This window comes from Larkinella sp. C7, from assembly GCF_006149005.1.
In the GTDB taxonomy this organism is placed as follows: Bacteria; Bacteroidota; Bacteroidia; order Cytophagales; family Spirosomataceae; genus Larkinella.
Genome location: NZ_VBSL01000013.1, coordinates 1 through 57671 on the forward strand (window position 1 = coordinate 1; position 57671 = coordinate 57671).

Sequence of the window (57671 nt, forward strand, 5' to 3'; positions counted from 1 at the left end):
AACCTAAAAAAATGCAACGCACTCCACAACTTTTGTACTTGATCCCGTCTTTCGTTTTTGGCGCGACTGCTGTGGTAAATTCCCTGGTTAACCGCAGCCCTGCCGCGAATTTTCCACAAAAAAATAACCCCGACAAAATTTGTCGGGGTTATCGGAGTGACCAATACGGGAATCGAACCCGTGTTTCAGCCGTGAAAGGGCCGCGTCCTAACCGCTAGACGAATCGGCCATATCCAGTTTTCAACTGGTCGGCGACTCATTTGCCAACCCTGATTCTGAAATTGTGGTGCAAAGATACGGCTAAAATTGATAGCTGCAAATCTCTGACTAAAAAAAAATGATTTTTCTGCGATTTGACGGGGTTTTGTGGTTTCGACTTATTTTTGGGGATTGCCCGATAAATTCATTATTTGCACTTCATGAAAAGACTCTCCTTATTCGGTCTGTGCCTGTTAATGGCTTTGACTACGCTCGCTCAGAACACGTTACAACATCCCGATCAGTTTTTAGGCTATACCGTCGGCAAGCGGTTTTCGCCCCACCACCGGGTGCTAGCCTACGCCGAACAGGTCGCCCGGCAAGCGCCCTCCCAGGTAAAAATAATTCCGTACGGAACCACTTTTGAAGGTCGCCAACTGCTGGCGGTGGTGGTGGCCTCCGAAAAAAACATGGCGCGGCTGGAAGAAATCCGCACCACGCACCTCAAACAGATCGGTCTGAGAAATACCCCCGCTGCAACCCCTCAGGCCGCAAATTCGACGCAACCGCCCATTGCCTGGCTGAGCTACAACGTCCATGGCAATGAAGCCATCAGCTCCGAAGCCTTCATGCTGGTGCTCCACGATTTGCTCAATCCTTCGAATGCGGTTTCCCGGAAAATCCTGGACAATACCGTCGTCATCCTGGACCCCGGCCTGAACCCCGACGGCCACGACCGGTATGTCAACTGGTATAACCAGATGAGTGGCGTACACCCCGACCCGACGCCCCTGGCGCGCGAACACAGCGAACCCTGGCCCGGCGGCCGCTACACCCACTACCTGTTCGATCCGAACCGCGACTGGGCCTGGCAAACCCAGGAAATCACGCAGCAGCGAATGGCACTTTACCAACAATGGATGCCGCATCTGCACGGCGACTTTCACGAGATGGGTCCGGAAAGTCCGTATTATTTTGCCCCCTCCGCCAAGCCCTACCACGAAGACATTACGCCCTGGCAACGGGAATTCCAGCAGATTATCGGACAGTACAATACCCGGTATTTTGACAAAAACGGCTGGCTGTATTACACGCGGGAGAATTTTGACTTGTTCTATCCGAGCTATGGCGACACCTGGCCAACCTACAACGGTGCCATCGGCATGACCTTTGAACAGGGCGGTGGTGGCCGGGCCGGACTGGCCTATCGCAAGAACGACGGCGACACACTCACCCTGCGCGAACGCATCGACCACCATTATACCGCCAGCTTTGCCACCCTCGAATCCGTGGCCGACCGCCCCGATGACATCGTCAAAAACTTCAACCGCTTTTTCGAAAAATCGCTGACCAACCCGGTGGGCGAATTCAAAAGTTACGTCATCAAAACCGCCAACGATGAAGGCCGGATTACGGCGCTCCGGAAACTGCTCGACAACAACCAGATCCGCTACGGTCTGGCCGGAAAATCCCAGAAACTGGTGGGTTTCAACTACCAGAACCAGAAGAACGAAGCGGTTACGACGGAAACCAACGACCTGGTGATCAGCGCATACCAACCCAAATCAACGCTCCTGAAAATCCTCTTCGAACCCAAATCGACGCTGGAAGATTCGGTAACCTACGACATCACCTCCTGGTGTATTCCGTACGCCTACGGTTTAAAAGCCTACGGGTTGAAGGAGAAACTAACGCCGGTGGCCTATGTCAGCCCGGCGACTGCGACGGGGCAGGGAGCCACTGGTTCCGGGCCAAAACCATATGCCTACCTGGTGCGCTGGCAGTCGGCGCAGGAGGTGCAGTTCCTGGCCGGTTTGCTGAAAAACAAAGTGCGGGTGCGGGTGGCGGAACGGACCTTTAAGCAGGGCGAACAGCGGTTTGAAGCTGGCACGCTCATCATCACCCGTGCCGGAAACGAACGCCTGGGCGACCGTTTTTACCAGATCATCCAGCAGGAAGCCAGCAAACGAAACATCCCGCTCATTCCCGCATCCACCGGTTTTGTAGCCGAAGGGGCCGACTTTGGTTCCGGCAGTGTTTTCTCCCTCAAAAACCCCCGGGTTGCGGTCATTTCCGGCGACGTCACCTCACCGACGTCCATGGGTGAAGTCTGGCATTATTTTGATCAGGACCTCGATTATCCACTGACGTTGATCGAAGCCAATTCCTTTTCGAATGCCTCACTCGCCGAGATCGATGTGTTGATTATGCCGCAGGGATATGGCTACGGAAAAATCCTGAACGACCGGACCTTGACCAAACTGAAAGAATGGGTTCAGGCGGGCGGCAAACTCATTGTGATGGAGCGCGTCACCTCGTTTTTTGCCGAAAAACCGGATTTCGGCCTAAAGAAAAAGGTGGATAAACCGGAAGCCAAAAAAGAAAAAACCGATAAAAAGCCAAATTCTGATACCGACGAGTCGTTGCGGGAATACGGCGAACGCGAACGCGAAGCCATTTCCGAAGAAACGCCGGGCAGTGTCTACCGCGTCGATCTGGACCGGACCCATCCGCTGGCCTTTGGCTATCCCAACGGCTATCACGCACTGGTTCAGAACGTTTACGACTACGATTTCCTGAAAGATGGCTGGAATGTCGGGTATTTGAAGAAAGACAACTATGTGGCCGGTTTTGTGGGAAAAAATGCCCGGTCGAAGCTCAACAATACCTTGCTGTATGGCGTGCAGGACCTGGGCAAGGGCAGCATCGTCTACATGATGGACAACCCGCTGTTCCGCGGTTTCTGGTACAACGGAAAGCTGTTGTTCGGCAATGCGGTGTTCATGGTGGGGAATTGAGTTTCTAGAGGAAAGAGAAAAGACAAGAGAGTAAAGAAAAACCGGTTTTTTGAAAACACGGCTAATCTTTACTCTCTTGTCTTTTCTCTCTATTCTGATCTACCTTTTAAGCAGCTTCAGCGTCTGGCTCTGGCCGCTGGTGCTCACGTTCAGAAACAGCAGACCTGCCGGAACACCGGAAATACCGAAGCTCTGTCTATCATTGAGAGCCGCTTTTTGAATCTGGCGCTCACCAATTACCCGGCCCTGAACGTCCGTCAGCGAAAACCGCAGCGGCTGGCCTTCGGCTCCGCGAACTTCCACCTCTACCCGATCGTTCACTGGATTGCCCAGCACAGTCACCTGAAGACCGTTGGTCCGTTCAGCCGAAAGCCGACCCGAGGAAGGACAATCCAGGGTTTTGCCGGAATCCTTCAGAACGTAGGTACTGCCCTGAACCCGGGCGTGAATCACGGTTGGCCCGATGCCTTTCAGGGTTTCAGGCACCACAAAACTGTAGGCATGAACCCCGTTGCCTTTCCCGGCATTCTTCAGATCGACCCGGTAGATGTTGGCCACCGTGCTGCCCCATACTGTACCACTGCTAAGGGTATAGAATTCGACCGTCACCGGCGTGTTGGGCTTCTTGCGATCCCAGACCCAACCGCGAATCGTGCCGCATTCCACTTTGTCCAGATAGCCTTCAAAATCGCCGGTAACACCACCGGAAGAAGCCGGGCTAACCGTCAGCGGAAAGCTCACACTGTTGCTGGCTCCGCCCGCATCCGTAGCCTGATACGTCAGCACGAACGTTCCATCCACCGTTGGAATCCCGGTGATGATGCGGGTGGTCATATCCAGGGTTAAACCGTCGGGCAGTCCCGTCAACCCGTACGAAAGCGTCGTTCCTTCCGGATCGGTAAAGGCGACCAGCGTGGCCGAAAACGGTACACCCACCTGAGCAGCCAGGGGTGCGATCATAACCGTCGGGGTCGGCGGTTTGGGAAGTTCATTACCCGGATTAGCCCCGCTTCCCTGGCAAATCAGGGCTTTCGGCGAATCTTTGAGAATAAAGCTGCTGTTGGTCACCCGGGCCGACAACAGGTGCGACTGGTTGTCTTTAATCGATTCGGGGATGGCAAAAAGAAAGGCATGTTTCCCGTTTCCTTTGCCCGCGTTCAGCAAATCCTGCCGGAAAACATCCGCCTGAATGGTAGCAATAACGTTTGGCCCATCCAGAATTTCTACTGAAACGGCGGTATTGACCTTGTTACGATCCCAGGCCCAGCCCCGGAACGTGCTGCAATCGGCACCGTAGATAAAGCCGTCGAAACTACCAACTGCGGTACCTGGCGCTACGACAACCGTGGCGCTTCCTGGCAAGCTTGTGCAACTGCCAATGGTGCAGGTTGCCGAATAAACCAGGGTTGCCGTTGCGGAGGTCGGTACTGAAATACTGGTGCCGGAACCGCTGCTGCCACCCGGCCCTGTCCACGATACCGACCCGGCATCACAACCGGTGATACTAAGCTTCATAAAAGGGGTATTCTGAAAAACCGTCACATTGCTCTGGCCCGAGAAAGCCACGGTGGGCGTTGGAGGCAGCGAAAGAACCGTCAGGGCGAAAGCATCCGACCAGGCCACCCCACCATCGCCACTGACCCGGCAATAGTAGGAATCCGAATCGGTGGTCTGAACGTTCGTCAACGTTAAGGTAGCCGAGGTTTGATCCGTCACGACGGCGGCCGAGGTGCTGGCCGATCCTTTGTACCATTGATACGTCAGGTTGTCGCCCAGTGCCGTAATGGTTGTGGTGACGGTGCTGCCCTGACAAACCGTAGACGAACCGGGAGTCGGCTGCTGATCAACGGCTGTTGCCGTGTAAATGTCGACCAGAACCGTTGATCCCCCGTCTAAAACGCCAACAAAGCCTCCGGCAAAAAGCGCTTTATTTCCGACACTGGCTGATGCCAGATCTTTCCGCTTCTTGGTAAGATTGTCCGTTGTCCAGGTGTCTAAAGTCAGATCGTAAACATCGACGACGGTCGAGCTCCCCGAAAGATTTTCACCGCCGGCAAAAAACACCTTATCACCCACGGTAGTTGCGGTCAGATTGGTTCGTTTACTGGATAAGGTAGCCTGCGACCAGTTATTGGTAGTGAGGTCATAGATATCTACCCGGTCGGAATAATCTAATAAACCTTTAACACCGCCCGCAAAAAAAATCTTACCCCCGGCCACCACGGCCGCTAAACCACCTCGGGCTTCCGATAAGTCACTCGCTGTCGACCAGGTGCTGGTGGCAACATCATAAATATCCACCTTTTTTGAAAATCCACCCAATAGACTTTTATACCCTCCGGCAAAATAGATCTTGCCATTGGCCGCAACCCCAGCCAGGCTGGAGCGGGCTTCCGACAATTCGCCAGTCGTCCAGTTTTTATCAATTAAATCGTAAATATCGACGGTTTTAACAGTTGTCAGGAGTTTAATAAAACTACCTTCCAGGTGAATACCGCCGGCAAAAAGGACTTTTCGTCCTGCCTGGGCCGATGCCAGTAAGGAACGACTCACCGAGAGATCGGTCTGGGACCACGAATCATTGGCAACGCTGTAGATGTCTACACGTTTGGAAAAACCCTTCTGGTCTAAACTACCTCCACCCGCAAAAAATACGGAATCCGGTGAAGCGGTTGCAGTCAGGTCACCCCGGCTTTCACTCAAACTGGCTTGTGACCACGAATCCGTCGAACGCGTATAAATATCAACCCGGTTGGAAGCCGTCACGCCTTCAAAACCGCCACCAAAAAAGGCTTTGCCACCGGCACTCGTACCGGCCAGCTTGTTGCGACTCTGGCTTAAACTGGCGGTGGTCCACTGCGCCAGAGCGCCGGGTATGTGCAACCCCCAGGCAAGCAACAGACATAAGGTTAGGGAAAACTGGAAATTTTTTTTCATAAAAAAGGGATTAGAGTGTTTGGAATTGGTAAATAAAAAGCTGCCCCGGACGTCAAACGCCCGGATCAGTTACTGAACGAAAAGAAGAAAATCAGGCGGTACTGGCCGATGTAAAAACCGGGAAAATGTACTTAAAACCAGAAAAAGAAGTTCGGGGAATCTGTAGCGTAAATTTCATTCGATCAAGCGATAAGAGGACAGGATTTATAAGACATTGCAAAATATGAATAAATAATAAAATAATACTAACAACGAATCCAAACATATGAAAAAAAAGGCAAGTTGCCACTTTACCAGACAAAAAATCCCGCCAAATACTCAATTTGGCGGGATCAAAAAAAACAGCAATGAGCCTGAAAGTTGCGTCTGCCTTTCCGGGCAGGCTTGTCAGAACTCTATATAACTAATTGACTTTCAAAACTTTCAAAACCTGTGTGTGCCCCGTTGTGCTGACCCGGAGAAGCATCAAACCCGGCAATTGACGGCTGAGATCAAAATGATACCGCTCCCGGCCTTTCGCTATCGCGATCGAAAGTTCCATCCGTATTTCCCCCTGAGTATCGATCAACTGCAGTTGCAGCGGTTGACCTGCCACTCCGGAGATTTCAACTTCCACCCGATCGGTGACCGGGTGGCCCAGAACCACTACCTCCAGTCGGCCACCTGATTCGGCCGACATGCGGGCCGGTGACGAACACGTCAGCGGTTTTCCCGAATCCTTCAGGACGTAATTGCTGCCCTGCACCCGACCATAGAGTACATGCGTCCCCGTGCCAATCAGACTCGCCGGCACCTCGAAACTGTAGGCATGAACCCCGTTGCCTTTCCCGGCATTCTTCAGATCGACCCGGTAGATATTGGCCACCGTGCTGCCCCAGACTCTATCGCCGGAGTAAAACTCCACAGTTACCGGGGCGTTGGGTTTGTTACGGTCCCACACCCAGCCCCGGATCGTGCCGCATTCTACTTTGTCTAAATAGCCCTCAAAATTCCCGCTGACGGTCGTCGTCGAAGCCGGATTAACCGTCAGCGGGAAGCTTACGGAGTTGGTCAATCCACCCCCATCGGTCGCCGAATACGCCAGCACAAAGTTGCCCGACTGGGTCGGTGTACCACTGATGATTCGGGTGCTGGCGTTGATTGACAAACCGTCGGGCAAACCGCTCAGGGCGTAGGTCAATGCAGTACCCTCAGGATCGGTGAAGGCCACTAATGTTCCGGAGAATGGTACGTCGACCTGAGCCATCAGGGGAGCAACCAAAATAGAAGGCGTAGGTGGCACCGGTGCTTTGTTGGCGGGTGAGCTGCTGCCCTGACATACGAGGTTTTTGGGCGAATCTTTCAACATAAAACTACTGCCGGCGACGCGGGCCGAGAGCTGGTGAGGCAAACCGTCTTTCAACGATTCGGGAATGGGGAAACTGAAGGCGTGTTTGCCGTTGCCCTTTCCAGCGTTTTGCAGATCCTGCCGAAACACATCGGCCATTAGCATGGTGACGACCACCGGGCCGTCCAGAATATCGATCGAAATGGGCGTATTGACTTTATTCCGATCCCAGGCCCAGCCCCGGAAGGTGGAACAATCGGCCCCGTAGACAAAGCCGTCGAAGCTGCCGCTGATCAAACCCGGCACAATCGAAACGGTAGTTGAACCGGGGTCGGAAACGCAACTGCCAATGCTGCAGGTGGCTGAGTAAACCAGTGTCGCCGTTGCTGAAGTGGGAATCGTAATACGGGTTCCGGTACCGCTGGCGTTGTTAGGCCCTTTCCAGCTCAGGTTCCCGGTTTCACACCCCGTGATCGTCAACGAGACAGAGGGGGTATTTTGAATAATCGGTAAGGTAATCGACGGAGGCAGACTCAGCACCGGTACGGGTAAGGGACTTCCCTGAAATTCCAGGGCACCGATGTCGATGCGGCCGTTGTTGTAGAACCGGGGATTTCCCACCAGATCGGTGGCACCGCTGGTTGCTGTCGTACTCGTCGGATCGCCCGCGTTAATCGCCGGAGAACAGGTTCGGAGTTGCTGGTCAGTATCACTGACAAAGGGCGAGGTAGTGGTCGTCAGGTTGGTATTCCCTTCGAGTCCCGTTACCGTATCATCGAACAAATTATACTGGGCCGTGACGGTTGGGGCATTATCATTAAAAATGGAATTCGCCCCACCGTTGTTCCAGAACAGGCTGTTAACGACCGTCAGGTTTAATGTCCCAAAGGCTTTGAAATTATAAATGGCTTCCCCGCGTATATCTCCTGAATTGTTGACAAACGTGCAATTGATCAGCTGGAGGTGCAGTATCCCGTCGTTATTTCCGCTAATGTTCATCATTCCTCCTCCCATGCCATCCGTTACACTATTTCCTATAAATTCACAGTTAATGAATCGAGGGCTGCCGCTTGAATTATCTTCACTCAGGTTATATACCCCTCCACCAGATCCACTATAACCCGCCAGTTCGGCCCGATTGGCAATAAAACTACAATTGATAAAATCCGGATCAGAATCCTTTTCCTTGCTTATATTTAAAAGACCACCCCCATTACGAGCCTTGTTGTTCAGAAAACAACAATTCCGGATGATTGGACTGCTATCCGAGTTGTAGATACCTCCGCCACCACCCCCATCCGAATTACCCCCGGTAATCAAAAAGCCATCCAGTACCGCAGTGGAAGTCAACGAGGCATTAAAAAGCACATGATAGGAATTGTCCTCACCCCCAGGCTCACCAATTTCTCCACTCAGGGTCGTGCTCGAAGGCGCACTGAGCGTAATCGGCGGACGCGAACTCAGGGCGCTTTCATTGCCCACAAAGCCTCCGTAAATCGCCACATGATCCTTCATGGCAAAGGAGGTGAATCGGTCTGTTCCCGTAGTTGGTTTATAAATCCCCTGGGCTACCCAGACCTCCACCACCTTATCCTGATTGGCTTGCCAATACGTACTGGCAGCATTGATGGCGGTTTGCAAATTCGTGCCTGGGTAGGCATTCAGCCAGTCGGAGCCGTTCTGGGAACCCGCTCCGTTTTGGGTAACGTAAAAAACAATGGGTTGGCTAAAGGCGCCCTGCGTCCCAAAAAACAGCACCAGCAGCCAAAGGTGAATCCATACAATTGGTTTCATAAAATACAGGAAATGGATATGGTAAAACATGCCCCAAAGGTCCGATACCATCTCCAAACGGATTGTTAATCCTGTGCCAAACTCCTGTTAATCCTGTGCCAAGTAGCGTTTCGAGGGGTTTCTATGATAAAAAAGGGGTTGTTTCACTGAGTTGAGCGGAGTAAAATAGAGTTAACGAAGAAAACCTCTGCGTAACTCTTTAAACTCCGCTCAGCGAAACAACCTTTCACACTCATTCAAATCAGGATTCAGCAAATTCGGTGGGCGTCATGCGGTAGAGTTCACGGAAGCAGCGGGTAAAGTAGGAATGACTTTCAAAGCCCACCATCGTTGCAGTTTCCGAAGGCGAATACCCCTGACGAAGCAGCTGGGATCCGCGCTTCAGGCGATAATTGCGGATGAACTGATTGGCCGGTAATCCGGTCAGGGCTTTCACTTTCCGGTATAAATTGGTCCGGCTCAATCCGGAAACTTCCGCCAGTTCGTCCACCCCGAAGCCCGAATCATCGAGCCTGGTTTCAATCAACTGATATAGTTTATTCAAATAGGGATCGACGGTTTCGGCCACCGGAAGTGTCACCAGTGTCACCGGGCTGAGGAGCGATGCCCGCACCCACTCGCGCACCAGTCGGCGTTGTTCGAGCAGATTCCGCACCCGCAGCTGCAGTTCCGAAACCAGGAATGGTTTGGTGATGTAGTCGTCAGCGCCCAGCAAGAGCCCCTCCAGGCGGTTTTCCGTCGAGGATTTCGCCGTCAGCAGCATTACCGGAATATGGCTGGTCGCATCATTAGCCTTGATTTTTTGGCAAAATTCAAACCCATCCATGACGGGCATCAGGACGTCGGAAATGATCAGTTCAGGCATGCGCTCTATGGCTAGTCGCAACCCTTCGACCCCGTTGGCTGCTCGATGAATCTGGTACTGACCGGGCAAACTCCCGATGATAAAATCAGCCAGTTCGTCATTGTCTTCCACCAGCAACAGCTCCGTCTGCTCGGCATTCGGGTTGGCCGACTCTCGGCTGTCAATCTCCCGTTCCAATTCGCTGAAACCCGTATGATCCGGTTCCGTCAGAAACGAAACCGTTGAGGGCAACTCCGGAATTTCTGTTTTTTCATCGGCATTCACCCGGCGATACGGCAGGGAAACCGTCACGCTTGTTCCCAAACCGACTTCACTTTCCATCGTGATCCGCCCCTGCTGCAGTTGAACCAGTTCGTTAACCAGTGCCAACCCAATTCCCGTCCCTTCATACCCCCGCGTCGAAGAAGGATCAACCTGGTAAAACCGTTCAAAAATGGCCGATAGCTGTTCTTTCGGAATGCCGATTCCGGTATCCGAAACCCGGATGACAAATTCCGGTTGTTCCGGCCTTGGCGAGTTGTATTCCAGGTGAATACCAATCTGCCCGCCTTCTGGTGTAAATTTCAACGCATTGGCGACCAGATTGTAAACAATGCGTTCCAATAACGAGGGGTCAAACACAAACATACCGGTTTTCTGATCGTGGCACGTCAACCGGATGGTTTTCCGACCGGCAGCTTCCTGAAACGTCCTGACCACTTGCTCAACCACTTCGCCCGGACTCCCAACCCATTCTTCGACTTTCATGGCCTGAGCGTCCAGTTTCGACAAGTCCATCAACTGGTTAATTAGCTGCAGGAGTTGCCGGGCATTCTGATGAACAGAAGTCAACCGGCGAACATAGTTGGTACCTTCTAATTCGTTGATCAACCCTTCCAGGGGCGAAAGAATCAGGGTCAGGGGCGTCCGAAATTCGTGGGTAATGTTGGTAAAAAACCGGGTTTTCATCTCCACTTCCCGCTGCTTCAGTTCGACTGATTGCCGGAGTTGCAGCCGGTTGCGGTAGATTCGCAGAAAAATATAGAACAGGCTGATCAGCAGCAAGCTATACAGGACATAAGCCCACCAGGTAGCCCACCAGGGCGGCCGAATCGTAATGTCGAGTCGGCGAACCTCCCGGCTCCAGATTCCGGATGTGTTGGAGGCATTCACCAAAAACCGGTATTTTCCGGGTTGCAAGTCCGTGTATACCGCAACGGGTCGTTCCGATGAAATCCAATCCTTATCCAAATCTTCTAACTGGTACCGGTACCGGTTTTTGCCGGCTTTGTTGAATTGCAAAGCCGCAAATTCCAGATTCAGGAAGTTCTGGTTGTAAGGCAGGTTCAGCGATTGCAGGATCTGTTCGGGCAAGTCGCCCACCGGGGAATCGGCACCGCGTTTGATTGCCCGGTTATTAATCTGAATGCCCGTCAACTCTACCGCAGGCTGATAGGGATCATTCGTAATCCGGTCGGGATAAAAAGCGGTAATTCCTTCCAATCCACCCATCAGTATCCGCCCGCCGGGAAGCTGCAAAAAATGAAACCGGTTGAATTCATCGGCCAGAATACCGTCCTGTGTTGTGTAATTCTGTACCTGAAACGTCCGACGATTCAGTCGGCCAATTCCTTTGTTGGTACCGATCCAGATGCTTCCACGCCGATCCGGAATGGCGGAATAGACGACATTGTTGGGCAAACCGTCCGCAATGGTAAACCGCCGACATTGCCCCGTCCGTTTGTCGAACCGGCCCAGTCCACTGCCGAATGTCCCCAACCAAAGTAGATTCGGATCGAGGGGATCGGCAAACAGACAGAACAGCGCATCGCTGTTCAACGAAGCCGGATTTCGGGCATCGAACCCAAAGCGCCGGGTCTGTCCCGTTGCCCGATCAACGCGGTAAAGACCATGGAACTCCGTAGCCAGCCACAATGCCCGGTCATCGACAACCGCCTGCTGAATGGCAGAGGCCACTGAAAACCGGAACGGAAAAACCTGCCAGTGTTGCTGGCTTTCATCAAACCAAACCGCCCGGTTTTTGTAAACAGCCCAGATTCGGCCACCCGGATCTGCTGCTAACGGCACATACATACGTTCATCGGATTCGCCGGGCAATACGGGCGGCTGGATGGTCTGGATTTGCTTCGTTTTCAGATCCAGGCGATAAAATGGCTGGCCCCGATTGAACCAGAGCAGTCCTTTCCCATCGACGGCATACCGAAAATGATACGAATCGGTGGAGGGCGAAAATCGGGGAACCTGCGACGCCGGTAAACCTAACTGACTCACCAGCAAATCCGTACAAAAATCGACCCGGTACAGCGATCCTTCAAAACCAGTAGTCGACAGATCGTATTTCCGGACGCCCGCGCCGTTGGTGCCGATCCACAACACATCCGAGCGATCGACAAACACACTCTTGGCCGTGATGTCTTTAGTCAACTCCGGCAGGGGTTGCAAACCTGACGGCTCGTTGATCCTGAAAATCTGATTGTGCCACAACAAGTAGTCATTGCCCCGGCTGTCGGACGTAAACCGGGCCTCCCACCAGACGTCGTTTCCCAGGGGCGGAAGCGGAAAAACCCGGATTTGACCCGTTTTCGTATGAAGGAGCGTGAGATGCTGCCGGGAATGAATCAGCAGATCGCCGTTTTTCCGGGCGTGCATCCGGCCCAGAATCGAGTCCGGCCACGTAACCGGCTTCCCGGATGCAAGCGGATAATGAATAAACTGGTACTGGCTTTCATCAAACCGGTCGAGTCCGCCATCCGATGTTACCCAGATGTTGCCCCGACGGTCTTCCCTAACATCCCGAACCACATTGTTACGGAGGGAATGGCGCTGGCCCGTGTGCCGGAACCGCCGGTAATGGTTGGTTCGCAAATCCCAGCAAACCAGCCCGTTGTTGCGAAAAATCAGCCAGACCCGGTTGCGGCTGTCTGGGCAAAGATCCCAGAGGGTGTCGCGCCCGAAATGACGGCGATAAAATGGTTCGCGGGTAATATTCCGGAACGTTTCCGTAGCCGGATCGAGCCGGTCCATTTTGTTCTGTTCGCTTTTAATCCAGATATGGCCGTCGCGGTCGGGGGTTAGATTGTATACATCCGGAAACGAAAGAGCGGTTTTCGCCGGCGAAGCCACTTGGAAAACCCGAAACCGCTGCCCGTCGTAGCGACACAGACCGTCTCGGGTGGCCATCCAGATAAATCCCTGCCGATCCTGCACAATGGATGACACAAACGCCTGGGGTAAGCCCTGCCGTTCAGTCAGGGATTCGGCGGGCGGCAATGCATTCGATTGGGCAACCAGAGTCTGTATGGGCAGCCCCCCACCTAAAAGCAACCCCATTAAGGGGATTAGCTTCCGCAAAAAAGATCCGAAGCGTAGAAATGGCATGAAATCAATCCACAAAAAATACAAATACGATTTTAATCATCCCGCCGGGACTTGCCGTATCTTTGTCTGTTTACTTTTGAAACCCACTAAAATAGCGAGCATTTGTGAGATTTTTCCGGTTGTTCCTTCCCTGCGTGATTTTTTGTACCTCCCTCTATGCCCAAAAGAAAAACGAAGCCTATCAATACCACATTCGTCAGACGACTTCGCCCGTCCGAATCGATGGGGTAATGGACGAGCCGGGCTGGCTCGAAGCCGATACGGCCACCAATTTTTACATGGTTTTGCCGATGGACACCAGTTTTGCCCGCCTTCGGACGGACGTCAAAATGACGTATGATCAGCAAAATCTGTACATCATTGCGGTTTGTTATTACGACCCTACGGCTTCGGTCCGGCAAAACCGGCCGTTTGTCCAGTCGCTCCGGCGCGACTGGGAGTTCGGCAAAAATGACAATTTCATTTTCTTCATGGACCCCTTCGACGACCAGACCAACGGTTTTACGTTCGGAGCCAATGCCGTTGGGGCGCAGTGGGACGGTTTGTTGTATGAAGGCGGAAAAGCCAACCTGAGCTGGGATAACAAGTGGTATTCAGAAGTGAAAAATTATGACGACCGCTACGTGTTCGAAGCCGCCATTCCGTTCAAAACGATCCGGTACAAAAAAGGCATCACGCGCTGGGGCATCAATTTCAGCCGCCAGGATTTACGAACCACCGAAAAGTCAAGCTGGGCGCCGGTTCCACGGCAATTTCCAACGGCATCGCTGGCCTACACCGGCACCATCGTCTGGGATCAGGCTCCTCCGCAGGTCGGCTCCAACATTTCGCTGATTCCCTACGCGCTTGGCGGGTTGACGCGCGACTACGCCAACCAAAAACCGACTTCCTACCGGGGCGATGTCGGGCTGGACGCCAAAGTGGCCGTTACCTCGTCGCTGAACCTGGATTTGACCGTCAACCCGGATTTTTCCCAGGTCGACGTCGACCGGCAGGTGACGAACCTCGACCGGTTTGAGTTGTTTTTTCCGGAACGAAGGCAGTTTTTTCTGGAAAACGGCGACCTGTTTACCAACTTCGGCTACGCCAACATCCGCCCGTTCTTTTCCCGCCGGATCGGTCTGGGCGTTCCCATCCGGTTCGGAGCGCGGCTGAGCGGAAAACTCAACAAGGACTGGCGCATTGGATTGATGGATATGCAGACCGGAAAAGTGAATGAAACCGGCTTGCCCGCCCAGAATTTTGCGGTCGTCGCATTGCAACGGCGGATTTTCTCGCGCTCCAACATCGGCGCCATTTTCATCAACAAGGAGTCGCTCAACTACGATCCGGGTGCAACCGAAGCCGGAAAACCGGTTTATTCCAGATACAACCGAAACATCGGATTGGAATACAACCTGGCCTCCTCCAACAATGCCTGGACGGGGAAAGTCCTGTTTATGAAGTCGTTCGACCCCCTAACGGGCGGAAAGCGTAACCACGTTCATGCCGCAAACCTGCTGTATAGCACCCGCAAATGGATTGTTGGCTGGCAGCACGAATACGTGGGTAGTGACTATACAGCCGAAGTCGGGTACGTTCCGCGACGGGGTTACATCAAAGCCAACCCAACGGTCAGTTATTTGTTTTTTCCCAAAGGGGGTAAGGTGTTGAGCCACGGGCCACAGCTTACTTCATTTGTCATCTACAACGAGTCGTTCAGGCAAACCGACAATCAATCCGTTTTTACGTATCTGACCACCTTCCGAAGCAAAAGCGTGCTTTCGCTTTGGGCTGCGCACGATTATGTCCGGCTCCTGCAGCCCTTCGACCCCACCAATACCGGTCGTGACACGCTGGCGCGCGGAACCGAACACCGCTGGAATGCCGTTGGTGCCGACTACATTTCCAAACCGCAAAGTTTGTTCACCTACCTTTTCTCAGGCCGTTACGGCGGGTATTTTGCCAACGGCACCCGCTTGTTTCTGTCCACCGAACTGGGCTATCGTTTTCAGCCCTACGTCAGTCTGGCGTTGAGTGCCACCTACAACGACATCCAGTTGCCCGAAACAAAATCCACAACCAAATTCTGGCTTGTGGGTCCGCGCGTCGATCTGACCATGACGAACCGGGTATTTTTCACCACGTTCGTGCAGTATAACGAGCAGGCCCGCAATGTGAATTTGAACGCCCGGTTCCAATGGCGCTACCAACCCGCTTCCGACCTTTTTCTGGTGTATACCGACAATTATTTGCCGGGCTCGCTAACGGTGAAAAGCCGGGCGCTGGTGCTGAAATTCACGTACTGGTGGAACGTGTAGCGTGGTTTCTGTAAACAAATAAATAAAGTTGGGAGTTGAATACCTGAACATCAACCCCCACAAACCATGCGTAATTTCACTCATTTTCTATACACCCTGTCAATTTCCCTCTTCCTGCTGGTCGGCATGACCAGTTGCGAACTGGTTGGCGATATCTTCAAAGCGGGTCTTTGGGTTTATGGCATCGGCATCGTTCTCGTCTTGTTCGTGGCGATCTGGCTATTCAGAAAGGTATTCGGCGGTGGCCGAAGCGATTAGACCCAACACCCTTCTAAAACACAAAAAAACGCCCTTGTTGTGCAAGGGCGTTTTTTTGTGTTTAGTCAATCCAGACGGTTTCAGGCCACCAGTTCGACCAGTTTATCGCGTTGCAGAACCTCCCGCATTCGCTCGCCCAGATCGTCCGAAGCCGTGTAGAGCGGCAGACGAACCGTGGAAGAAATCAGGCCCAGGATTTCCAGAATCTTTTTGATTCCCACCGGGTTGCCTTCTTCATACAAGAGCGGATCGATGCGCAGGAAATGGCCGAGTTCGGTACGGGCAAACGCAAAGTCACCTTGCAGGGCGGCATGAATCATGTTCGTAAATTTAGCCGGTAACGCATTGGCAACCACCGACATCACGCCAACGCCCCCGATGCTGATGATGGGGACGCCCTGCACGTCATCGCCCGAAATCAACAGGAAGTCATCCGGTTTGTCGCGGACAATTTCCATGCACTGCTCGATGATGCACGAGGCCTCTTTGACGCCGATGATGTTCGGGTGTTCGGCCAGGGTGCAGACGGTTTCGGCGGTCATGTTGATGCCGGTCCGGGGCGGAATGTTGTAGAGAATAACCGGCACCGGGCTGGCGTCGGCGATGCGCGTAAAGTGTTCGATCACCCCGCGTCGGCCCGGTTTGTTGTAATACGGACATACCGACAGAATGGCGTCAATGCCTTCGAAATCGGTATCTTTAATCGTTTCGACGACTTCCGGCGTGGCATTGCCGCCGATGCCGTAGACGATCGGTAATTTTTTCGGGTTATTTTCCTTGAGATACTGAAGTAGCTGTTTCTTTTCCGATTTGGTCACCGTCGGCGATTCACCCGTGGTACCTTGCAGCACAATGTAATCGACACCTCCGTCGGTAATGTGCTGAACGACTCTACCAAAGCCATCGAAATCGATGGTCAGGTCGTCGTTGAACGGGGTAACAATGGCGACCCCAACGCCGTGGAAACGAGCATTCATGTATTTCGTACTGGATTAGAAGGAATATGCAAATCGGAAATTGGGACAAAGGTACGGTTTTTCGGTATGAAACCGTATTTCTGTTGACCTAACTGCTCAACATCGCCATAAACTCATCTTCCCCAATCATCGGAACCGCCATTTTGGTGGCTTTTTCTACTTTCGATGGCCCCGGATTTTCGCCGACAATCAGGTAATTCAATTTCTTGGAAACCCCGCTCAACAGCTTTCCGCCGTGGGCTTCAATTTCGTTTTCGAGTTCTTCGCGGCTGAAGTTGGCGAACGTGCCGGTATACAAAAAGGTTTTGCCGACCAGCGTCTCCCCTTTTTTCTCCACTGCCACGCGGTCCGTTTCCATTTGCAAACCCGCCAGCCGCAACCGTTCGATGAATACCTGGTTTTCGGAATCGTCAAACCAGGCGACTACACTCTGGGCAATCCGGTCGCCCACTTCCGGAACGCCGAGCAGTGCCTCGTGGGAAGCCCCCCGGAGCGCGTCGATGTTGCCGAAATAATCCGCAAGTTTTTCGGCCGTCGTGTTGCCGACATACCGGATGCCGATGGCAAACAGCACATTCGAGAAAGGCTGGGCTTTCGAGCGTTCGATGGCCGTCAGGATGTTTTCGACGGATTTTTCCCGCAAACTAACCACCCGCTTTTTACCGGTTTCCGGGTCGGCAAATACTTTCTCCAAGCCCAGCAGTTTCTCCACGGTCAGTTCGTACAAATCAGCCGGGCTGCGCACCAGTCCCCGGTCAATGAGCATTTCGATCTTGCCTTCGCCCAGACTTTCAATGTTCATGGCGCGCCGTTGAATAAAATGTTCGAAACGGGCTTGCAACTGCGGAGGGCACGCTTTTTCGTTCGGGCAGTAAAAATGCGCTTCGCCTTCTTTCCGCACCAAAGGCGTTTCGCAGGCCGGGCAAAGCGTCGGATAAACGATGGGCAAACTGGCGTCGGTTCGCTGACTGAGGTCGACACCGGTTATTTTGGGAATAATTTCGCCCCCTTTTTCGATAAAAACCGTATCGTTCAGCATCACGCCCAGCCGCTGAATTTCGTTGGAATTGTGCAGCGACGCGCGTTTGACAACCGTTCCGGCCAGCAAAACCGGTTTCAGATTGGCCACCGGCGTTACTGCACCCGTCCGCCCAACCTGGTACGAAACGCTGTTGAGCACCGTCGTGGCGGCCATCGCCTTGTATTTGAAGGCAATCGCCCAGCGCGGACTCTTGGCCGTGAAGCCGAGTTCGCGTTGCTGGTCGTAGCGATTGATTTTGATGACAATGCCATCCGTCGCCAGCGGCAGTTCGAACCGCCGGGTTTCCCATTCGTTGATGAACGCCATCACCTCCTGAATCGAACCGCATTTCCGCCAGGTTGGCGACACGTTGAAGCCCCATTGCTTCATGACCACCAGGCTTTCTTCGTGGGTTTCAAACGCTTCCGGGTCCGACAAAAACGAGTAGAGGTAACAATCCAGCCGCCGTTTGGCCACCGCCCCGGAGTCCTGCTGCTTGAAGGTCCCGGAAGCCGCGTTGCGCGGATTGGCCAGCAGCGGTTCGCCAATGTCTTCGCGTTCGCGGTTAATGCGTTCAAATTCAGCGAGCGGCAAAAAACCTTCGCCCCGGACTTCAAACAACGGCGGCACATTGGAACCATTTATTTTGAGCGGCAAGGTGCGAATGGTGCGGACGTTGGCGGTAATGTCATCACCCCGGACGCCATCGCCCCGGGTAACGCCCCGTACCAGAATTCCGTTTTCGTAGGCCAGGCTCAGGGCAACGCCGTCGAATTTTAATTCGCAGATGTAGTCGTAAGCCGCCCCGTTGAGCCCTTTCTGCACCCGGACATCGAACTCCGTCAACTCCGCTTCCGAGTAAGTATTGCCCAGCGACAGCATCGGAAACCGGTGAAAAACCGTAGCAAATTCCTTGCTGATGGTGCCGCCCACGCGGTGCGTCGGGGAGTCGGGCCGACCGAATTCGGGGTGTTGCCGTTCCAGGGCCGTGAGTTCCTCCAGCAGTTGGTCAAAGGTAAAATCATCGACCTCTGAAATACTGTTTTGGTAGTACTGGAAGTTATAATGATTAAGCCGATCAGTAAGTTCAGCGATTCGTTCCTGAGGATTCATTCTATTTTTAAACTAAAATTGCACCGGGTTTTCACAGCGTCAGTATAATCGAATTAGACTGCAATCTTACTAAATCCTGTACGGACTCGGGCATCCGGTTCGAATTGTTCAAACAAAAGAATTAATTTTGGAGTCAACTTTTGCAATTCGGAAACATTATTTCACTAAAAACGCCTTCATGATTCCACCTTTGATTGCCCCTTCAATCCTGGCTGCCGATTTTGCAAACCTGCAACGCGACGTTGAATTACTCAACCGCAGTGAGGCCGATTGGATTCACGTGGACGTGATGGATGGCGTTTTTGTACCGAATATTTCGTTTGGCATTCCCGTCTGCGAAGCCGTTAACCGCCACGCTACCAAACCGTTAGACGTTCACCTGATGATTGTGCAGCCGGAGCGCTACATCGATGCGTTTGCCAAAGCGGGTGCTGCCCATCCCGAACGGCCGGGCACGATTACCGTTCACCTCGAAGCCTGTACGCACCTGCACCGCACGCTGACCCAGATTCGGGAAACCGGTTGCCGGGCGGGCGTGGCGCTGAATCCGCACTCGCCGGTGGAGTTGCTGGCGGATGTGCTCGATGAAATTGACCTGATTCTGCTGATGTCCGTCAATCCGGGTTTTGGCGGACAATCGTTTATTCCCCATACCTTGCATAAAATCCGGAAAATGCGCAGGCTGCTGGCCGCTTCGGGTCAAACCGCTTTTATTGAGGTGGATGGTGGAGTAGGGAATGATAATGTAGCCGCTTTACTAGAGGCTGGTGCCGATGTGCTGGTAGCCGGTAGTTCCGTTTTTCGAGCCGCCGACCCTGCCCAAGCGATTCATACGCTGAAACAGTTTGGCCAGACCGCCCGGCCGGTATAAACGGAAGCTTAGTCAATTTACACGACCTTTTTAATCAGGCATGTATACGAAAATATTTTGTGGTTTACTGTTGGGAAGTTTGCTGTTTTTCTCGGTTCTGTCCTGCAAGCAAACGCCAACCACCGGGAACGATCCGACCAGTGTCAACGACTCCAGTGTAGTTCAAAGTCGCATTCCAACCGTAGATTGGGCCAAAAACGCGACCATTTATGAAATCAACATCCGGCAATTTTCACCGGAAGGCACGTTCAAAGCCGTTGAAAACCAGCTCACCCGTCTGAAGGAGCTGGGTGTCGATATTCTCTGGTTCATGCCGATCCATCCCATCAGCAAGGAAAACCAGCGCACCCTGCCCGGCAATCCGTATGCCGTGGAAGACTACAAGGCCGTCAATCCCGACTACGGCACGCTGGCCGATTTCAAGGCCCTCGTCAAACAGGCCCACGATCTGGGCATGCACGTGATCATCGACTGGGTGCCTAATCACACCGGCCGCGCCCACACCTGGGTGAAACAACACCCGGACTGGTATACCCAAATCAACGGCAGGATGAGCCCGCCGATTGACGAACAGGGCAAAGTGACCGATCGCCCGGACGTGTTCGACCTCAACTACAAGAACCCGGAACTCCGGAGCGCCATGATGGATGCCATGAAGTTTTGGGTGCGTGAATGTGATATCGACGGCTACCGTTGCGAAGTCGCCGGCTATGTTCCGGATGATTTCTGGAGCGAGGTCCGCCCCAAACTCGACAGCATCAAAACCGTCTTTATGCTGGCCGAGTGGGAAGACAAGCCCGAGCATTTCACACAATGTTTTAACATGAATTATAGCTGGAGTACCTACCAGCTTATGAAATTGATTGCCAAAGGCAAACGCCCGGCTTCTGCCCTCGATTCGCTGCTGGCCCACAACAAGGAACGGTTTCCGCGTGGTTACTACCAGATGCAGTTTACGCAGAATCACGACGAGAATGCGTGGGTCGGCACCCCAACCGAACTGTTTGGCAATGGTGTCGATGCCTTCACGGTGCTGGCTTTTACTTTCGATGGCATGCCGCTGGTCTATAATGGCATGGAATCCAACCTGAGTAAACGGCTGAAATTTTACGAAAAAGACCCGATTTACTGGGGCAATTACAGCAAAACGGATTTCTACAAAACCCTGCTGACCCTGAAACACCGCAACCAGGCGCTCTGGAACGGCCTGGCCGGTGGTCCGCTGATCAAGATTCCGACGGAGAAAGACGACAAAGTGTACGCTTTTTATCGCCAGCAGGAAAACGACCGGGTTATCGTCATCGTCAACCTCAGCCCAACCCCCCAAACCATTCGACTGAACGGCGACGGTTTTGAGGGCGTTTATACCGAGGTGTTCAGCCGCCAGCCCGCCGAACTGCGCAATTCCCTGACGTTTGCGCTCAAACCGTGGGAATATAAGGTGTATACCAATTAAGAGTTAAGAGTTATGAGTGAAGAGTTATGAATTATTAGTGCTATCTTGGTTTAAGGATGCGCATTCATCATTTTAACTCTTAATTCTTCACTCATAATTCTTAACTCTTCAATCCTAAATTAACTTGCATGATCCGGGGAGTCTTACTGGTGCTGGGATGTGTGGTGCTTCTTTTACCTGCGGTTTCGGGTCAAACCGTGCAGTGGGCCAGTTCCGTCGTCGGTTTTTCGTCGGAAGGCCGGGGGGAAGCCTACTCGCAGCAATACCGGGCGAATCAAATTTTGGGAAAACCGAACCGGCTTCCACAAGTTGGTGACAACGTCTGCGCCTGGTCACCGCTCTACCCCGACGGCCCGAACGAGGAATGGATTACGGTTCGGTTTGCCGCAGCCATTCCCATTCACCAGATCGCCATCTTCCAGAGCGGCAACCCCGGCGCCATTAGCCAGGTCCTGATCATCGACGGCTCGGGGCGGGAAATCCCGGTTTATCAGATGGGTCCTTCGGCTCAGATCGCCGAGAGTGGCCAAACGCCCATCCTCCGCATTGCGCCCACCGACCCGGTTATCACCGCCAACACCATCAAACTGGTCATTAGCCCCAACCGGATTAAAGGCCCCAATCAGATCGACGCCATCGGAATTTCGTCCGATCCGCAGCCCATCGACATTGCCATCAACGTGTCCAAAGATGCGCCCAAAGACCTGGTAAAGGAAAACATCGGTGCGCAGGTCAATTCGCGGGGGCAGGAAGTAGCGCCGGTAATTTCGCCGGACGGCAAAACGCTGTATTTCACCCGGGGGCAGCACGAACGCAATACCGGCGACCCCAAAAGCCAGGACGTCTGGTATTCGACGCTTCAACCCAATGGCGAATGGGGAAACGCAATCAACATTGGCCCACCGATCAATACGACCGCCGATAACGCCGTTAGTGGCATGTCACCGGATGGCCGGACCATTTACCTCATCAACGTCTACAAACCCGACGGTTCCGTTACCTACGGTTTATCCAAATCGACGCTGGGCAAGAATGGCTGGTCGTTTCCGGTCGAGTGTGTAATTGCCAACAACCACAACCTCCACAAAAATGCGTACACTGAATACGCGATTGTGCCGGATGGCAAAACGATGGTGTTGTCCGTTCAGCGACGGAATTCGCTGGGAAACAAGGATTTATACGTTTCGTTTTTACAACCGAACCAAACCTGGAGCGAACCCGTCAGCATGGGGCCGGTTCTGAATACCGCCGAATACGAAGGTGCACCCTTCGTGGCTTCCGACTCCCGAACGCTCTATTTTACGTCAGCCGGGCGGCCCGAATACGGCAACGGGGATATTTTCGTCAGCCGTCGGCTCGATGATTCCTGGACCAACTGGTCGGAGCCGGAAAACCTGGGGCCGGTTATCAACACCCCGGAATGGGATGGGTATTTCACCATTCCGGCCACCGGTGATTACGCCTACCTGAGTTCCATCCAGAATTCGATGGGTGGCGAAGATATTTTTCGGCTGAAACTGTACCCGGCCATCAAACCCGACCCCGTGGCCATCGTGTCGGGTCAGGTCATCGATGGCGTCACCAAAAAACCGGTCGCTGCGGAGGTTTTTTCGACAATTGCCCCCGAAAACAAAGAACACAGCCGGATTGCCTACGATCCCGAAACCGGCGATTTCAAGCTGTTGCTGGCGATGTCGAGCAGTTATAATCTGACGGCCAAACGCGAAGGTTACTTCCCGTCTACCGAACTGGTCGACCTCAGCAAAGACAAACGCTTCAAGGAAATCCGGAAAAATCTCATTTTAACGCCGATCAAAGCCGGGCAGCGGGTCGTCCTGCGCGACGTCCTGTTCGAACAAAGCAAAGCCATTCTTTTATCCGGCTCAACGGTCGAACTCGACCGCGTGGTGCAGATGCTGAAAGAGTACCCAACGATGGAAATTCAGGTCGATGGACACACTGATAACCAGGGCATTTGGGACCTCAACATGAAACTGTCGCAGGACCGGGTCCGGGTGGTCAAAGAGTATCTGCTGGCGCAGGGCATTCCCGACCTCCGCATCCAGACCAAAGCCTGGGGGCCGAGCAAACCGATCGCCAGTAACGAGACCGAGGAGAAGCGTCGATTGAACCGAAGAGTAGAATTTACGATCCTGAAAATGTAAAGTCCCACAAATCAGTTTAATTTTACCCGCAGAAAAGTTATAGTATTGGATTAATGTCTCTATCGCCCCCTCGTCGAACGTCTGTTTTTATTCTGTCCGGAATTATTCTGCTGGCTTTTATCCTCCGTATTTACCGATCCGACACCTACGGTATCTGGTTTGACGAAAAGGCGACGCTCCTCATCAGCCAGTGCATTGCGATGGAAGGGGCCAATCAACACGATGTATTCGACAAGAAGGATTCGCCTTATTTTACGCCCAAAGAGTTCTGGAAACCCAAAACCTTCGCCGATTTCAGTGAAGCCGTTCAGCGGAGCGACATTGGCCACAGTCCGGCCTATTATGCGGTTTTGTGGATTTGGGAAGAGATTTTCGGCCTCAGCGATTTATCGATCCGGTTTCCTTCGATCATCTTCAGCACACTAACGGTTTTACTCGTTTATTTTTTTGCCAAACGTCATTTCCGGCTGGAACCGGAATCGGCAACCCGGCTGGCGTTGATCAGCGCGTTCATTGCTGCCATCGAACCGTTGTTCATCGCCCACAGCCACATCGCCCGCAACTATTCGATGACGTTCTTTCTGACGTTGCTGTCGACGCACGTTTTTCTGATCATCATGGAAAAAGAGCAGAAAAAGAAAGCCCCGGCGCAACTGTATGTCGGCTATTGCGCGCTCATTGCCACTTCGATTCTGTCTCATTACCTGACGGTTACGGTTTTTTTGTGCCACGGTTTGTACACCCTGCTCTACGTCCGCAAATGGCCGATGTGGTATAAACTGGGCGCATCCTTCGCCGTTGCCATCGGGTTCGTATCGCTGTGGATGATTTTCGGCGGGGGGCAATCCACGTTTTTCACCCTGAACCACCAGGCCGTTTTCTATCGCAACCTGGCGCTGACCAATCCCGTGAACAGCGGATTTGGCCTGATTCTTCCGGCCACGATTCCCAACGTTTTCTGGCGATCACTGCCCATCTGGAGCGATCTCGTGCTGTTTACCAACGGCCTGGCGACGGCAACGGCGGGCTACCGGAATGTGGGGGTTGCGCTTCTCATCGGCCTGCTTTCGGTATTCCTTATTTACCGGTACCGGAACCAGCGCCAGCCCCCTCAGTGGGTCAAATTCGGGCTGCCCGTTCTGATGCTGGCCGGGCTGGCTTTCTACAGCATTTATCCGTTGCAGCACCTGGTATTGTCGGCGACGCTGCCGCTTTTTTACCTGATGATTGTGGCTTTGCTGGAAGATTTCAGGCCGAACGACCGCCCGTTGATCGTTTTTCTGGTGCTGCTTTCCGTGGTTCCGACGCTGTTTCTGATCCTGATGGCGTTCCGTTCCGGGCATACCTACGGGCTCACGCAGCGGTATTCGGGCTTTTCATTTCCGTATGTGATCATTCTCGTTGCCATCCTGATTCGGAAACTTTCGACGCAAAAATTGTGGCTTAGTTTACCACTGACGGCGGTTTTGATCATTCAGGGTGGTTTGGTCATTCAACTGCTGCAACGCATCTATAACGATACGGCAGCGAAGTATACGTCGTTTTCCGTTCCCCGTACCACCAATCCGTTTCGCGAATCCGCGAAGAAAATTGAAGAACTCTATGCCCCGGGCGATACGGTTTTGTATCCGTCGCTGAAACGCCGGGAATACTCCGATATCGACAAAAGCGGTCGGCCGTATGCCATTATCGACGCGCAGTTGGTTAACATCTATTTGCCGAAAGACGCCACCTATTACCAGCGCATCGACCCCATGGAACGGGATAAGATTGTACTGGTCAAAGGCAAGACGGGCCAGAAAATCACTATCTTTGACCTCGAAGGAACGAAATACAGGTATTAAATGACTTCACCAGCACTCACAACCGATATTACGACCCTCAGCGGCCAACTGCGGCTGAAGGTTCTCGAATTGTATAATAAGGCCCATGCCGGCCACATTGGCTGCTCGCTGAGCTGCCTCGATATGATGATTGCCTCACTGATTCTGCGGAAACAGGAAGAAGATACGTTCATCCTGTCGAAAGGCCATGCCGCAGCGGCACTCTACGTTTGCCTGAATCACCTGGGCGAAATTTCGGACGAACAACTGCAATCGTTCTACAAAAACGGCACCACCCTGCCCGCTCACCCCGCGCCCAACAAACACAAAGGCATTCCGTTTGCCACCGGCTCGCTCGGTCACGGTTTTCCCATTGCGTCGGGCATTGCGCACGCGAACAAATTGCAGGGCAACACCAACGCCGTGTATGTGCTGATGTCGGACGGGGAAACCAACGAAGGCACCACCTGGGAAGCCGCCCATTACGCCCTGCAACAGGGACTGGATAACCTGACGGTGCTGATCGACAAAAACGGTTTGCAGGGGTTTGGCCCCACTGCCGAAGTGTTTGGCGACACGGCCGATGTGGCGAAATGGAAAGCCATCGGGTTTGACGTTGTGGAAGCCGATGGTCATGATGTGGAAGCCCTGCTCGTGATCCTCGATACGCTGCGGCTGCAAACCAATGGCAAGCCCAAAGTCATTATTGCCCACACGGTGAAAGGCAAAGGCGTTTCGTATATGGAAAACCGGCTCGAATGGCATTACCTGCCCATGACCGCCGACCTCTACGACCAGGCCTGCAACGATATAAACGACCGGTATTTTGCCGCTTAAACCTGTGCAGTAAACAGGTTCCGATCCATACTAGTTAACCACGAATGTCTAAACAGATCCTACCGTACCAGGACAGCATCCTTCAACTAAAAGGACCCATTTTCGTCTTCGGAGCCAGCGGCTTTATCGGTGCCAATTTATTCGATCAGATTTTTCAGCTCCGTAAGGATTGCTACGCCCTGACGCACGACGCCACCAAAGCCTGGCGGCTGAAGTTGCTGAACGTTCCGACGGAAAATGTCATACACTGCGATATACTTTCCCATAAATCAGTTCAGGAAATTTTTGACCGCTACAAACCCCGCACCATCTTCAATCTGGCGGCATACGGGGCCTATAGCAAACAGAAAAACGTCAACCTGACCTACGAAACCAACGTCAACGGCACGGTCAATATTCTCGAAAACTGCACGCCCGACACGGTGTATATCCACGCCGGCAGCAGTTCGGAATACGGTTTTAACTGCACCGCCCCGAAAGAAACCGACCGCGTCGAACCCAACAGCCACTATGCCGTTTCGAAAGTTTCGGCGGCTTACATGCTGGAATTTTACGCCCGCGTCCATGGCCTCAAAACCCTGAACCTGCGGTTGTATTCGATTTACGGCGGCTGGGAAGAACCCGACCGGCTGATTCCCCGGCTGGTGGAAGAAGCCCGGAAAGACACCCTGCCCCCACTGGTTTCGCCCGACATCAGCCGCGATTTTGTCTACATCGACGATTGCGTGGAAGCCTTTGTTCAGGCCGCCCTGAAAGTCGACAAAACCATCAGCGGACGGTCGTATAACATTGCGACGGGTCAGAAAACGACCATGCGCGAGCTGGTCGACGAGACCCGCAACACCTTTGGTTTGACCATTGACCCCGTCTGGGGCAGCATGGGAAACCGGCAGTGGGACCTCAGCGACTGGTATGGCGACCCCGAAGCCGCCAACGCCGACCTCGGCTGGAAAGCCCGGACGCCCCTGGGCGTCGGACTCCGGAAAACCGCCGACTGGCAGATCCAGCACGACTATGCCGAGCGCGTGCTGCCTGCGTTTGCCAACCCCACGCTCAACCCCGTTATCACGGCCATCATTGCCTGTTACAAAGACGCCCAGGCCATTCCGTATATGTATGATCGGCTGGTCAAGACGTTCAACGAAATGAAGGTCCGGTACGAAATCATTTTCGTGAACGACAATTCGCCGGACAACCAGGAAGAAGTCATCGACGGAATTTGCGCGAAAGACCCCAACGTGATCGGCATTACCCATTCGCGCAACTTCGGTTCGCAGTCGGCTTTTCTGAGCGGCATGGAAATTTCGTCGGGCGATGCCGTGGTGCTGATGGACGGCGATTTGCAGGACCCGCCCGAAATCATTCCCAGCTTCTACGAAAAATGGCAGCAGGGTTTTGACGTCACGTATGGCGTCCGGGTGCAGCGTGAAATGCCGCCCCACGTTCATTTTTTTTACCGGACGTTCTACCGGCTGTTCAAGAAAATGTCTTACATCAACATTCCGGTCGATGCGGGTGATTTCTCGATGATCGATCAGAAAGTGGTTCGTGAACTCGTGGCCCTGCCCGAAACCGAGCAGTTTCTGCGCGGACTGCGGGCCTGGGTGGGGTTCAAGCAAACCGGCGTCGGTTATGTGCGGCCTGAGCGGATGTTCGGCGTATCGACCAACAACTGGACGAAAAACATCTGGTGGGCGAAAAAAGCCATTTTCTCGTTCAGTTTTGCCCCGCTCGAATTGATGTCCTACGCCGGATTCCTGCTAACCGGGCTGTCGCTGCTGGGCATTCTCTGGCAGATTTTGGCTAAATTTGTGTTCTTCCCCAACACCCCCGCCGGTATCTCGACCATCATTGTGCTGGTCATGCTGTTCGGTGGCATCAATTTGCTGGGCGTGTCGTTTGTCGGAGAATACATCAGCAAGATTTTTGAAGAAACGAAAAAGCGACCCAAATTTATCCGCACCAAGGTTCGGAAAGGCGAGCACCTCTACAAAACCGCATCCGAAATCCGGGCGCTGGTGGAAGCGAGAAAGACAAAATAAGGTTTACGGTTTTCAGTTTACGGTTTACGGTGGGCTGACGCATGCTTAAAGCGTCAGCCCACCGTAAACCGTAAACTGAAAACCGTAAACCATAAACTAATCAAGTCTATGCGTAAAGAATTTTCTGCTGCGATGGAACGGATTGCTGCGGCTGATGATAAAATCATCTTCATCACGGGCGACCTGGGATATAATGCACTTGAAAACGTGGCCGCCATCATGGGGCCGCGCTTCATCAACGCCGGGGTGGCCGAACAGAACATGGTCGGCGTGGCCGCCGGAATGGCTTATAAAGGGTATAAAGTGTTCTGCTACAGCATCGCTCCCTTTGCGGTGTACCGCTGTCTCGAACAGTTTCGCAACGATGCCTGCCTGCACAATTTGCCGGTTTTTCTGGTTGGTAACGGCGGAGGTTACGGCTACGGCATCATGGGCTCCACGCACCACGCCATCGAAGACCTGGCCTGCCTGAGCGGTTTGCAGAACGTCAAAACCTGGATTCCGGCCTTTGCCGACGAGATCGATTCGATTGTCGACAGCATCGTTTCCGAAGGTCGCCCGGCGTATCTGCGGCTCGGTGCCGGGCCGAAAACGCCCGAAGGCAGCGAAACCACCGGATCGTTCAAGAAAGTGGTGAGCAGCGAAAATCCGAAAGGAACCGTTGTGGCCCTGGGGCCGGTAGCGGCCAATGTGCTGAAAGCCCTGCAAACGTCCGATGCCCTCGGGAATCAGTTCGACGTCTACACCGCCCTGAATCTGCCACTGGAGTTGCCGACGGACCTGGGTCGGCAATGGGCGGAAGCAAAAAATCTTTTGGTTGTGGAAGAACACGTCAGCATCGGTGGTCTGGCCCAGCAGTTGTCGGTAAAGCTACTCGAAAACGGCCTGTCGTTCCGGCAGTTTGTCAGTTTGTCGGCGCAGGGTTATCCCGACGGATTGTATGGCGATCAGAGTTATCACCAGCAGCAATCCGGCCTGGATGCCACGTCAATTCAGGAAAAACTGGCGGCTTTTTTGTGATACGATCGTTACACAGGGTTGATCAGAGAACATCAGCGGGAATCAGAGAGGATTTGTTGAGTTGACCGTATGGAATCGAAAACACAAGCGGGAGCGGTTCAGGAAATCCGGCCAAAAGCGGTTTCTCAACGATCCGTCTTTCTGGGCGGGCTGGTGTTGCTGGTCCCGATCCTGGTCTATTTTTGGGTATTCAGCCGGTACGCCATCAATGTTCCGAAGTTTGAAGACCACATTTTGAAGACCTTTCTCTTCAATCTGGAGAGAGCCAACTCGTTCCGCGACAAGGTGTACGAATTTTTCCGGCAACACAACGAACACCGCATTGTCTACGACCGACTGATCACCTGGCTGGATTACAACCTCACCGGCAAGCTGAACTACATCCACCTTATGGTGGTGGGAAGCCTCAGCCTGGTTGCGCTACTGATGGTGTTTGTCAAGGCATTGCGAAAGGCCAATGCGCCCGTCTGGATGGCCTTGCCGGTTTCGCTGCTGCTCTTCAACCTATCTCACTGGGAAAATATGTTCTGGGGCATGGCGGCCCTGCAAAATTTCACGGTGGTTGTGCTCGCCATTGCCGCCTTCTACGACCTGGCGTTTAAAAACCGGGTGAGTTGGGTGGCCATTCTACTGGCCGTTGCGGCCACGATCACCAGCGGCAATGGCCTGTTGATCTGGCCCGTGGGTCTGGTGATGATTTTTCTGCGTCAGGATTACGTGGGCGTTCTGCACTGGTTGGCCGCACTGGCTGTCACCTTCCGGCTCTATTTTCTGAGCTACCAAAAACCGCCCGGCAATCCCGCCGATCAGGGCACGTTGCTGGATCAGGTTCACGGCTGGTTTCTCTTCAATGGGGCTTCCGCCGAGGCTTTTCCGATTCAGAATTTCATGCTTACCTGCCTGATTCTGGGCATTGCGGTGGTCGGACTGGCCGTGTGGATGGGCTTTTCCATGCTTTGGCAACGCTTTCGCGGGGTTAAACTGAGCCCTTGGCAGTTGTTTTTTTTGGGTGGTGTGGCCTTTCTGGTCGGAACGGGCCTCATCGTGGCCTTCAACCGCGTGGGATTTGGCCTCGGCACGCTTACCACCAGTCGTTACAAAATTTACTCCTTAACGCTACTGGCTTTTCTGTTTTCGTTCTGGATCGCCAACGCCCGCCCTTCACGCCGGTTTCTGACGGCGGGTGTAGCTTCCGGTTTCAGTCTGCTGATCGCCTTTTTTTCGTACACGACCTACCTCGACGAAACCATCAATTTGCGAAACTACCTGGCCACCATGCAGTTCAACTGGACGTATACCCAAAACCGGCCGGTTTCAACCATCGATGCCCAAACCCGCGAATGGGTCGATAATGCTCCGGCATTCTACGATGCGCAGTTGTCCGCTCTCTTTCAGGAGGCCAAACCGGCGGCCGTGATCCGGCTGGATACCCTTTTCAAAGCCAACAACGAGTTTGTAGCCCGGCTGGATTCGTTTCCGGCGCTGGGGATTCGCGACCAGGGCGCGTACCTGATTGCGCGGTCGCCCCGCCGAATTTATCTTTTTCCAACCCGTCAGAATCTTTCCGGCAGCCGCAAGCGATGGATTAAACCGGCGGCCACTTTCGGCTCCGGTTTTACGGCGCAATTTCTCGAAGCCGAACTGGATGCCGGTACGTATGACCTCCAGATTCTGGCCGTCGGCCCCCATACGGAGTGGCGGTTTTATAGCACCGGACGCCAGGTTGTTTCGACTGGAAAACCGCTGGAATCCTTTAAGAAAAACTGGTAGTATGCAGGTATTCCGTAAATCGATCACGCTATTTTTACTCCTGACGCCGGTTTTTCTGGTTGGCGCAACGGTTCTAAAATACGCCATCGACCTTCCGTACTGGGATGATTACCTGGTTCAGACGCATTTGATTTCCCTGAAAAGCGACACGGGCACCCTCCGCAAATTCAGCCGACTGTTCGACCAGCACTGGGAACACCGGATTGTGTGGACCCGCAGCATTTTCTTTCTGTATTACAAACTCACCGGACAACTCAACTATTACAACCTCACACTGGTTGGATTCAGCGGTCTGGGGGTTTTGCTGCTGCTGTTGTATGCGGTTTTCCGGAAAACCCGCCTGCCGCTGTATTACTTTTTGCCGGTTCCGTTCCTGCTATTCACGCTGCAATCGCACGAGAACCTGATCTGGGCGATGGCTTCCATCCAGAATTTTTACATCCTGGTTTTCGCCCTCGGTGCTTTTTATTTACTCGCCTATCCATCGCGCCGGTCGTTTGGGGCGGCTTTGCTCGTGGCCACGGTCGCCAGCTTTACCAGCGGGAACGGTTTTCTTATTTTTCTGATCGGTGCGATGCTGCTGTTCGGGCAGCGGCACTTCCGCCGGGGAGCGCTCTGGCTGGCGGTCGGTTTGGCGTGTGTGGTTATTTACTTTTACAGCTACAACCGCATCACGTTCTTCCCTTCGCCCTATCTCTACGGTTTCGGGCAGTGGATCAAAGCCTTTTTTGTGTTCGTCGGCGGTTTTGTCGACACGTATCCCTACCCCAAACCCGTCGCCATTGGCTATGACAACCCGATCTGGCTGACCATTCTGGTGGGCGTTCTGTTCATCGGGTTTGCAGGCTGGCAACTGATCCGGCTTTTGCTGACGTATTTTCTGACCACCCGTCGTTCCATTCCGGCGATGCCCTGGTTCTGGCCGGCTTTTTTTGGCGGCAGTCTGCTGTTCCTGCTGGCGACGGATGCCATGACGGTGTACGCCCGCGTGGGTTTCGGCGGAGCGGGATACATGCTCCAGAGCCGCTACAAAATCTATTCGGGGCTGTTCATCAGCCTCTGTTACCTCTACGCCCTCTGGATTTATCAGAAGCAGGACTGGCTGCGGTTTGTCTGGGCCGTCGCGCTGGTGGTGACCGTTCCGATTAGCCTGTATGCGGATTATCAATGTCTGGAAGGCATCATCAACCAGCGCCGGAAAACCGTAGCGTCGTACCTGACCTGGCGGCTGCAAACCCCGGTTCAGGAGCAACGGGCTTTTGAGTCGGTGTATCACCCCCAGCCGTTTTCTGATTCTTTCCTTACTGCCGTACAAACCGCCCCGCAGGATACCACGGCGGTTTTCGATCGCATCAACGAAGCGCATTTTTTCCTGAACGTTTTCAAAAAAGATGCCGCGAACCCCACCCTGGAACGACCCGAAAACGGTTCCTACATCGTGTTGCTGGGGGCTGACAGCAGTTACGTTTACCCGGCCCGGCCCCTACGCCCCTATTCGGTGCCGGAGTCGGACCTGAAATCCGGCAAAACCGGCTATTTTAGCCCGGCGTTTCTGGCGCAGGTTCCAAAAGAAGCCACCAGACCGGGCACATACCGAATGGCCTTGCTGACCAACCGCAACGATTCCCTGCGGCTACAAATGAGCCCGGTAGTTTTTCGTCACACCACCACGTATTAACCCATGTCCCTTTTGACACCAGCGACCGAATCCCCATCGAAAGAGAAACTTTACCTCGTTCAGTTAGACGGACTGCGGTTTCTGGCCGTCACACTGGTGATGCTCGACCACTGGCTGGGCGAAAAAAACAGCCTGCCGCTGGGGTATTTTGGCGTCAACCTGTTTTTCGTCCTGAGCGGTTTTCTGATTACCCGCATCCTGATTCACAGCAAGCAGGCCGATGACCGGCTTCAGCGGTCGCACGGTCATTCGCTGCGGCAGTTTTTCATCCGGCGGAGTTTGCGGATTTTCCCCATTTACTACCTGACCATCATTATTCTGGCAATCGTTGGCTTTCAGGCTGCCCGGGAGAATTTCGTCTGGTTTATGACCTACACCCAAAACTTCTGGATCATCATTCACCAGACCTGGTTTGGTGCGCTGGATCACCTGTGGTCGCTGGCGGTAGAAGAACAGTATTACATCTTTTTCCCGTTTCTGGTGCTGTTCCTGCCGCTGCGCCGGTTGCCGGTGGTGTTGGCAACGCTGGTGGGGCTGGCCTTCCTGTTGCGGGTGTACCTGTTTGTGACCGGAGCGCCCTGGATGGTGCAGTTCGTTTTCATGCCCGCCTGTCTGGATGCCTTTGGCCTGGGCGGTGTGCTGGCTTTTCTGATGGTTTTCCGCCGGGAGCTTTTTAACAAACTGGTTGGTAACACGGGTTTTCTGCTGGCAAGTCTGTTTCTATACACCCTGAATGTGTATCTGATGTCGACAACCTCGCCCTCCCGGAACGTTTATACGGACGTTTTCGACCGGTTTTTCACCTCCTTGTTCTGCTTTTTCATCATCGGAAAAAGCGTTGTGGGCTACGGCGGTCTGGCCAGGTGGGTGCTCGAACATCCGGTAAGCAACTACCTGGGGCGGATCAGCTACGGATTGTATTTATTTCATAATTTGGTATTTAATTATTACCACACACCACCCGATTTTATTACCGTTCGGGCCTGGAACCGGGTTCTGCGGGAGATGCCCTTTCTGGTCGATACAGGCGCTGATACGACACTTAAATTCCTGTTTTTTTACGGGATTACGGTACTATTAGCCACCGTTTCCTGGTATGTGGTCGAAAAACCGTTCAATGCCTTGAAAGACCGCTTTTCGTATTGATTTTTTGGAAACAAGCCCGTTGAATAAATCTAAGTGCGGGGGTAGGACAATTCCTACTTCCGATTTCCTTATCTTTGCCTAATTAATTTCGTCAAACCGGCAATTCGAACGCATTTGGTCAACGTTGCCACTTATAAGTCTGCTACCAGCTAATGAGTTTACACCTATCAATAGTAATGCCGGCCTACAACGAGGAAGAGTGTATCCACGAGGTAGTAGAAACCTGGGTCGATCTGCTCACCCGGCAATTTCCAACTGAAAATACGCGTCTTATTGTGATCAACGACGGTTCCAAAGACCGCACCGGTGCCATCCTGGATTCGCTGAAACCCAAATATCCGACCAAACTGGAGGTTGTTCATACGCCCAATGGCGGACACGGCAATGCCGTCGTTCGGGGATACCGTCACGCCGTCGCCTTGGGATCGGAATACGTGTTTCAAACCGACAGTGACGACCAGTTTGTGACCGACGACTTTGCCAAGCTGTGGGCCAAACGCCATGAATCCCATTTCATTCTGGGCTACCGCCAGATTCGTTTCGATGCCCCTGCCCGGCTGGTCATCACCCGGATTCTGAAGTTCAGCCTCTTTCTGATTTACGGAACCTACATCAAAGACAGCAACATTCCGTTTCGCCTGATCAATGGAGCCTACCTGAAAAAACTGCTGGAACAACTGCCGGACCCGACGCCCTTTGCGCCCAATATTTTCCTGGCCGTCATGGCGCGGAAAGCCGGTCAGAAAACCTTCGACATTCCCATCGTTCACAAAGAACGACTGACGGGTACGGTTTCGATTCTACGCTGGAAACTGATCAAAGTATGTATCCAAAGCTTCCGGGAACTGGCCGAATTTCGCCTGGATCTGGGCGCGAAAGTAAAAGCCCTGAAAGCCGTGGATGTGAAGCAGCCCGTTAAACTGTAAGCAATCCCCTTCCAGGAATGCGCCCGGCCGCTCCTGATGACGCAGATTGAACGGATCTCCACAGATTTTATCTGCGAAAATCCGCCCGGTCTGCGTCATTGTTTTTTTATCTTTACCACCCGTATGGCCCCGAATTCAAGTACATGACCAAAAAGCAGCTCTGGATTGGCATTGGGATTTTAGCGCTGATTCTCGGCGGCTACTTCGGGTACCGCTGGTGGAAAGCGCCCGCCCGTTCTACCTGGATGTTGATTCCGTCGGACGCGCTGCTGGTTCTGGAAAGTTCGACCTTGCAGGATACGCTGTCCAAACAGGCCCGGCTGAACGAGATGGCCCTTCAGACCACCCCGGTTTTTCAGGAAGCCGCCCACAGCCTCGAAAAATTTGTCTGGGCGCCCCTCGACACCGCCAGTGCCATTCAGTTTCTGAACGAAAAACCGATCTGGTATTCGCTGCATCCCACGTCCAAAGACCGGTTGGGGTTCATCTTTTACATTCCCATCCGCTCCCTGCAGGATCAACCGTTTGTCAACCGCATCCTGAATCCTGACGCCAACCGCTTCCGCGTGCTCAGTCATCCGTACGAAGACACCCGGATTCATGAACTGCTCACCATCCGTAACGAATCCCTGGGGTCATTCGTCGTACTGGACGATTACCTGATCGGCAGTCCTTCCACGATTCTGATGGAAAGCGTCGTCCGGCGGATGAAACAACCGTTTACCGAAACACCCCTGCAACGGGCCGACGTGTCGCTGATCCGGCCGGGCAATCTGGCGGGTATTTATGTGCGCAGTTCGGTGTTATCGGCCATTCTTTCGCCAAAGGAAGAAAGCACCGATTACCAGTCCAAATACATCAAAGCCCTGTTACCCACGGAGTTGCTAACCCGGTTTCGGCAGTCGGCGTCCCGCTCCCACCTCATTGGCCTGTCGACGGACGACATCGGTTCCAAAAGCGCACTGGCCAACCTCTTCGACCGGCAAACGCCCTTCCGCATCAACTGCGGTGCGCTGATTCCTGACCAGACGACCACCCTTTTTCATTTTAGCCTGAGTGATGGCCCCCGGTTTGGCAAAGCCCTGACGGCTTTTATCAATTCGGAAGACGAAGCCGATACCCGCGAAGGTCGCCGGAAACTCCGGCCCTTGTTGCAGAACGAGGAAAACGGCATTTATAAATACGTCGGCAACGAAATGGCGCTGCTTCGGATGGATGCCCCCAGCGCCGACCGGCGGCTGGTGATGCTGATTCATTCGCCCAACGTCGATCGTTTGTGGGATCGCTACCAGCTTGCTGCCCTGCTGGCTTCCGGCACCGACCGCCTGTCGAGTTCAAAACCGTTTCTGCGCTACCGGATTTCGTCCATCGAAGCCCCAAACCTGCCCGCTTTTCTGTTTGGTGGTTTGTTTCGCGGTTTCGAGCAAAACTGGCTGGCCCAGGTGGGCGATTACCTCGTGATTGCCAACGGGCAGGGCGTTTTGCAGGAATACCTGCAAGCCGTCGAACAGCGAACGGTCTGGTCGGAGTCCTACCGCCAGCGGGATTTGCTAACCCAGACCCTGCGCCCCGCCAACTTTACGGCCTACACCCGTTTCAGCCGGGCGGGTGAATCGGTCACTGCCAACTGGCCGCAATCCTGGCAACAATTGCTGAACCATGACGAAACGGCACTGGACAATGTCGAGAACCTGATCTACCAAAGTACCTACGGACGGGAACGGATTTATTCGACGCTCATTCTGGGTCACACAACCCGGCGCGCCAGCGAAGCGGTTTTGAACCGGATTTTTCTCCAGCGAAAAATTACCCTCAACGCACCCCTGCTGAGTCAGCCAATGGTGATCGGCGACTTTGTCGGCAGCTCCGGAGCCATTTGGGCGGTCGATCAATCCCAGCAATTTCTGCTCATTACCCCCGAAGGCGAAAAACATCCGATGGGTTCGGTCAATGGCCCGGTGATCAGTCCGATGGTGCCGGTTGATTATCTGAGCAATGGCCGGTTGCAATACGCGTTTGCGACGGCCCGTTCCCTGTACATTGCCGACCCGGTGAACGGACTGGCCAAATTGCAATCCATCCCATTGCCGGAAGGACTCGAACCGCGAACGATGATGGCCCCCCGGCGCGATCAAAACCGTTCCCTGATTCTGCTGATGCTCCATGCAAACGGCAGTGTTTACGGTTTTGACCGGCAGCGGAAGCAGTTTGTTCGGCAATTTCCGGTGAACAATGCCGCCGGAGAGGGCGTTTCGGCCTTTCACGCAGCCGTTCGCAACCAGGCCCTTTCGGTGGCTTCGGTTCAGAAAGACGGCAAACTGTTTTACTGGAATGAAAATGGCGGTTTTGCGACCGGTTTTCCGCTTGATTTGAAAGCGGAACTCACCGGACCGGCCTGGCTGGAAGGCGGAACTCCGACCACCCTCACCACCCTGACGCGGCAAGGCGAACTGCTCAGTATTTCGGCGGATGGAAAGGTGCTGGAGCGGAACCAACTGGTCCGGCCCATCCGGCGGGGTTCCTTCCGGCTGTTGCCCGAAGTGAATCAGAACGGGTATGTGTTGCTGCGGACGTCGGATACGGAAGCGGCCATTCTGGATCGAAAAGGCAATTCGTTGTTTGAAGTGCGGGGCTTGCGACCGGGCCAGACAACCATCCGCTACCACATTCTGGGTTCCGGCGTCAATCTGATCAGCGTAAAATCCGGTAATTTTACCACACTATACGACCTCGCGGGCCGTCCGGTCGGTGACCGGCCCATTCCGGGAAATTTCCCGGTGGAGTTGCAATTCTCGGCCACCCGAAATAAATTATTTATCTACAGTACCGACAACAAAGCCGTTCAGATCTGGTCGGTGAAGTTGCGTTAAGCAGGAGTCTATGAACATTGGCGTGATTGCCCGGTATTTGATTTTACTTGTTGGAATTCTCGTGTACGTCGGGAGTTGTCATTCGGATGTCATGAATTCGGCCCAGAAAGAAGGGCTGATTCCCGACGATTACCGCTTTGGGGATCTGTACCGAATGGCGAATTTACCCCAGTTCAAAGCCGAACAGATTCCCTGCCCACCCGCCTACTCGGTGAATGGCCCCCGGAAACCCATTCACTTGTACATCATCGGCGATAGTTTTTCCGAACCCCCGCGCGTTACGCGAAACGACTTCCCGATTGAATACTTTCACCGTACGAAGTGGGACACCCACCACCGTGTGCAGTTGGATACGACCAAAACCAACATCCTGATCATCGAAACCGTCGAACGCCATTTCCGGGATCAGTTTGGGAAACACATCAACGAACTGACCATCGTTTCGGATACGACCAAAGCCGAACCTGCGCCCGAAAACCGCCTGACCTGGCAAAGCATTACGAAGGAAATGGAAACGTTTTTTTCCCGGGATGCCGTCGAAGCCCGGCTGGAGACCATCCTGTTCTTTTCGGACTGGGCGCTGTGGTTCAAGGAATTGAAAGCCTGGCTGACGCTGGATTGGTTCGGCCGCGTGAATCCCAAAACGACCCTGTCGCCCGATGGAAAGCATTTGTTGTATTACCTCGATACGGATACCTCGCTGACGAACTCATCGTTCAGGCCCCTGCCCGATTCGCTCCTGAACCGCTATATCGATACGATCAATGTGGTGGCCGACCGGTACCAAAAAGCCGGTTTTGATCAGGTGTTTCTGTCCATTATTCCCAACAAAACCAGCATTTATGCACCGGGTATGGGACCGCTGCCCTACAATCACCTCATCGAACGCGTTCAGCAAAGCCCCCGGCTGGCCATTCCCGCAATCGATGTCTACACGCCGTATACTGCCAGTTCGGTTCCGCTGTATGAAACCAGCGATGCGCACTGGAACTGCGCCGGTCGGGAAATCTGGATGCGGGAAGTAACAAAAAAGCTTACCACGGTTCAGTGATAAGCTTCGTATGGTAGGACGTAGCGGGCTCGAACCGCTGACCTCCGCCCTGTCAAGGCGGCGCTCTGAACCAACTGAGCTAACATCCTGTCATTGTTTCAGGCCACAAAATTAGGAGATTTCTTCGGTTTCCAAACGAACGCGGTAAACTTTTTGCGAAGGAATTCGCCACAGCAGCAGTAATCCGGCCACAAAAAGCACCAACAACGCCAAAACGCTGTTGCGCATACTCCCCGTAATCTGTTCAATCAGTCCGTACATCAATGTCCCGATCACGATGGATAGTTTGTCTGTTACGTCGTAAAAACTGAAATACGAAGCCGTGTCCTGCGTTCCATCCGGAATGAGTTTAGAGTAAGTCGCCCGCGACAACGCCTGAATGCCGCCCATCACCAACCCGACCACCACGGCCAGTGCATAAAACTGGTTTTCGCTCATCACGTAATACGCCCCGACGCAAATCCCGATCCAGACCGTTACGGCCATCATCAGCGCGTAAATGTTGCCAAACCGCCCCGACAGCCGGGCAAACAGAATGGCTCCCGGAATGGCGATCAACTGAATGAGCAGAATGGTGATGATCAGACTTTGGGCAGGCAATTTCAGTTCGTCACTGCCGAAGATGGTGGCGATGTACATCACCGTTTGGACGGCCATGTTGTAGATAAAAAAAGCCAGCAGAAACCGTTTCAACAACGTTTGCGTCTGCACCTGCGCATATACTTTCTTTAATTCCCGAAAACCGTTAAAAATCCAGTTGCCCGAGGTTTCGGTGCGAATCCGGCGCTCGGCGGTCGGCAAATACCGGAACGAAAGCATGGCAAATCCAAACCACCAGACGCCCACCGTCAGGAATGAAATCCGGGAAGCCATCGCGCTGGACAGGCCGCCGTACCACTGCGGAAACAAAATCATGGTCAGGTTAAACACCATTAACAACACACTTCCGATGTACCCCATCGTAAAACCGCGCGCGCTGACCCGGTCGATCTGGTCTTCAGTCACGATTTCGGGCAGATACGAATTGTAGAAAACGATGCTGCCGCCCCAACCGACCAAACTGAGAATAAAACAAAAAACCGCAAAGGTCGTCGTCTCCTGCGTGAAGAAATACAGGAGCGCACAGCTAATGGAACCCAGAATACAGAAGAACTTCATGAACGACTTCTTCTGACCGCTGTAATCGGCCAGGGCGGACGAAAAAGGGCTTAGAAGCGCAATCAGGAGAAAGGAAGCCGAGACGGAATAGGAGAACAGAACCGAATTTTTTACCGGAAATCCCAGAAAATCAATGACGTTGCCGCCCGCTTCGTTTAAGGCCGTCGCGCTGAAATAGACCGGAAAAATACTGGAAACGATGACCAGTGAATGCACGGAATTCGCCCAGTCATACAGACACCAGGCGTTGACAATACGGGGGTTGTTTTTCATAAAAAAGGAGGAAGGCGTATTGGTGTAACCGAATGCAATCGAGCGTAAAAATAAACGGAAATTTGGTGTCGTCAATGACTCCTTCACGGATAAAAAACCGGTCTGGCTAAACTTCTATCGGCTAAACCGGGTTAAATTGGCAACCTTACCGTGCTTCCGAGCCACACCTGTATGAACCGACTTGCCCAAGAAAGTAGCCCCTATCTCCTGCAACACGCCCATAACCCGGTCGACTGGTTTCCCTGGGGACCCGAAGCGCTGCAAAAAGCACAGCAGGAGAACAAACCGATTCTGGTGAGCATTGGGTATTCGGCCTGCCACTGGTGCCACGTCATGGAACGGGAATCCTTTGAAAATGAGCCGGTTGCGGCTGTCATGAACGAGCATTTTGTGTGTATTAAAGTGGATCGGGAGGAGCGCCCCGATGTGGATGCCATTTACATGGATGCCGTTCAGGCGATGGGGGTGCAGGGCGGCTGGCCCCTGAACGTATTCCTGATGCCCGACGCAAAACCGTTCTATGGCCTGACGTATCTCCCGGCCCGTCAGTGGGTGAACCTGCTGACCAGTGTACGCTCGGCATTTGCCGAACACCCGGATCAGTTGGCCGAATCTGCCGAGGGTTTTGCCAAACAACTGAACATGAGCGTAACGGAACAGTATTATCTGACCGATGCCGCCCCGGCCTTTACGCAGGAATTGCTCGAAGCGATGTATCAAAAACTGGCGTCATCGTTCGATTCGGTGAAAGGCGGCCCCCGTCGGGCACCCAAATTTCCGATGCCGAGCATCTACGGTTTTCTGCTGCGGTATTACCACGTCACGAAAAACGAAGAAGCTCTGAACCACATTCGCCGGACACTCGATTTCATGGCACTGGGCGGTATTTACGACCAGATCGGGGGCGGATTCTCCCGTTACTCCGTTGATGACCAATGGTTTGCTCCTCATTTCGAGAAAATGCTGTACGACAACGGCCAGTTGGTTTCGCTTTATTCCGAAGCCTACAGCCTGACGCAAAGCCCCTTGTATCGCCAGACGGTTTTTCAGACGATCGACTTCCTCCAGCGGGAATTGACCAGTCCGGAAGGCGGTTTTTACTCGGCACTGGATGCCGACAGCGAAGGGGTCGAAGGCAAGTTCTACACCTGGACAACCGCCGAATTGCAATCCATCCTGGAAGACGATTTCAGATGGTTTAGTGAATTATACCACATTGCACCCGATGGAAACTGGGAAGAACACGCGGGCGTCGGGCGAAACATTCTGCACCGCGTGGTGTCGAACGACGATTTTGCCCGGATGCAGGGCTGGTCTCAGGCAGAATTAGCCGACAAACTTTCCGCAGCGCACCAGAAGTTGATGGTCGTCCGGGACCAGCGCATCAGACCCGGACTGGACGACAAGATTCTGTGTTCCTGGAACGGTCTGATGCTGAAAGGACTGGTAATCGCCTACCGGGTTTTTGGGGAGGCCTCTTTCCTGGATCTGGCCGAACGAAATGCCCGTTTTATTCAGGAAAAACTGACCCATCCGGAAACCGGTCAACTCTGGCACAGCTACAAATCCGGGGTGAGAGACCAGGACGGCGTCGCTACGATTACGGCCTATCTGGAAGATTATGCGGCTGTCATCGACGGTTTTCTGGCACTCTATCAGGCCACATTCAAGGAAGAATACCTGCTTGAAGCCGACCGGCTCGCTCGCTATACCCTCGATCATTTCTGGGATGAAGAAGATCATCTGTTCTTTTTCATCGACCAGGCTGGAGAAGCGTTGATTGCCCGAAAGAAGGAAGTGTTTGACAACGTCATTCCGGCGTCCAATTCCATCATGGCGCACAACCTCTACGCGCTCAGCCTGTTGCTGGAACGACCAGTAGATGGTGCTCCGGCTTACACGGATCTGCTCACGGCCATGCTGGGGCGGGTGCAACCCCTGCTGCAACAAAATGCCGATTACCTGACGCACTGGGCCGCGCTCTACGCGATGCGGGTGCAGCCAACCGCCGAACTGGCCCTGGTGGGGCCGGATGCGGAGCAGTTCCGTCGCGAAATCGACCAACGGTTTTACCCCAACAAAATCCTGGCCGGAACCCTGACGGAAAGTGACCTTCCATTGCTGGAAAACCGGACAACGGTAAACGGAAAAACCGCTATTTACGTCTGTTACAACCGCAGTTGTCAATTGCCGGTTACGAGTGTGGAAGCTGCCTTGAGCAGTCTGGAGAACTAATGGAAACGACTTGGAATGTGTTTTAACCGCCAATCAGGACGGTGGGGAAGCCGAGCACGACGGTACCGCCGTGGGCCGTCGTATCGCCTACGCGGGCGGCTGGTTTTCCGGCAACCAAAACCGTTGCCGATCCTTTGATGATGGAATCCGGCGGACCTGTACAGGTACACAAATCACCAACACAGGCAGCGGGCTGACCGCCAATCAGGACGACGGCCTGACCGGGCGGCAGAATGGGACCGCCCACGTGGGGTACGGTGCCCGTTACCATCGGGCAAACGTGCAGATCTCCGACCCGGGCGGCTGGCAATCCCATGCTATGTTTAAATCACTTTGATCAGTTTGAGAACCATGTACACACCACTGGGGCTGGCAGCGCCTTTTTTGTGGCTGAAGATGGTTTTGGAGTTGATGACACCCAGATTTTTAGAACGCACCTGTTCCCGACCCAGGGTGGTGAGTCCCAGTCCAACCAGCAGGTACAACCCGGCCAACATCAATCGATTTCTGAATAGCTTTTTCATCGTATCAGGTCAACTTTTTCCTCTCCATTTCCTGAAAAATCAGGATCAAAACCGGTGGTGAGCGGACAATTCGTTTCGATGCCCAAAAGTACACGGTTGTTCCGGAAGAATAATGCGTAGTTTCCCCTGTTTTGCGAAGTGAAAAGTACCTTTTTTACGCCGTCAGGAAATGCGGCCGGGGTTTTCGTTGGCAAAAGCCGACCAGGCTCCTTTCTTCGATTTCTTACCCGTCGATTTTGTTCCCGGCAGCGCATTTTTGTGAAAGTGGTGGCAAATGGCAATCGCCAGGGCATCCGTCGCATCGAAAAACTCGGGATTGATTTCGGCATGCAACAAATGCCCCACCATATGGGAAACCTGCTCTTTGGACGCATTGCCGTTGCCCGTTACCGATTGCTTCACCTTCCGGGGGGAATATTCCACGATCGGGATACCGCGTGACAGCGCAGCGGCCATGGCCACACCCTGCGCGCGCCCCAGTTTCAGCATCGCCTGGACGTTTTTCCCGAAAAAGGGATCCTCAATCGCCATTTCATCGGGCAGGTGCTCCTCGATCAGTTGAATCATCCGATCAAAGAGTTTCTTCAATTTCAGTTCGTGGGTGCTATATTTGCTCAGGTGAATGACGCCGTATTGCAACATACTCATCTGATCTTTCTGGATTCGGATGACGCCATAACCCGCAATCTGCGTTCCGGGATCGACCCCCAGAATAATTTTGTCGTACGCTTCAAGTTCGGTAGCAGCAAGTGGAATGGGCATGGAAGGTCGTACGGATTTTTAGCAAGGAAACTATGCAAAGTAACGGGTTCGTCCCTCAAAGAACGTATTCCAGGACCAAAAAAATCGTTTTTTGGTCAAAAATCGGCATTCTTACCCTGATCGTCAGTTACATCGGTATTACCCTGAATCGCCAGCAACACGACCTGCAATCCGTCTTTACCTACTGGAAAACCGCCAACTGGCTCAGCCTCCCGGCTTTATTGCTCCTGCTGTTTACGCCTGCCAACTGGCTGCTCGAAGCCCTGAAATGGAAGATTCTGGTTCAACGGGTCGAACCCATTTCGGTAAAAGAAGCGACCCAGGGCGTGTTGGCCGGTCTGGCGATGGGGTTTGCCCTGCCCGCCCAACTGGGCGACACCGCCGGTCGGCTGCTGTCGCTCCGCTCCGACCAACGCTGGCAGGGCATCGGTGCGGCCCTTGTTTCGGGCGGCATGCAGTTTCTGGCCGCCGTGTTTTTCGGAACCATCGCTCTGTTCGTCCAGCTTCAGTTCGAAACGGAAGCCTGGCCTGTTGCGCAGGGCGTGCTGTTCTGGCTCCTGGTGCTGACGATGGGGCTGGCGGTTCTGGCGGCCTGGCAGCGGCACCGGCTGGTTCATCTGCCCGTTCGCTGGCTGCAACGCTGGGAAAAATACTGGTCGGTCGCTTCCTATTATACGACATCGGAGTTGGTCCTGGCTTTCAGTGCGGCCTCGCTCCGCTACCTGACTTTCTCGCTGCAATTTTATTTCGCCCTGCTCATTTTCGGCATTCAGTTACCGCTTCGGGAAACCGCAACCGGGATCGGACTGGTGTATCTGGGAAAAACGATTATTCCGGCCTTTAACCTGCTCAGTGATCTGGGCGTTCGGGAAGCCACGTCCATGTGGGTGTTCGGCCAATGGCAGGTTCCGGCTCCGCAAATTCTGTCGGCAACCCTCACGCTCTGGTTGTTCAATATTCTGGCCCCGGTGTTGGTCGGGCTGTTCTGGGTCTGGAAACTAAAGCTATCAACACACTGACCGATCATGTTGTCTATTCTTCTGGTAATCTCCATCAGTTACGCTTTCTTCACGCTTATTCTGGCCGTAACCTGGTGGCGGATGACCGTGTTTACGGTTCCCGCAATGTCCCAAAACGCCAGTTCACCCCGAATCAGTGTCATCATTCCGGTTCGCAACGAAGAACATACCCTGCCCCTGCTGCTGCGTGATCTGCAAAACCAGACCTATTCTTCCAACGGTTTTGAAGTCATCGTTGCGGACGACTCATCAACGGATAACACCCTGAAAATCACGCAGTCGCTGGTTGGACAAATGTCCTACTCCCTCCGACCGCTGCCGCTGGCCAATGAACCGACCACGTCGCCGAAGAAACGGGCGATTCGGCAAAGCATCGCGATGGCCACCGGCGACCTGATCGTAACGACCGACGGCGACTGCCGCGTGGGGCCGAAATGGCTCGAAACGATTGCGGCTTTTTACCAGCAAACCGGCGCCCAGCTCATCAGTGGCCCGATCAGTTTCAATACCGATCATTCCGCTTTCGGGAACCTGCAAACCGTCGAAAGCAGCAGCCTCATTGGCGCGGGGGCCTGCACGATGGCCCTGGGCTTTCCGACGATGTGCAACGGCGCCAACCTGACCTACGAAAAACGGGCTTTTGTAGCCGTAGACGGTTTTGCAGGCATCGACCATGTGGCTTCCGGTGACGATGAACTGCTCATGCACAAGATTGCCAGCCGGTATCCTGCGGGCGTAAAATTCCTGAAAAGCCCGGATGCGATTGTCCACACCGCTCCCCAGCCGACGCTGGAAGCATTCTACCACCAGCGGAAGCGGTGGGCCAGCAAATGGCGCGCGTACCAGAGCGTATTGCCGTCGATTTTGGCGGTTTTTATCTTTGCCAGCAACCTGGCGCTGCCCGTCGCCCTGCTCGCTTATGGCTTCGGAAATCTGTCGGCGTCGCAACTAATCGGTATCGTAGCCTTGAAAGCTGTGCCGGAGTGGCTATTTTTGGGCTCCGTATTGGTGTTCCTGAAAAAAAAGCCGGTACTTTTCTGGATTCCGGTCACGCAATTGGTGTATCCTTTGTACGTGGTTTTTTTCGGGCTGGCGGCTCAGCAAAAGGGATTTCGCTGGAAAGACCGGACGTTGCGTTAATCCCACCAAAAACCGCATCAGCGAACTGATTCTATGTTTTTACATAAAACAAATTTCCTGCTTCGGGCCTTCTACCCCCGCTTTGAGTGGCGCATTCCGACCCGGGAGAAGGTGATTTACCTGACGTTTGACGACGGCCCCATCCCGGACGTCACCGAATTTGTGCTGGAAACGCTGCAAAACCACCAGGCCAAAGCGACGTTTTTTTGCATTGGCGACAACGTCAAAAAGCATCCCGGTATCTTTCAGCAGGTACACCAGGCAGGCCATTCCATTGGCAATCACACCTTTAACCATTTGAATGGCTGGAAAACCGAGGACGAACCATATCTGGAAAACGTTCGGCAGTGTCAGCAGCAGTTGGACCTGCCGACCCGGCTTTTTCGTCCGCCCTACGGCCGCATGAAACGCAGCCAGGGCCACGAAGTCCTGAAGACGCATGATGTCATCATGTGGGATGTGCTGACGGGCGATTTTTCGCTGTCGCTACAGCCGGAGGTGGTGCTGCAGAAAACGCTGAAATACACCGAACCGGGTTCCATCATCCTGTTTCACGACAGCCTGAAAGCCTGGCCCCGCATGAGTTACGCCTTGCCACGGGTCCTGTCCCATTTTTCAGAACGGGGGTATCGCTTTGACGGTTTACCCCAAACGTCCGGTTTCAGGACTTCGGTGGCGTGAACATTGACCTCAGCATTCTGATTGCCGCCCGCAATGAGGAAGACTCCATTCTCCGCTGTCTTCAGGCCATCGAGCAACTTCAGTATCCCCCGGATCGCTACGAAGTGCTGATTGGCAATGACCAGTCGGAGGACCAAACCGGGGAACTGGTGGCCGGTTTTATTGGCAATAAACCGCGTTACCGGCTTTTCACCATCACGCAAAAAGTGGGAAACCAGGCCGGAAAAGCCAATGTGTTGGCGCAGTTAGCCCAACACGCGCAGGGGCAGATTTTGCTGTTTACCGATGCTGACTGCGCCGTATCGCCCGACTGGCTTTCCGGGATGCTAAAACCGTTTGAACAAGAACGACTCGGGATTCTGACGGGCTGTACGCAGATTGTCGGGCATACGGTTTTTCAGAAATTGCAGGCCGTCGACTGGTTTTATGGACAATACCTGATCAAGCAATTGGCCGATCTGAACATTCCGGTGACGGCGATGGGCAACAACATGGCGGTGCGCCGAACGGCTTACGATGCGGTGGGTGGGTACGAAAATCTGCCTTTTTCGGTGGTGGAAGATTACCAACTGTTTACAGAAATCGTGCAGCGCGGTTTTGCTTTCGGCCACCTCTTCCATCAGGAGGTGCTGGCAACCACCCGGCCGTTACCAGATTGGCAAAGTTGGTTGCATCAACGAAAACGCTGGATGGTCGGGGCATTGCAGTTACCGCCGTATTTTATCGTCCTTTTTCTCCTGCAACTGCTTTTTTATCCGCTGCTGATCGTTCTGGCGTTCTGGTTTCCGACCGCAGCGGCAACGATCTGGCTGATTAAGTTTGTTACCCAGACGGCCCAACTGCTCTGGATTCTGAACCGGTTTCGCCGGTGGGACCTGCTGCCGTATTTGATCGGCTTCGAGTTTTACCTGCACATCGGCTATTGTATTTCACTGATTTATTATTGGTTACCCACGAAGCTGGTCTGGAAAGGCCGAACGTATTCATGATCGACACCCACGCCCATATTTACGATTTGCAATTTGAAGACAAGGACGCCATGCTGTCGGCGGCTGAAACCCAGGGCATTTCCCAAATCTGGATGCCCAATTGCGCCACCGAAACCATCGACGCCATGATGGCCCTGGCCGAACGGTTTCCCGACCGCTGCTTGCCGATGATGGGCCTTCATCCCTGCTACGTCAACGAAACCGTCGAAGACGAACTGGCAACCGTCGAAAGTTGGCTGAACCGCTATCCGTTTCTTTTCATCGGCGAAATTGGTCTGGATTTTTACTGGGATCTGACCCACGTCGACCGTCAATTTGAAGCCTTCACGGTTCAGTTGCAATGGGCCTCGCAGCGAAATGTACCCATTTCCATTCACAGCCGTTCCGCTGCCAACGGCGGTCGAAATGCCTTTGCCGAGGCTGCTGATCTCATCGAAAAACTGGCTCTGCCTAACCTGAACGGCATTTTTCACTGTTTCGTCGGAACCGTGGAGGAAGCGCACCGCGCCATTGAACTGGGTTTCAAATTAGGCATCGGGGGCGTTTCAACCTTCAAAAATGGCGGTTTGGACAAGGTGCTGCCGCACATCGACCTGGAACATCTGGTGCTCGAAACCGATGCGCCGTACCTGGCTCCCGTTCCCTACCGGGGCAAACGAAACGAACCGGCGTACCTGACATTGATTGCCCAGCGGGTCGCCGATTTGAAGCAGGTTCCACTCGCGCAGGTAAAAGCGCAAACCACCCAAAATGCCCAACAGCTTTTGATCCGCTAACATGTATCGCACCATTCATATCAACCCGATTTTACCGGGTCAGTCCCGATCCTCGGTTTTGGTCATCTACACCGGCGGCACGCTCGGCATGGTTTATGACCGCCAGAACGACCAGCTTGTCCCTTTCGATTTTGAGCAGATTCTGGATCGGGTTCCCGAAATCCGGCGGCTGGATTTTGAAGTAACGGTCATTGTGCTGAGCGAACTGATCGATTCTTCGAACATGAAACCGGGAAACTGGATTCATCTGGCCCGCATCATTCGGGACAACTACGAAGCCTACGACAGTTTTGTCATCCTGCACGGAACGGACACGATGGCCTACACAGCCTCAGCCCTCAGTTTTTTGCTCGAAGGATTGAACAAACCGGTCATTCTGACGGGTGCGCAATTGCCCATTGGCGTGGCCCGGTCGGATGCGCGCGAAAATTTCATTACGGCCATGGAAATTGCCGCTGCGCAGGAAAACGGTCGGCCACTGGTGCCGGAAGTCTGTATTTACTTCAATTCGATGCTGTTGCGGGGCAATCGGGCGAAGAAAAAGGAAAGCGTGCATTTCAACGCGTTTCATTCCGAAAACTACCCGCATCTGGCGATGGCCGGTGTCAACATCGAATACAATACGCCATTTATTCATCCGTATGTGCCGGAATCAAAACTGACCGTGTACGAGGAAATGGACACGCACGTGGTCGTTCTACCGCTTTTTCCGGGTATCAACCACCAGATTATCAGTGCCATTCTGGGCATTCCGGGTTTGAAAGGGCTGGTGCTGGAAAGTTACGGTTCCGGAAATGCCCCCACGGAAACCTGGTTTCTGAATGCGCTGGGAAGTGCCATTCAACGGGGTATGGTCATTTTTAACGTTTCCCAGTGCGACGGCGGCCGGGTGACGCAGGGGCGCTACCACACCAGCAAAGCATTGGACCAAATCGGCGTCTTGAGCGGCAGTGACAGCACCGTCGAAGCGGCCATTACCAAATTGATGTTCCTGCTCGCCAACGAACCGGATCAGGATCGGTTGAAAAAACGTCTGGTAACGCCGATTTGTGGAGAAATGAGCTTATAAGGATCAAAAACGGGTTGTAAGTTTCAGGAATAACCCGCATCTTTGCATCCCGTTTCGACCCAGAGAGATGTCCGAGTGGTTGAAGGAGCACGCCTGGAAAGTGTGTATACGTCTAAAGCGTATCGCGGGTTCGAATCCCGCTCTCTCTGCAAAAAATAACCCACTCACAATGAGCGGGTTATTTTATTTTATACGGATCCGTTTCTACGCCAGCTTAATTCACTCCCGGCACGTGTAGGTGAAATCTGTAATCCGGTAATAGGGAACGCTCACGCTGGTATCTAAAAAGTACCGGCGTTTCACGCGCCCATTTTCGTCATACTCATAGTGATAATCAAAGACGTTGACATGCTGTTCATTAGATCCCTCGTAACCTCTTGTCGTCATCTTGGTGGGCAGGTTTTTGCTGGTTTTCCCTTCCTGGGGAGCAATATTAGGTAAATTCGGTCGGGTGAGGTCATACTCGTATTCATAGACCACTTTTGACCCAGTCGCAACCAAGATGGCTTCTTCATTGATCAGATTGCCGTCCACAATCGTATAAGTCTGGACCATTCCCAGCGTTTCTTTTCGAATCAAATAACCCTCCGCGTTATACGTATAATAGGTGGGAACCTGGGTGTTGGTGTTAATATCAGCCAAAAGCCCCTGATCGTTTAACGCAATATCGGAATAGCCGCCTTTCATCAGACCTGGTTCATAAGTATAATTTAAGGTCGTCGGCGTGAAATTACCTGTGGGATTACGATAATACTGACTCAAGCGGTTTTGCTCATCATAGGTGTATTTCTCGGTATACTTGGTTCCAATCTGGACAGGCTTGCCATCCAACTGCGCGGTTTCATCCAGCGGTTGCCAATACGGGATTTCGGAACGGGACGATTTTTCAATCGCTGTAAACGTCAGCACCTGACAACTAAGATCGGGGCCGGGTCGGTGATCCTGCACGGTACAGGCATCAAGAAACACAACAAGACTAACAGAAAGAAAGGCCAGGGTAGTACGAATTTTCATAAGAGCAGGAATAAAAAAAGTGAATATTGATTTACTAAAAGTATAGGAGCTATTCTTTGACAAAAAGGTTGCAAAAGAGGATGATAATATTATTAAACGTACGCATTTTCATTTATTCCCAAAATTGACAGTATTGTTCCCAAATTAGACAGCCTTGATTTAGAGGGAAGCGTACTTTTAACCTATACATTAGGTTAATGAATTGGAAAGTCATTGTCTGGTTAGGCAGTGACTTTTTTGTTGGCATAAACGTTCCGTCTTTACGACCCATAAAGTCTGTTGAATACCGCACAAAAGGTGTGATAACGAACTGATACTGCTGCTTATCATTTTAGCAATATATTGTATTTAAGACCACTTACTTTCTGGTATGATTTTCGTTATGATTCGATTTAATACAATCAGTTTCACCTAAAACTTTACCCTCTGATGAATTATTTTCGGACTGTAATGGCCCTCATTCTCATTTTCGCTGGCTCGTTACAAGCGCAAACAGGCACACGGTATTTGAATCAGAACCCGCCCGGTAGGATACCCATCGTGTTTGCTCCGGATGTCGTTTCATTGAAAGATCATTACGAGTACGGGTCGGTTTTTTCGAGCGACGGTACGGAATTCTATTACGCGGTTATCATCAATAAGAAACCACAAATTCGGTGCATACGGTTTGAGAACAATGTCTGGACCGCTCCAAAAACCGTCATTGGCAGCGATCGATACGAATACAACGATCCCTTTCTATCACCGGATGAAAAGCGGTTGTATTTTATTTCAGATCGGGCGGTTGATGGGCAGGGGGAAAAGAAAGATTTTGACATTTGGTATATCGAGCGGCAAAAAAACGCTTGGTCAACAGTGCCGGTGAATGCCGGACCGGGTATCAACACCGGCAAAAATGAGTATTACATGTCCTTTACGAAAGAAGGTACGATGTACTTTTCGTCGAATGGCGGCACCGATCACTCTACGGATAAGAATTATGACATCCGGTTTTCCCCGTCTGTCCGCGGGAAATTTCAGCCTTCCCAGCCCTTACCCCCTGCCGTCAATACCGCACATTACGAAGCCGATGTTTTTGTGTCACCGGATGAGCAATACGTCATTTTCTGCGCCGAACGCCCGGACGGATTTGGAAAGGGCGATTTATACATCAGCTTCAAAAGTAAAACCGGTGCGTGGCAGAAAGCGAAAAACCTGGGTTCTGTGATCAATACCGATGCCTATGAATTTTGCCCTTTCATGACCAGCGATGGCAAATACCTGTTCTTTTCCCGCGACGGAGATATCTTTTGGGTGGATGCAACGGTAATCGAGACATTAAAATAGCATACGTCACCTTTTTTCTCAAATTCCCGCTTTTAAAGAACGTTCAGGAGTTTTACTGATTGCGGCTCTGTGAAAAATGAGGGTTTCGTTCAGCGTGTCGAAACTGAGTTCGATCCAACCCGCATACCGTTTCTGGTCTTTATAAACCTGTACGGGCAAAAAATCGTGACGACTTGCTTTCCAGTCGCCTTCCCAGTAAGGGGGCTTCGTTTCAGAAATGATTTTCTGAGCCAGTACACTGAAAGAAATCCGGTACCAGATAAACCCACCAAAGTTACTTATTGGAATTTCTTCCCCTTTCCTGAAACGGGCAATGGATTCCTCCGCATTGATTGGCAGGTAACTATCTACGCCTGACAGAACCGTATACTGCACTTTGTCTACTTTATCAAATGGATCACCGACCAGCTGGGTTCCGAAAACGAAATCCCGAATCCCATCCTTGTTCAGGTCGAACGCCAACCCCTCACCCCGTTTTATTTCCTTACCTGTCAGGTCGGTATACTCCACTGATTCAGCCGGCAAGTCCGTATCGGGTGGCTTTGGTACGACACCCTGATCATCTGTTTTTTGGCAGGCTGCTGTCAACACCAGGAAGGCTGTCAGCACCCATAAGCCCTTCGTTTTTTGCATAAAATGATTGTGAAAGACCACGTTTTGTTTATATCACCCAGACCCGAACGCGAAGCCCTGGGTACAGCAAAACGTTTCCAGACCGCCCGTTTACGGGCTGATCCGTCAAAAGTGGCGGATGAAACGACATGGTGGTCTTATCAATCTTTCATACCAAAGCCTGCTATCAGGGATCGAACGGACCGTTTGCAATAGATAGAATCCAAAACTTTTGGAAACAAACCCAGGCTTTTGAAAAAACGCATCGGCAGGAAGATCTTCGTTTTTTAGGCTCTGGCTGCACTTTTTACAATCCTCTTTTGCCGTAACTTCAGACTTATTTACCGTTTGCTAAATACAAAGCATGATCTTTAAAAAGTTTTTGTACGTTTAACCATGATCCTCATTCGGTCATGTGTTACGACGTACAAACCCGACATTATTTTGTTGTTACCCGTTTAAACTACTGTGATTTAAAGTTAAAATGTGATTCCGGTTCATTACAGATACCCTACTGTTGCTCATTTTATTTACCTATACTGTTTAGCCGTTCATTTCTTTTAAAAAGGGTTACCATTACTCAACGTTATTATTTTCTTCATTCGATTTAAAGTACAGTATTCCTGTCTATACACGTTCAAACCGGGCTATTCTCCATCGGTATAGAACCCCGTTGGTGAACCGTATCTTTCTTTTTCCAACGCATCGTAACCATGCAAGTCCTCAAACAAAACAGCAAAGGAGCCGACGTTAAAAAATGGCAGTTATTTCTGATCGGGCAGGGTTTTGAACTCGGTGTGGCTGATGGCAAGTTTGGCCTGCGGACGCACGAAGCGACGGTTGCTTTCCAAAAGAAAAATAACCTGCTGGACGATGGCGTTGTCGGCAACAAAACCGTCGGCGTTGCCATGCAACTGGGCTTCCCGGTTCTGACCAACCCCGATCTGGCCAAAGAAGGACCCAACTGGCCTCCGAAACCTGACTTTTCCCCACTCATTGGCATAACCGCCCGTCAGGCACTGTTTGGGAAGTTTAAATTCGCGGCTGCCCCCATTCCCGGAAATCCGGAAAACATCAGGATCCTGGACGACTGGGAATCCAAAAACATTGTCAAAGTGACCATACCGCAACTGATCGGGAAAACCGGTGCTCCGGCCAATGGCACCATTCGATTCCACCATCTGGCTACTCCCCAACTGGTGTCAATGTGGGCCGAATGGGAGAACGAGGGCTTGCTCGATCTGGTGTTGAGCTACGCCGGGTCGTTCGTACCCCGGTTTGTCCGGGGCAGCCGCACCGAGTTGAGCAACCACGCTTTCGGTACGGCTTTCGATATCAATGTGCCCCAGAACATGCTGTCGACCATGCCCGCACTCGTCGGAAAAAAAGGGAGTCTGCGCGAACTCGTGCCGATTGCCAACAAACACGGTTTTTACTGGGGCGGCCACTTCACACGGCTCGACGGCATGCACTTCGAAGTGGCCAAATTGAAGTAGTGCCCAACCCCCAGGCATTATTTCCGGTAATCCAGCGGTGGTTTCCGATCGCCGGCCAGCGATTTGTAGACAAATCCATCCCCCCTGGCTTTGTTCAATTCAACTTTGGCCTGCTCAATGACGGCCGGTTGCTGAAAAAGGTCGATGGCCGTCAGCGAAATGGTTTTGGCCGCCACCAGCATGCCTTTAAAACCGATCGACATGCCATCACAGGCTACGGCCTGCCAGCTATGCGCCGGAACGCCCGGTACCCAGGTGGCCGCCGACAGCCCGACCGTTGGCAACACCCAACTGACATCGCCGACATCGGTGGACGCCGAACCCACGCCATTCAGGACATACGGCAGAATGTCGGAAGCGCGACTTAAGGGCGGCAGGCTTTCCGAATTAACGGTTTTCCGGATTTTGTTGGCGAATTCCGTTTCGGCGGGCGTATACTTGTTGCCCCCCACCTGCTCCAGATTCTTCTGCATGAGTTTCGCCAGGGTTTCATTCGGCAGCAGGTTATAGAGCCCCGCCATCACTTCGTGGGTCATCGTCGTTTCGGTACCGAGTGCAGCCGCCTGAGCGGTTTTCATCAAGCGCGCCCACACTTCTTCCAGGCCTTTCGCCGACGGGTGGCGAATGGTGTACTCCACTTCGGCGTAGTCAGGAACGATGTTGGAAGTCAGACCGCCCTTCTTGATGACGTAATGAATCCGGGTGCTGGACGTCACGTGTTCGCGCATCATGTTGACCATGTAGTTCATCGCTTCGACGGCATCGAGGGCCGACCGGCCTTTTTCGGGCGCAGCCGCTGCGTGGGCCGCCAGTCCATTAAACTGAAACGTAGCAACGCGGTAGGCCAGCGAGGACGACGGACTCGCGCTGTTGTTATCGCCCGGATGCCAGTGCAGCACCGCGTCGACCTTATCAAAAAGACCCGCCTTCACCAGATACGTTTTGCCACCGCCCGCGCCTTCTTCGGCCGGAGTGCCCACCAACTGAATCGTGCCGGATTTACCGGACTGCTGCAGGTAGTTTTTGGCCGCTATGGCCGCAGCGACCGAACCTACCCCGAACAGATTATGCCCACAGGCGTGACCGTAGGCATTCGGTACGAGCGGTTTTCGAACCGGCACGGAATCCTGCGACAAACCGGGCAGGGCATCCATTTCAGCCAGAATGCTGATCACCGGTGCGCCTTTCCCGAAACTGGCCACGAAGGCCGTGGGCATATCTGCCACGCCCGTCGTGATGCTGAAGCCCTGATCCTGTAATTCTTTCTGAAGCAGTTTGCTGGTTTCATTTTCCATGTAACCGGGTTCAGCCAGTTTCCAGATTCGCTGCGCGAGAGCCGAATAATGGGAATATTGTTTGTCTAATTGAGAAATTACCGCAGCTTTTTCTTTTTGAGCACGTGCGGATTGGCCCAATAATACTACTACCAACAGCACAAATGCTGACTTTACCTGAAACATAAATAGAAATTTTAGGTGTAAAATTTGGAAATATTGCTAAAATTCAAAATTATCAATTGAATCAGGCTCAATATAGAAGGATGCGGTAACATTGACAACAAAAAAAGCTCTCTAACCCTTTCTTTTGGCTACCTTTCCCAGAGTCATTCTCTTTGCTTCCAATGCGTTAGCTTTCAGCCGTTCACTCTCCCAGGTAAGCGTACGGGTCTTCGTTTCACCTTCCATTTGACGTTAAATAAGACGTTTTTTATAAGGTGGTTCTTTACAGTATATTTGACGTTTCAATCAACGTTAATCTGAACAGTATGATTTTTACTTTAGGTGGCATTAAGGGGGGTAGCGGGAAGTCTACCATTGCTACGAACCTCACCGTATGGTTGTCTAAACAGGGTTTTGATGTGTTGCTGGTGGATGCCGACGAACAACAGACGGCCACCAAATTTACCAAATGGCGGGAAGTGAACACCGACGGAAACAGCGGGTATACAGCAACGGTTTTGACCGGTGATGCCGTCCGCCAGCAAGTGTCAAAATTCAAACCCAAGTTCGATCACATTGTCATCGACTCCGGAGGACGCGATACGATGAGCCAGCGGGCAGCGCTGTTTGTATCGGATGCACTGCTGGTTCCTTTTAACCCGCGCAGCTTCGATTTATGGACCATCGCCGACGTCGAGACACTGGTGAAAGAAGTCCGCTCATTGAAACCGACCGACCTTCACGCGTTTGCCCTTCTGAACCGGGCCGATCCGAAAGGCACCGACAACAAAGACTCGGCGGAACTGCTGCAGGAAAGCAGCGTTATCGAATACGTGGGGCCGCCCATCGTTTCACGCAAGAGTTTTGCCAATGCTTCCAGCAATGGTCTTGGCGTCATCGAAAACCAGCCTGCCGACCAGAAAGCCATTCACGAAATCACTTTGGTTTTCAAGATAATTATGGAAAAATTAGGCGCAGAAATAAACGTCTGAAATAACGTTGAAATTTACGTTATTTTTAACCTCTTAAAAAATGTCTGTTATGGCCATTTCAAAAGCGCCGGAGCCGCCAAAACCGGAACAACCAAGCCGAAAGGTATCCGAGAAAAAGATCCAGCAATTCATCAGCCAGGGGGGCAGTCCAACCGCAAAAAACCGCATGGGTCAGGACGACCCGGAGGAGATGAAGAGTATTAAACTCATTATGACAGCCTCCGAAATGGAGACCATCAAACAACTCCGGGACAAACGCCCCCGGAGCCGCAGCCGGAAAATTACCATCTCCGTTCACGACTGGGTTATTGAAGCCATTCAGGAAAAGATCGAACGCGAAAAGAAGAAATACAATTTGACGTCATTTTAGATGTCTTTTTCAGCGTTGAGAACGACGTTATTTTTAATCCCGAAAATAACGTCGTTCTCAACGCTAAGTTCACGGTTATACCATACAGAACAGGAATTTTCTGCCAGTTTCAAGCGGCTTGAAACTACCCGCCCCTGTTTGCCTGTCAGAAAATCAAATCGCCGTTTGCTAGTTTTGAAAGTCCTCTGCCTTCTTCTCCCCTTCTCTTGCCCATAAGCAAAAAAGTTCGACTTCCAGGTGCTCACCTTATCAGATGTTATAGCTGAAAGTCACTTGACACCTTTCTTTTGTATCCATTCATCGTACGACGGTGCTTATTAAGACTTCTACCAGATTTAGTAGGATTAAACCAAACGAGAAGGGCTAATTCCGTGTCGGAGTGGTCTTTTTAGCGCATTCCGCCCTGATCCTGTGTCTGGTATTTATTTAGAATTTGCAGCAGCAGACAGCGATTGTTATGAGGATAAATACTTAATTTGTTGAAAATAATTTACAAGTAATCGTGCGAATTATTTTAATTACTATTTAATTTGCAATGTCATCGTTTTTTAATAGATGAAACCATGCGATCTGCTTAAGATTGCCACCATCGTACCGTCTTACTTGAGCAAGGGTCTTTTTTTATTACACGCACATCGCATGTCACAACAAACCCAATGGTTTGTATGTGCATCTCATTTCCGTACTACTCTTTGACAATTAAAAGGTTCATCCGGGTTTATATCCGTTACCGTTATTGTCTTTTTCGCTATACTAAATAAGTACGATTTCACCTTCATCCGGGACGAATACTGTACATTCCTGAACGTTTTAAAATCAATATTGAATGGAACAATATGATACTGATACCATCGAGATTGTTTTACAGCAACAGGCCGGCATCCAGCAGGCAATCGTACTAAAGCGGAAGAATCAACTAGTTCAGACAACGTTAGTTGCTTACCTGATTGCCACCGAAACGGAGTTAGAAACCCCCGCCATTCGGTCTGCTTTGGCACAGCATTTACCTGATTCTATGATTCCTTCCCATTATATCTGGCTGAAGGATTTCCCCCGAACCAGCACGGGAGAAATTGACAACTCGGCTTTGCCAATCCCTGATTTTATGATTCCATTTCCTGAAAATAAAACCGTAGTGACCTTATTTTGTGAGCAGGTCGAAAAAACGCCGGATA

General features: G+C 52.6%; 40 protein-coding genes and 3 tRNA genes (1 of these 43 running past the window's edge). 29 read left to right on the forward strand and 14 right to left on the reverse strand.

What is annotated here, in order from left to right:
- Positions 1 to 157: 157 nt before the first annotated feature.
- Positions 158 to 229 (reverse strand) — tRNA-Glu (locus FH871_RS24560).
- A gap of 190 nt (positions 230 to 419) precedes the next feature.
- Between FH871_RS24560 and FH871_RS24565 the strand changes: the two genes are divergently transcribed.
- Complete coding sequence (locus tag FH871_RS24565; RefSeq protein WP_138994074.1) at positions 420 to 2996, forward strand: M14 family zinc carboxypeptidase; 2577 nt, start codon at positions 420 to 422, stop codon at positions 2994 to 2996.
- Positions 2997 to 3095: 99 nt separating this feature from the next.
- Here FH871_RS24565 and FH871_RS24570 read toward each other — a convergent pair whose 3' ends face one another.
- From FH871_RS24570 to FH871_RS24580, 3 genes are all read right to left on the reverse strand, one after another.
- Positions 3096 to 5933, reverse strand: a complete 2838-nt coding sequence (locus tag FH871_RS24570; protein WP_138994075.1) for a putative Ig domain-containing protein — start codon at positions 5931 to 5933, stop codon at positions 3096 to 3098.
- A gap of 403 nt (positions 5934 to 6336) precedes the next feature.
- Positions 6337 to 9054 carry a putative Ig domain-containing protein gene (locus tag FH871_RS24575; protein ID WP_171062939.1) on the reverse strand — a complete coding sequence of 906 codons (2718 nt, stop codon included), beginning with the start codon at positions 9052 to 9054 and terminating at the stop codon, positions 6337 to 6339.
- A gap of 241 nt (positions 9055 to 9295) precedes the next feature.
- Positions 9296 to 13249 (reverse strand): ATP-binding protein, encoded by a 3954-nt coding sequence (locus FH871_RS24580; protein ID WP_171062940.1) that lies wholly within the window; start codon positions 13247 to 13249, stop codon positions 9296 to 9298.
- A 182-nt stretch (positions 13250 to 13431) separates the two neighbouring features.
- On the opposite strand from FH871_RS24580, the gene FH871_RS24585 reads away from it, so the two are divergent.
- Both FH871_RS24585 and FH871_RS24590 read left to right on the forward strand, forming a co-directional pair.
- Positions 13432 to 15597, forward strand: a complete 2166-nt coding sequence (locus FH871_RS24585; RefSeq protein ID WP_229317547.1) for a carbohydrate binding family 9 domain-containing protein — start codon at positions 13432 to 13434, stop codon at positions 15595 to 15597.
- 66 nt (positions 15598 to 15663) lie between these two features.
- The gene (locus FH871_RS24590) at positions 15664 to 15855 is read left to right on the forward strand and encodes a hypothetical protein (RefSeq protein WP_138994079.1); all 192 of its coding nucleotides are present in this window, start codon (positions 15664 to 15666) and stop codon (positions 15853 to 15855) included.
- Positions 15856 to 15935: 80 nt separating this feature from the next.
- Here the strand turns inward: FH871_RS24590 and dapA are convergent, their stop codons facing one another.
- Both dapA and ligA read right to left on the reverse strand, forming a co-directional pair.
- Complete coding sequence (gene dapA, locus FH871_RS24595) at positions 15936 to 16832, reverse strand: 4-hydroxy-tetrahydrodipicolinate synthase (protein WP_138994080.1); 897 nt, start codon at positions 16830 to 16832, stop codon at positions 15936 to 15938.
- Between the two features lie 88 nt (positions 16833 to 16920).
- Positions 16921 to 18966 (reverse strand): NAD-dependent DNA ligase LigA, encoded by a 2046-nt coding sequence (gene ligA, locus FH871_RS24600; RefSeq protein WP_138994081.1) that lies wholly within the window; start codon positions 18964 to 18966, stop codon positions 16921 to 16923.
- Between the two features lie 178 nt (positions 18967 to 19144).
- Between ligA and rpe the strand changes: the two genes are divergently transcribed.
- The 13 genes from rpe to FH871_RS24665 all read left to right on the forward strand — a co-directional run bounded on the left by rpe (position 19145) and on the right by FH871_RS24665 (position 38621).
- Positions 19145 to 19837 carry a ribulose-phosphate 3-epimerase gene (rpe, locus tag FH871_RS24605; RefSeq protein WP_138994082.1) on the forward strand — a complete coding sequence of 231 codons (693 nt, stop codon included), beginning with the start codon at positions 19145 to 19147 and terminating at the stop codon, positions 19835 to 19837.
- A gap of 40 nt (positions 19838 to 19877) precedes the next feature.
- Complete coding sequence (locus FH871_RS24610; RefSeq protein WP_138994083.1) at positions 19878 to 21293, forward strand: alpha-amylase family glycosyl hydrolase; 1416 nt, start codon at positions 19878 to 19880, stop codon at positions 21291 to 21293.
- A gap of 128 nt (positions 21294 to 21421) precedes the next feature.
- Entirely contained in the window at positions 21422 to 23458 is a 2037-nt protein-coding gene (locus FH871_RS24615; RefSeq protein WP_138994084.1) for an OmpA family protein, read from the forward strand.
- Positions 23459 to 23511: 53 nt separating this feature from the next.
- Positions 23512 to 25302 carry a glycosyltransferase family 39 protein gene (locus FH871_RS24620; RefSeq protein WP_138994085.1) on the forward strand — a complete coding sequence of 597 codons (1791 nt, stop codon included), beginning with the start codon at positions 23512 to 23514 and terminating at the stop codon, positions 25300 to 25302.
- Positions 25303 to 26118, forward strand: coding sequence for a transketolase (locus FH871_RS24625; protein WP_138994086.1), 816 nt, complete (start codon positions 25303 to 25305; stop codon positions 26116 to 26118).
- 44 nt (positions 26119 to 26162) lie between these two features.
- A complete protein-coding gene (locus FH871_RS24630) occupies positions 26163 to 28160 on the forward strand; it encodes an NAD-dependent epimerase/dehydratase family protein (RefSeq protein WP_138994087.1) in 1998 nt (665 codons plus the stop codon).
- A 108-nt stretch (positions 28161 to 28268) separates the two neighbouring features.
- Positions 28269 to 29180, forward strand: coding sequence for a transketolase (locus FH871_RS24635; RefSeq protein ID WP_138994088.1), 912 nt, complete (start codon positions 28269 to 28271; stop codon positions 29178 to 29180).
- Positions 29181 to 29249: 69 nt separating this feature from the next.
- Complete coding sequence (locus FH871_RS24640; protein WP_138994089.1) at positions 29250 to 30950, forward strand: hypothetical protein; 1701 nt, start codon at positions 29250 to 29252, stop codon at positions 30948 to 30950.
- Position 30951: 1 nt separating this feature from the next.
- On the forward strand, positions 30952 to 32628 hold the full coding sequence (locus FH871_RS24645; RefSeq protein WP_138994090.1) for a hypothetical protein: 1677 nt from the start codon (positions 30952 to 30954) through the stop codon (positions 32626 to 32628).
- 3 nt (positions 32629 to 32631) lie between these two features.
- The gene (locus tag FH871_RS24650) at positions 32632 to 33774 is read left to right on the forward strand and encodes an acyltransferase (protein WP_138994091.1); all 1143 of its coding nucleotides are present in this window, start codon (positions 32632 to 32634) and stop codon (positions 33772 to 33774) included.
- Between the two features lie 152 nt (positions 33775 to 33926).
- A complete protein-coding gene (locus FH871_RS24655) occupies positions 33927 to 34700 on the forward strand; it encodes a glycosyltransferase family 2 protein (RefSeq protein WP_138994092.1) in 774 nt (257 codons plus the stop codon).
- Between the two features lie 143 nt (positions 34701 to 34843).
- Positions 34844 to 37570 carry a hypothetical protein gene (locus tag FH871_RS24660; RefSeq protein ID WP_138994093.1) on the forward strand — a complete coding sequence of 909 codons (2727 nt, stop codon included), beginning with the start codon at positions 34844 to 34846 and terminating at the stop codon, positions 37568 to 37570.
- A 10-nt stretch (positions 37571 to 37580) separates the two neighbouring features.
- Entirely contained in the window at positions 37581 to 38621 is a 1041-nt protein-coding gene (locus FH871_RS24665) for a hypothetical protein (RefSeq protein WP_138994094.1), read from the forward strand.
- Between the two features lie 11 nt (positions 38622 to 38632).
- Here FH871_RS24665 and FH871_RS24670 read toward each other — a convergent pair.
- Positions 38633 to 38710: transfer RNA gene (locus FH871_RS24670), tRNA-Val, on the reverse strand.
- 22 nt (positions 38711 to 38732) lie between these two features.
- Positions 38733 to 40052: an MFS transporter gene (locus FH871_RS24675; protein ID WP_138994095.1), complete on the reverse strand. Its 1320-nt coding sequence runs from the start codon at positions 40050 to 40052 to the stop codon at positions 38733 to 38735.
- Between the two features lie 171 nt (positions 40053 to 40223).
- Here FH871_RS24675 and FH871_RS24680 point away from each other — a divergent pair, with 171 nt between their 5' ends.
- Positions 40224 to 42287 (forward strand): thioredoxin domain-containing protein, encoded by a 2064-nt coding sequence (locus tag FH871_RS24680; protein ID WP_138994096.1) that lies wholly within the window; start codon positions 40224 to 40226, stop codon positions 42285 to 42287.
- 22 nt (positions 42288 to 42309) lie between these two features.
- On the opposite strand, the gene FH871_RS24685 is transcribed toward FH871_RS24680, so the two are convergent.
- From FH871_RS24685 to ruvC, 3 genes are all read right to left on the reverse strand, one after another.
- Positions 42310 to 42603 carry a PAAR domain-containing protein gene (locus FH871_RS24685; protein WP_138994097.1) on the reverse strand — a complete coding sequence of 98 codons (294 nt, stop codon included), beginning with the start codon at positions 42601 to 42603 and terminating at the stop codon, positions 42310 to 42312.
- Positions 42604 to 42610: 7 nt separating this feature from the next.
- Complete coding sequence (locus FH871_RS24690; RefSeq protein WP_138994098.1) at positions 42611 to 42811, reverse strand: hypothetical protein; 201 nt, start codon at positions 42809 to 42811, stop codon at positions 42611 to 42613.
- A 162-nt stretch (positions 42812 to 42973) separates the two neighbouring features.
- Entirely contained in the window at positions 42974 to 43573 is a 600-nt protein-coding gene (ruvC, locus tag FH871_RS24695) for a crossover junction endodeoxyribonuclease RuvC (RefSeq protein WP_138994099.1), read from the reverse strand.
- Positions 43574 to 43605: 32 nt separating this feature from the next.
- On the opposite strand from ruvC, the gene FH871_RS24700 reads away from it, so the two are divergent.
- The 7 genes from FH871_RS24700 (at position 43606) to FH871_RS24730 (ending at position 49396) form a co-directional block, all read left to right on the forward strand.
- Positions 43606 to 44592, forward strand: a complete 987-nt coding sequence (locus tag FH871_RS24700) for a lysylphosphatidylglycerol synthase transmembrane domain-containing protein (protein WP_138994100.1) — start codon at positions 43606 to 43608, stop codon at positions 44590 to 44592.
- 6 nt (positions 44593 to 44598) lie between these two features.
- Positions 44599 to 45732, forward strand: a complete 1134-nt coding sequence (locus tag FH871_RS24705) for a glycosyltransferase (protein ID WP_138994101.1) — start codon at positions 44599 to 44601, stop codon at positions 45730 to 45732.
- A 33-nt stretch (positions 45733 to 45765) separates the two neighbouring features.
- Positions 45766 to 46413: a polysaccharide deacetylase family protein gene (locus FH871_RS24710; protein ID WP_138994102.1), complete on the forward strand. Its 648-nt coding sequence runs from the start codon at positions 45766 to 45768 to the stop codon at positions 46411 to 46413.
- Positions 46410 to 47402, forward strand: a complete 993-nt coding sequence (locus FH871_RS24715) for a glycosyltransferase (protein ID WP_138994103.1) — start codon at positions 46410 to 46412, stop codon at positions 47400 to 47402. The genes FH871_RS24710 and FH871_RS24715 overlap by 4 nt, the downstream gene beginning before the upstream one ends.
- A complete protein-coding gene (locus FH871_RS24720; protein ID WP_138994104.1) occupies positions 47399 to 48178 on the forward strand; it encodes a TatD family hydrolase in 780 nt (259 codons plus the stop codon). The genes FH871_RS24715 and FH871_RS24720 overlap by 4 nt, the downstream gene beginning before the upstream one ends.
- 1 nt (position 48179) lies before the next feature.
- A complete protein-coding gene (locus tag FH871_RS24725) occupies positions 48180 to 49247 on the forward strand; it encodes an asparaginase (RefSeq protein WP_138994105.1) in 1068 nt (355 codons plus the stop codon).
- Positions 49248 to 49308: 61 nt separating this feature from the next.
- Positions 49309 to 49396: transfer RNA gene (locus tag FH871_RS24730), tRNA-Ser, on the forward strand.
- Between the two features lie 70 nt (positions 49397 to 49466).
- Here FH871_RS24730 and FH871_RS24735 read toward each other — a convergent pair.
- A complete protein-coding gene (locus FH871_RS24735; protein ID WP_138994106.1) occupies positions 49467 to 50261 on the reverse strand; it encodes a hypothetical protein in 795 nt (264 codons plus the stop codon).
- Between the two features lie 450 nt (positions 50262 to 50711).
- On the opposite strand from FH871_RS24735, the gene FH871_RS24740 reads away from it, so the two are divergent.
- Entirely contained in the window at positions 50712 to 51587 is an 876-nt protein-coding gene (locus FH871_RS24740) for a hypothetical protein (RefSeq protein WP_229317549.1), read from the forward strand.
- An 18-nt stretch (positions 51588 to 51605) separates the two neighbouring features.
- Here FH871_RS24740 and FH871_RS24745 read toward each other — a convergent pair whose 3' ends face one another.
- Positions 51606 to 52220: a hypothetical protein gene (locus FH871_RS24745; protein WP_138994108.1), complete on the reverse strand. Its 615-nt coding sequence runs from the start codon at positions 52218 to 52220 to the stop codon at positions 51606 to 51608.
- Between the two features lie 692 nt (positions 52221 to 52912).
- Between FH871_RS24745 and FH871_RS24750 the strand changes: the two genes are divergently transcribed.
- Entirely contained in the window at positions 52913 to 53695 is a 783-nt protein-coding gene (locus FH871_RS24750) for a M15 family metallopeptidase (protein ID WP_138994109.1), read from the forward strand.
- A gap of 17 nt (positions 53696 to 53712) precedes the next feature.
- On the opposite strand, the gene FH871_RS24755 is transcribed toward FH871_RS24750, so the two are convergent.
- On the reverse strand, positions 53713 to 55155 hold the full coding sequence (locus tag FH871_RS24755) for an amidohydrolase (RefSeq protein WP_138994110.1): 1443 nt from the start codon (positions 55153 to 55155) through the stop codon (positions 53713 to 53715).
- A 305-nt stretch (positions 55156 to 55460) separates the two neighbouring features.
- Here FH871_RS24755 and FH871_RS24760 point away from each other — a divergent pair, with 305 nt between their 5' ends.
- The 3 genes from FH871_RS24760 to FH871_RS24770 form a co-directional block, all read left to right on the forward strand.
- A complete protein-coding gene (locus tag FH871_RS24760) occupies positions 55461 to 56126 on the forward strand; it encodes an AAA family ATPase (protein WP_138994111.1) in 666 nt (221 codons plus the stop codon).
- Between the two features lie 49 nt (positions 56127 to 56175).
- On the forward strand, positions 56176 to 56496 hold the full coding sequence (locus FH871_RS24765) for a hypothetical protein (protein ID WP_138994112.1): 321 nt from the start codon (positions 56176 to 56178) through the stop codon (positions 56494 to 56496).
- Between the two features lie 1015 nt (positions 56497 to 57511).
- Positions 57512 to 57671, forward strand: the 5' portion of a protein-coding gene (locus tag FH871_RS24770; RefSeq protein WP_171062941.1) for a polyketide synthase. It continues 5126 nt past the right edge of the window; 160 of the gene's 5286 nt are visible here — the first part of the coding sequence; it begins with the start codon at positions 57512 to 57514; its stop codon lies beyond the right edge, outside the window.

Bases quoted from the DNA above. Each gene is read 5' to 3' on its own strand.
- FH871_RS24565 (WP_138994074.1), top strand. From the start codon at position 420: ATGAAAAGACTCTCCTTATTCGGTCTGTGCCTGTTAATGGCTTTGACT.
- FH871_RS24570 (WP_138994075.1), bottom strand. From the start codon at position 5,933: ATGAAAAAAAATTTCCAGTTTTCCCTAACCTTATGTCTGTTGCTTGCC.
- FH871_RS24575 (WP_171062939.1), bottom strand. From the start codon at position 9,054: ATGAAACCAATTGTATGGATTCACCTTTGGCTGCTGGTGCTGTTTTTT.
- FH871_RS24580 (WP_171062940.1), bottom strand. From the start codon at position 13,249: ATGGGGTTGCTTTTAGGTGGGGGGCTGCCCATACAGACTCTGGTTGCC.
- FH871_RS24590 (WP_138994079.1), top strand. From the start codon at position 15,664: ATGCGTAATTTCACTCATTTTCTATACACCCTGTCAATTTCCCTCTTC.
- dapA (WP_138994080.1), bottom strand. From the start codon at position 16,832: ATGAATGCTCGTTTCCACGGCGTTGGGGTCGCCATTGTTACCCCGTTC.
- ligA (WP_138994081.1), bottom strand. From the start codon at position 18,966: ATGAATCCTCAGGAACGAATCGCTGAACTTACTGATCGGCTTAATCAT.
- rpe (WP_138994082.1), top strand. From the start codon at position 19,145: ATGATTCCACCTTTGATTGCCCCTTCAATCCTGGCTGCCGATTTTGCA.
- FH871_RS24610 (WP_138994083.1), top strand. From the start codon at position 19,878: ATGTATACGAAAATATTTTGTGGTTTACTGTTGGGAAGTTTGCTGTTT.
- FH871_RS24615 (WP_138994084.1), top strand. From the start codon at position 21,422: ATGATCCGGGGAGTCTTACTGGTGCTGGGATGTGTGGTGCTTCTTTTA.
- FH871_RS24620 (WP_138994085.1), top strand. From the start codon at position 23,512: ATGTCTCTATCGCCCCCTCGTCGAACGTCTGTTTTTATTCTGTCCGGA.
- FH871_RS24625 (WP_138994086.1), top strand. From the start codon at position 25,303: ATGACTTCACCAGCACTCACAACCGATATTACGACCCTCAGCGGCCAA.
- FH871_RS24630 (WP_138994087.1), top strand. From the start codon at position 26,163: ATGTCTAAACAGATCCTACCGTACCAGGACAGCATCCTTCAACTAAAA.
- FH871_RS24635 (WP_138994088.1), top strand. From the start codon at position 28,269: ATGCGTAAAGAATTTTCTGCTGCGATGGAACGGATTGCTGCGGCTGAT.
- FH871_RS24640 (WP_138994089.1), top strand. From the start codon at position 29,250: ATGGAATCGAAAACACAAGCGGGAGCGGTTCAGGAAATCCGGCCAAAA.
- FH871_RS24645 (WP_138994090.1), top strand. From the start codon at position 30,952: ATGCAGGTATTCCGTAAATCGATCACGCTATTTTTACTCCTGACGCCG.
- FH871_RS24650 (WP_138994091.1), top strand. From the start codon at position 32,632: ATGTCCCTTTTGACACCAGCGACCGAATCCCCATCGAAAGAGAAACTT.
- FH871_RS24655 (WP_138994092.1), top strand. From the start codon at position 33,927: ATGAGTTTACACCTATCAATAGTAATGCCGGCCTACAACGAGGAAGAG.
- FH871_RS24660 (WP_138994093.1), top strand. From the start codon at position 34,844: ATGACCAAAAAGCAGCTCTGGATTGGCATTGGGATTTTAGCGCTGATT.
- FH871_RS24665 (WP_138994094.1), top strand. From the start codon at position 37,581: ATGAACATTGGCGTGATTGCCCGGTATTTGATTTTACTTGTTGGAATT.
- FH871_RS24675 (WP_138994095.1), bottom strand. From the start codon at position 40,052: ATGAAAAACAACCCCCGTATTGTCAACGCCTGGTGTCTGTATGACTGG.
- FH871_RS24680 (WP_138994096.1), top strand. From the start codon at position 40,224: ATGAACCGACTTGCCCAAGAAAGTAGCCCCTATCTCCTGCAACACGCC.
- FH871_RS24685 (WP_138994097.1), bottom strand. From the start codon at position 42,603: ATGGGATTGCCAGCCGCCCGGGTCGGAGATCTGCACGTTTGCCCGATG.
- FH871_RS24690 (WP_138994098.1), bottom strand. From the start codon at position 42,811: ATGAAAAAGCTATTCAGAAATCGATTGATGTTGGCCGGGTTGTACCTG.
- ruvC (WP_138994099.1), bottom strand. From the start codon at position 43,573: ATGCCCATTCCACTTGCTGCTACCGAACTTGAAGCGTACGACAAAATT.
- FH871_RS24700 (WP_138994100.1), top strand. From the start codon at position 43,606: ATGCAAAGTAACGGGTTCGTCCCTCAAAGAACGTATTCCAGGACCAAA.
- FH871_RS24705 (WP_138994101.1), top strand. From the start codon at position 44,599: ATGTTGTCTATTCTTCTGGTAATCTCCATCAGTTACGCTTTCTTCACG.
- FH871_RS24710 (WP_138994102.1), top strand. From the start codon at position 45,766: ATGTTTTTACATAAAACAAATTTCCTGCTTCGGGCCTTCTACCCCCGC.
- FH871_RS24720 (WP_138994104.1), top strand. From the start codon at position 47,399: ATGATCGACACCCACGCCCATATTTACGATTTGCAATTTGAAGACAAG.
- FH871_RS24725 (WP_138994105.1), top strand. From the start codon at position 48,180: ATGTATCGCACCATTCATATCAACCCGATTTTACCGGGTCAGTCCCGA.
- FH871_RS24735 (WP_138994106.1), bottom strand. From the start codon at position 50,261: ATGAAAATTCGTACTACCCTGGCCTTTCTTTCTGTTAGTCTTGTTGTG.
- FH871_RS24740 (WP_229317549.1), top strand. From the start codon at position 50,712: ATGGCCCTCATTCTCATTTTCGCTGGCTCGTTACAAGCGCAAACAGGC.
- FH871_RS24745 (WP_138994108.1), bottom strand. From the start codon at position 52,220: ATGCAAAAAACGAAGGGCTTATGGGTGCTGACAGCCTTCCTGGTGTTG.
- FH871_RS24750 (WP_138994109.1), top strand. From the start codon at position 52,913: ATGCAAGTCCTCAAACAAAACAGCAAAGGAGCCGACGTTAAAAAATGG.
- FH871_RS24755 (WP_138994110.1), bottom strand. From the start codon at position 55,155: ATGTTTCAGGTAAAGTCAGCATTTGTGCTGTTGGTAGTAGTATTATTG.
- FH871_RS24760 (WP_138994111.1), top strand. From the start codon at position 55,461: ATGATTTTTACTTTAGGTGGCATTAAGGGGGGTAGCGGGAAGTCTACC.
- FH871_RS24765 (WP_138994112.1), top strand. From the start codon at position 56,176: ATGGCCATTTCAAAAGCGCCGGAGCCGCCAAAACCGGAACAACCAAGC.